Genomic DNA, 56,206 nt, shown 5'->3' with positions numbered 1-56,206 from the left:
GATGTGGGCTCGGCGGGGCAGGTGGCGGCTTTGGTGCCGAGACAGGTGCAGTACTTGGCGCCTACGGGGTGAGGGCGGCTTGGCGGGGCTGGTGGACGGTCACGGCGCGGGCCGTTCGTGCTCGCCGTGGGCGGCACGCAGATTCCGAGACTGGAGGGACCGACGGCTGGGGCCGGGCAGTCCGGGTGCCGGCCGTCGGCGGTCGCCAGGGTGTTGGCGAGGTGACGCCGCGCCGCAAGCCAAGTGCGAGGGCCATGAGTGCGAAGACCGGCCACGGGGACCACACTCCTCATGCCTTTCCCTTACCTGCGCTTGCAGGCGCCATGGCTCGCCGATCGAGGCGATACCGGTAGGGCGGGCGGTGATGTGGGCCCGCGTGTCTTCCTGCCCACAGCCGGGAGTAGGCACCACTTTCCGTCTGTTCGTCTCGTGGCGATGGCAGAGGACGACAGGAGTGCGTAGCCGGAGAAGGAAGAAGGGGCCTGCCGGTAGGAACGAGCGGCGAAGCCCCTTCTGCCGTGCCTTATCGCTTTGTCCTGTTGTTTGTCCCGTCCGGGGCTCTGCCGTCGCACCGGCCGTCAAGGCTCGGAAAGCAGGGTCGGCCGGAGGGCTCCGGATGCTCGTTCTGGGCGCCGATGCCGGGCTGGAACCCAACCTTTGGCGGGCGAAGGTCAGGACCTTATGGCTCCCATGAGGCCCTGACCCCCTTACAGCGGCCCCTCGTCTCCTCCCCAGGTCATGCTTCGCTTGAGCAGCTCGTCGAGTTTGCAGTCCAGCAGGTACACGCCGATGCGGAGATCGTCGAGCTGCTGTTGCAGCTGGGCCTGGCCGGAGGTGAAGTACTCCCGTGCCTGCCAGCGGAGCCCTGTGATCTCCACGTTGAGGGCCTCCAGGTCGTCGGCCAGCCCCTCGGGGTACTGAGCGACGACGGGAGCGCCGGCGGCGACCGGTGTCGCCGGCTCGTCCTCATCGGAGGACGAGCCGGACTCGAGCGCCTGGAGGCGCTGCTTGAGGTTGGTGATCTCTTCTTCGAGGTCCATCCGACCTACCTCAGTAGCAATAGTGCTGTGGCCAGGCCTTATGCCGAGCCAAATGAACTGCGGCCTATGGTGACAGGACTTGGACGTGAGCGTGCGCACGGTTCAAAGCCGTGGTGTGATTTCTTCTCCCGGCCGGGCAGTCCGGGCCGGGTGGAAAAGGCGGGATGAATCATGGCCTGATCTCACTTGCCGGTAGAAGAATTTCTCCCGGCGGCCGAGATTCGATCCGGTGTATGCACGTGGACGGTCCGTAACTCAGCTCACCCGTGCTCGTGATGGTCTGCCCTCCGATGTGTTCCGGATCCGTTCCTGAGGTCCGTCGGGTCCACCGCGGCATGCTCCTGGCTCTCCACTGTGGTGTGCTGTCGGTTCTCCACTGTGGTGTGCTGCCGGCTGTCCACCGCGGCGTGCTTGTGGCTCGGGTTGCGCAGTGAGCGTGTGCTTGTGTTCCTGGTCATCGCACGCGCGGGTTCGGTCTTCAGGGTCTGGCCCGGCTCCGATCCGGCGGGGGCCGGAGCGCGGCTCTGTGGCTGTCAGGCATTCTGCGGTGGCTCTTCGGGCCAGAAGGCTCAGCAACCATTCGGGTGGCGGGTGAGGCGGTCCTGAACGATTCTGGGGACGTTGCGCAAGCCGCCCTGTCCGTGCGGGGGTTCGGGCATCCCGCCTGCTGCCGGTGGCGGACCTGCCCGCGGTCAGTCGATGGCGAAGGTGCGGAGGACGAGGCCGGTGCGGGGTTTGGGGCCGAAGGAGGTGGACTTGCGGGGGACGCGTTCGCCGGCCGCGGCGACGGCCAGGACGTCTTCGACGGCGAGCGGCTTCAGCAGGACGGCGGTGCCGCCGATGCGGGCGGCCAGGCCGGCGGCGGCCTGCGCGTCGTGGTGGACGATGCGTACGGCCTGGTCGCTGTCCTGCATGCCCCACACCACGGGGAGGATGAACTCCGAGAGGATGGAGGTGTTGAGCGCGTTCCAGCGGTCGGAATGGTCGGCCTGGCATGGCACGGGCCAGCTGTACGGGGTCGGGGCCGGTGAGCAGGTGGGCGGTGTGCCCGTCGGCCAGCAGGAACGCGGGCTCGGGGGCGTCCTGGAGCGCGGCGAGGCCGGCGGCGAGGTCGGCGTAGTCCTGGACCCGCCAGGCGCCCTTGGCCTTGGCGACGGCTTCGGAGAGCGGCAGGCCGGGGATGACGCGGTGGATGGCCTTGAGGTCGGGCGGGTACGCGGCCGAGTCCACGAGCAGGGCCAGGCCGAAGTCCCAGGGGCCGGAGGCGGGCGCGGCGCGGGTGGCGCGTTCCTGCCGCTGCAGGACGCGGTAGGTCGCGTACCGGTGGTGGCCGTCCGCGATGAGGGCCTGGCGAGGGTGGAGGTCGGCGTTGACGGCGGCGATCTCGGACTCGTCGGTGATGGCCCAGAGGCGGTGGGTGAGGCCGTCCTCGGTGTGCGCCGTGACCAGGGGGTCACGGGTGGTGGCCACCTCGTCGACGAGCCGGGTGGCGGCGCCGCCGTCGCCGTCGTACAGGAGGAAGATCGGCTCCAGGTTTGCCTGGGTGGTGCTCATGAGGGCCAGGCGGTCGGCGATCGGGCCGGGCATGACGTCCTCGTGCGGCAGGATGACCCGCCGGCCGGGGTCGGCGAGCGCGACGTCGCCGATGAGGCCGCGCTGCAGGACGCCGGGGCCGCTCTGCTCGTAGACGTAAAGGGCGGGCACCTCGTCGGGGACCAGGACGCCGGAGTCGAGCCAGGCCCGCAACGTCTCCCTGGCCTCGGCGTACCGGCCGGGTGACGGCTGTTCCGCGGCGAGGCTCGTGGTGCCAGAGGAATCACCCGAAGGCGTACAGGGAAGGATGAGACGGACGACGTTGTTCGGGTGAGCGTCAAGGAGGACCTCGACGTCGGCGTCGGAGATGAGGTCGTACGGCGGGGAGGTCACCTTGGCGGGATCTTCGACAGCGAAACGCACGCCGCGGAAGGGCCGTAGCACCAGTCCATCTGGTATCGGCAGTTCAGGAGTCCCCATACCGGGCATGCTGCCATAAATGCCCGTTCCTTCCGAAAACCGGCCCATGGTTGCAGTCGTGCCCGCACCGCGGCAGGCGTGGCGGGGTCACCCGTACAGCGATGAAGGAGTTCTCACCCATGGCTCACGAGGGAAACGTCCATGACCAGAATTCGGGAGCTCCCAGAGGTGGTGTTTACGACTGGTACCAGCGCGGGGTCAAGCTGCTGAACGACGGCAGCCCGGCCGCCGCCGCGGCACTGCTGGAACGGGCCGCCGCCGCGCAGCCGGACTCGCGCAGCATTCTGGAGGCGCTGGCACGGGCCCAGTTCAACTCCCGCCACTATGCCGAGGCCGCCGAGAGTTTCCGGCAGATCGTGGACGCCAACCCGACCGAGGACTACGCGTATTTCGGACTGGGATTGTCATTGTGGCGTACCGGGGATGTGGAAGGAGCTCAGGAACCGCTGGCCATCGCGGTGGCCATGCGTCCCGACGATCGTAATTACGTGTCGGCGTTGCGGAGTGTGCGCGCGACGTTGAAGGCGCGCGAAGAGATGTGATCCGTTCGTCCGCCGTCGGCGTCTCGCCGCGAGCGTTCTGTCCCCCGCGAGTGGCTCCGAGGGCGGTCGGTCTTCCGAGGGTGGTCGGCCTCCCCGCGAGCGGGTACGAGGGCGGCGCTAGAGTCGCACGCGGCGTGACAGGCGAACGGGAAGAGGCACTGTGCTGATCGACGCTTTCGACACCCTGCTGCTCGACCTCGACGGCGTGGTCTACCTGGGCAGGCAGGCGATCCCCGGCGCCCCCGAGTCGCTGGAGGAGGCCAGGCGGCGCGGGGCCCGGCTCGCGTACGTCACCAACAACGCCTCCCGCACCCCCGCCGCGATCGCCGCCCACCTGCGCGGGCTGGGCGCGCCCGCCACCGCCGACGACGTCGTCACCTCCGCCCAGGCCGCCGCCCGCGTGGTCGCCGAGCGGGTGCCGCCGGGGTCGAAGGTGCTGGTGGTCGGCGGTTCCGGGTTGCGGCTCGCGGTACGTGATCGCGGGCTCAGGCCCGTCTCGACGGCCGCCGAGTCGCCTGTGGCGGTGGTGCAGGGGTTCGCGTACGAGCTGTCGTACGGACTGCTCGCAGAAGGGGCGCTGGCGGTGCGGCAGGGGGCGCTGTTCGTGGCCTCCAACGGCGACAGCACGATGCCGAGCCCGCGTGGCGAGCTGCCCGGCAACGGCTCCCTGGTGCGCGTGATCGCCACGGCCACCGGCGTCGAGCCGATCTACGCGGGCAAGCCCGAGCCGCCGCTGCACCGGGAGTCGATGATCAGGACGAACGCGCGCCGCCCGCTGGTCGTGGGCGACCGGCTCGACACCGACATCGAGGGGGCCACGAACGCGGGGGTCGAGAGCCTGCTCGTGCTCACCGGGGTCACGACGCCGGCCGACGTGCTGACGGCCGAGCCGCGCCACCGTCCCACGTACGTGGGCGAGGACCTGCGGACGCTGCTCCAGCCCTGCCCCGAGGTGCGCGACGGCGCCTGCGGGGGATGGCGGGCCCGGTGGCAGGACGGCGCGCTGCGGCTCGAGGGCGAGGGCAGCAGGATCGACGGGCTGAGGGCCGCCTGCGACGTCGCCTGGGCGGTCGCGGGGGAGGGGCGCCTGGAGGAGGACGCCGTGAAGCCCGCACTCGACCGCCTCAGCTGACCACGATGGGGGCCGTTTCCGCAGGTTCGCGCGGCGCGTGAAAAGGGTCTTCCGCGTGAAGGGTGCGCGCGGCGCTCGGCGGGGCTTTCGCCGGCTGGCGGGGGACGTTCACAGCAGGCGGCGCAGCCGCAGCAGGTCGCCGAAGCTCGCGTCCACCTTCACCCGGCCGCCGAGCAGCGCCCGCGCCAGGTCGAGCTCCCCGTTGACCAGCGCCACCAGGTCGTCGCTGACGATCGTCAGCTTGACGTCCGTGGGCCTGCCGTCGCCCGGCGGCGTCTCGACGAACGGATCGAGCCCCTCGTAGTGCAGCCGCCCGTAGAACGTGACGTCGAGGTCGGACACCCGGCAGCTGACTGTGCGCTCGACCACGTGCTTGGCACGGTCGGCCTCGTCGATCTCGTCGAACTGGGTGACGAGCTTGGCCAGTGCCGCCCGGCACTCCTCGACGCTTGCCATGATGCGTATCCTTTCATCCCTTTGCGGACGGTAGCGTTCCACATCAGTAGCACCCTCGTATGGGCTTCAACGTCTGACACGCCTGCCAAGGTCCCGGCCGCTCGCGGGAGGCGTTACGGTCGAGTCATGAGTGAGCTGCCGGAGCAGAGCGGCGACGCGCGCGTCGACGCCATCGTGGCGGGTCTGGCCAGGCTGGGCGAGCTGCCCGTGAGCGAGCACGTCGCCGTCTTCGAAGAGGCGTTCTCCGGGCTGGAGAGCGCGCTCGCCGCCGTTGACGAGCAGGACGCGGGCAGGCCCGCGGTCCCCGTGCCGCCCGCCGTGGGACGCCCGTGAGCCGCAGGATCCGCCTCGACAGCGAGCTGGTCCGCCGCGGCATGGCCAGGTCGCGTGAGCAGGCCGTCCAGCTGATCGAGGCAGGGCGGGTGAGCGTCGGAGGCCAGCGGGCGCGCAAGCCCGCCACCCAGGTCGACACCGCCGCCGCCATCGTCGTCGCGGAGTCGGACGACGGCCCCGACTACGTTTCGCGCGGAGCGCACAAGCTGCTCGGCGCGCTCGACACGTTCACCTCGCTGAAGGTGGAGGGGCGGCGCTGCCTGGACGCGGGCGCCTCCACCGGCGGGTTCACCGACGTGCTGCTGCGGCGCGGCGCCGCCCACGTGGTGGCGGTCGACGTCGGCTACGGCCAGCTCGCCTGGTCGCTGCGCAGCGACGAGCGGGTGACGGTCATGGAGCGGGTGAACGTCCGCGACCTCACCCCCGAGATGGTCGGCGAGCCGCCCACGCTGGTGGTGGGCGACCTGTCGTTCATCTCGCTGCGGCTGGTGCTGCCCGCGCTCGCCGCGGTCGCCGCCCCCGTGGCCGACTTCGTGCTGCTGGTGAAGCCGCAGTTCGAGGTGGGCAAGGAGCGCGTCGGTGCGGGCGGCGTCGTACGCGACCCCGAGCTGCGCGCCGAGTCGGTGCGCGGCGCCGCCGCCAAGGCGAAGGAGCTGGGGCTGAGCGTGCGCGGCGTGACCTACAGCCCGCTGCCCGGCCCGTCGGGCAACGTCGAATACCTGCTGTGGCTCGGCAAGGGGGAGGGCGAGCCGGAGGTCGCCGACCTCGACGCCGAGATCCGGCGTGCCGTCGCGGAAGGGCCGCAATGAACCGCACCGTGCTGGTCGCCGTCCACACCGGGCGCGAGGCCGCCGTCGACAGCGCCCGCCTGGTCATCGAGCGGCTGATCGATGCCGGCATCACCGTCAAGGTGCTCGACACCGAGGCCGACGAGCTGGGCTGCCACGGCATCGAGGCGGTGCACGGCGACCCGGGCGCCGCCAAGGACGCCGAGGTGATGATCGTGCTGGGCGGCGACGGGTCGCTGCTGCGCGCCGCCGAGCTGGCCAAGCCGGCCGGCACGCCGCTGCTCGGCGTCAACCTCGGCCACGTCGGGTTCCTCGCCGAGGCCGAGGTGGCCGACCTGGCCTCCGCCGTCGACGCCGTCGTGGCCGGCCGCTACGACGTCGAGGAGCGGATGACGATCGACGTGATCGCCCGGCAGAACGGCCGGCTGATCGCCGACACCTGGGCGCTCAACGAGGTCACCGTCGAAAAGCAGGAGCGCATGCTGGAGGTGGTCGCCGAGATCGACGGCCGTCCCCTGTCGCGGTGGGGCTGCGACGGCGTGATCTGCGCCACCCCGACGGGCTCGACCGCCTACGCGTTCTCCGCCGGAGGGCCGGTCGTCTGGCCCGAGGTCGAGGCGCTGCTCATGGTGCCCATCAGCGCCCACGCGCTGTTCGCCAAGCCGCTGGTCGTCTCGCCGCGCTCCACGCTGGCCGTGGAGATCCTGCCCGACACCCCGGGCGGCGTCATGTGGTGTGACGGACGCCGCAAGTTCGAGGTGCCGTCGGGCACCCGCGTCGAGGTGCGCAGGGGCGCCGAGCCCGTACGGCTGGCCCGCCTGCACGGGGTGGAGAGCACCGGCGCGCCCTTCACCGATCGGCTGGTCGCCAAGTTCGAGCTGCCGGTCCAGGGGTGGCGCGGAAGGGCTCGACCCTGAGTGAATGGAGTGCGGAGCGCGTAGGATCGCGTGGTCAGCACGATCGACCGCGACAGCGGCGTCAGACACGGCAGTGAACGGGAGTGGGCAGTGCGACCCAGGGTCGAGGAGGTCCGCATCCAGGGGCTCGGCGTCATCGACGAGGCCGTGCTCGAGCTTTCGCCTGGCTTCAACGTGGTCACCGGCGAGACCGGCGCGGGCAAGACGATGGTCGTGACCGGGCTCGGGCTGCTGTTCGGCGGCCGGGCGGACCCGGCGCGGGTGCGGCCTGGAGCCGACCGCGCGACTGTCGAAGGCACGTTGATCATCGAGCCGGGCGGGCGCGTCGCGCAGCAGGTGGAGGACATCGGCGGCCAGGTCGAGGACGGCGAGCTGATCATTTCGCGTACGGTCTCGGCCGAGGGCAGGTCCAGGGCCTGGCTGGGTGGCCGCACGGTGCCGGTGGGCACGCTGACGTACCTGGCCGACGACCTGGTGGCGGTGCACGGGCAGATGGACCAGCAGCGGCTGCTGCAGCCGGCCAGGCAGCGCGCCGCGCTCGACCGCTACGCCGGCGACGAGCTGGTCAAGCCGATGCGCGAGTACGCGCAGACGTACAAGCGGCACAAGCAGGTGGCCGCGCAGCTTGAGGAGCTGACGACCAAGGCGCGCGAGCGGGCGCAGGAGGCCGACCTGCTGCGCTTCGGGCTGGAAGAGATCGAGAAGGTCGATCCGAAGCCGGGCGAGGACGAGGAGCTGCGCGAGGAGGAGGAGCGGCTCTCCCACGCCGACGCGCTGCGCAGCGCCGCGACGACCGCGCACACCGCGCTGCTCGGCGACCCGATGGAGGCGGCGAGCGGCCCGCGCGACGTGATCGGGCTGCTGGGTGAGGCGCGGGCGGCCGTGGAGGCCGTACGCGACTTCGACCCCAGGCTCGCCGGGGTGGCCGACCGGCTGGCCGAGGCCGGATACCTCATCTCCGACGTGGCCACCGACCTCGCGGCCTACGCCGAGTCGGTCGAGGCGGACCCGGCCCGGCTGGCGGCGGTGCAGGAGCGGCGTTCCGTCCTGTCCGGCTTGATCAGGAAGTACGGCGAGGACAGCGCGGCGGTGCTGGCCTGGGCGCAGCAGGCCGCCGCCCGCCTGGCCGAGCTGGAGGGCGACGACGAGCGCATCGACGAGCTGACCCGCGAGTACGACGAGCTGACCGAGCGGCTCACCGAGCTGGCCGACCGGCTCACCGAGGTGCGCAAGGCGGCCGCCGAGCGGTTCGGCAAGGCGGTCACGGAAGAGCTGACCGCGCTCGCCATGCCGCACGCCAGGGTCGTGGTCGAGGTGACGCAGAGCGCGGAGTTCGGCCCCGAGGGCCGCGACGAGGTGGAGCTGCGCATGGCCGCGCACCCGGCCGCGCCGCCGCTGCCGCTCACCAAGGGAGCGTCGGGCGGCGAGCTGAGCCGCGTCATGCTGGCCATCGAAGTGGTGTTCGCGGGCGCCGACCCGGTGCCGACGTTCGTCTTCGACGAGGTCGACGCGGGGGTCGGCGGCAAGGCGGCGGTCGAGATCGGCCGCAGGCTCGCCCGGCTGGCCCGCACCGCGCAGGTCATCGTGGTGACGCACCTGCCGCAGGTCGCCGCGTTCGCCGACCAGCATCTGGTGGTGGAGAAGTCGAGCGACGGCAGCATCGTGCGCAGCGGCGTGGTGACCCTCGACCACGAGGGCCGCGTACGCGAGCTGTCCCGCATGCTCGCGGGCATGGAAGACTCGGAGCTGGGCAGAGCTCACGCGGAGGAGTTGCTCGGCCTGGCCGCGGCGGACAGGTGATGCTGGGTGACATAGCGGACACGCCGCGTCATGCGTGGCCTCCGTGGTGTTTCCCTCTGGCAGGATGGTCTTGATGAAGGTTCCGGGAAGCAAGAGGCCGGGCCTCCGCGGCAGGAAGGTCGGGGACCTTCCCGGTATAACGGCAGTGGCGAGGATCGACCGGCGCACCAAGAGGCTGACGAAACGCCTCCAGCCCGGCGAGATTGCGATCATCGACCATGTCGACGTCGACCGGGTCAGCGCGGAGGCGCTTGTCGCGTGCGGTGCTTCCGCCGTGGTCAACGTCGCGAGCGGCATCAGCGGCCGCTATCCCAACCTGGGTCCGCAGATCCTGCTCGAGGCCGGTGTGCCGTTCATCGACAACGCCAGCCCCGAGCTGTTCGAGCGGGTCAAGGACGGCGACGTCGTACGCGTCTGCGACGGCGTCGTCTATCTGGACGACGACGTGATCGGCAAGGGCGTCGAGCAGACGCTCGAGACCGTCGAGGCGGCCATGGCCGAGGCCCGCGCCGGGCTGGCCGTGCAGATCGAGGCGTTCGCCGTCAACACCATGGAGTACGTGCGCGGCGAGGGCAAGCTGCTCATCGACGGCGTCGGGGTGCCCGAGATCCGCACGTCCATGGAGGGCCGCCACGTCCTCATCGTGGTGCGCGGCTACCACTACAAGGAGGACATCGCCACCCTCCGCCCGTACATCCGCGAATACCGTCCCGTCCTCGTCGGCGTCGACGGCGGCGCGGATGCGCTGCTGGAGGCGGGCTACATGCCCGACGTGATCGTCGGCGACTTCGACTCGGTCTCGACCAAGGCGCTGACCTGCGGCGCGGAGCTGGTCGTGCACGCCTACCGCGACGGCCGGGCCCCCGGCCTTGAGCGCGTGCACCAGCTCGGCAGGGAAGCGGTGATCTTCCCCGCCACCGGCACCAGCGAGGACATCGCCATGCTGCTGGCCGACGACAAGGGCGCCGAGCTGATCGTCGCCGTCGGCACCCACGGCACGCTGGAGGAGTTCCTCGACAAGGGCCGCTCGGGCATGGCCAGCACGTTCCTCACCCGCCTTATCATCGGTAGCAAGCTCATCGACGCCAAGGGCGTCAGCCGGCTCTACCGCAGCCGCATCACCACATCACAACTGCTCCTGCTGGTGATCACCGCGTTGATCACCATGGGGGTCGCGCTCTTCATGTCGCCACTCGGCCAGACCTGGCTGAACGGCCTGCAAGACGTCTGGAACGCGTTCATCTTCTGGCTGGTCGGACTCTTCTCGTGATCGATTTCCGCTATCACCTCGTCTCCATCGTCGCGATCTTCCTGGCGCTCGCGGTGGGCATCGTGCTGGGCACGACGCTGCTGCAGGAGCCCGCGGTCAAGTCCGCCCAGGAGCTCACCGCGCAGCTCACCAAGACGAAGGAGGAGCTGCGCGCCCAGATCGACACGCTCCAGGGCCGCGAGGCCGGCAACGACGCCTTCATCACCGCCGTGACGCCCGAGCTGGTCGCCGGCGACCTGACCGGCCAGCGCGTGCTGCTGATCGAGACGCCGGGCTCCAGCACCGCCTGGCGCGAGGCCGCCCAGCAGGTGCTCGGCCAGGCCGGGGCGGAGATCTCCGGCCGCATCACGTTCACCGAGAAGTTCCTCGACCCCAAGGGCACCGGCGTGCTCGACGGCCTGGTCAACCAGCTCAAGCCGGTCAACATGGTCTTCCCCGCCACCGCCACCGCCTGGGACAGAGCCGCCGCGCTGCTGGCCGCCGCGCTGGTCACCAACGACCCCGCCCAGGCCGGCACGGCCAACACCGCCACCGCCGACGTCGTCGGCGCGTTCGAGGCGGGCGGGCTGCTCACCGTCGACGGCGACCCGGGCAAGCGGGCCACGCTCGCCGTCATGTTCGCGCCCGAGCGGCCGTACGAGGGGGAGAGCGCCGAGACGCAGGCGGGCGCGCTGGTCTCCGTCGCCAACGGCTTCGACGGCGCGGGCAAGGGCGCGGTGCTGGCCGGCACCGTCGCCGCCACGGTCACGCCGGGCGACGTCATCACGGCCCTGCGGGACGAGAGCGAGATCTCCAAGCGGGTGAGCGGCGTCGACACGGCCGACATGCCGCTCGGGCGGGTCGCGATCGTCTACTCTCTGCAGGAACAGCTGTCCGGGCGGGCCGGCCAGTACGGCAACGGCAAGGGGGCCTCTGGCCCCATCCCAGCCGAGGCGGCGGCCCCCACCCCATCCCCCACCACCGAATCAGGGAGCTGACATGCCCAGCCGGGCTCGTGGCCTGCTAGGTGCGCTGGCCGGCGCCGCCATCGGCGCCGTGGCCGCGCGCGTCGCCTACACCGCCTTCACCCGTAACCGGCCCGCCGACCTGACCGGCCGCTGGACCAGGAAGAACCACCGCGGCGAGCCCATCACGCTGCTCGAAGGCCCCGCGTTCGTGGCCGGTGCCGGCGCCGCCGCCGCGCTCACGCCCGGCCTCACCCCGCGCCAGCGCGCCGCCGCGCTGCTCGCGGGCACCGGCAGCGGCGTGCTCGGCGCGTACGACGACCTCTACGGCACCACCGCGTCCAAGGGCTTCAAGGGTCACCTGAGCGCGCTGGCCCGCGGTGAGGTCACCAGTGGCGCGGTCAAGATCCTCGGCATCGGCGCGACCGGGCTGGGCGCCGCCGCGCTCGTCTCCCGCGGCCCGGTCGACACGCTGGTCAACGGCGCGGCCATCGCCGGCTCCGCCAACCTCGCCAACCTCTTCGACCTGCGTCCCGGCCGCGCCATCAAGGTCGGCCTGCTGACCGGCGGCCCGCTGCTGGCCGCCGCGCTCTTCCGCGACCAGCCCGCCGCCGGTGCGCTGGCCGCCGTGCCGCTGGGCGCCGCCGCCGCGCTGCTGCCCGACGACCTCGGCGAGCGCGCCATGCTCGGCGACGCCGGCGCCAACGCCCTCGGCGCGCTGCTCGGCCTCGCCGCCGTCACCAAGCTCGGCAAGCCCGGCCGGTACGTCCTGCTCGGCACCGTCGTCGCCCTGACGGCCGCCGCGGAGAAGGTCAGCTTCACCAAGGTCATCGCCGGCAACCCGGTGCTCAACCGCATCGACATGCTCGGCCGCCGCCCCGTCGACCCCGCCTGAGGTCCCTTCCCTGAAGACGCGATTGTCGGTCCGGCCTGCCAGGATGTCTGCGTACGTTGGTTCGGTTGCGCGTTCGGGGGAGGCCGGGTGGGTCTGGTGACGGCGAGGGGCGTCGCGGGCGGCGCGATGCTCATCGGGGCGATCACCGTGCTGGCGCGCGTCACCGGATTCGCCAAGCAGTACGCCTTCGCCCAGACCGTCGGCACCAACTGCCTGGCCACCGCCTACATGACGGCCAACCAGATCCCCAACATCGTCTTCGAGGTGGTCGTCGGCGGCGCGCTCGCGGGCATGGTGGTGCCCGTGCTCGCCGGGGTGCCGCGCGAGCGGGCCGGCCGCATCGGGTCGGCGCTGCTGACCTGGGTGCTGGTCGTGCTCGTCCCGATCGCGGTGCTCATCGCGCTGCTCGCGGGCCCGGTCGTCGGGCTGTTCCTCGGCGGTGATGTCGACGGCTGCACCGGCCAGCTCGCCGCGCTCGGCGAGGTCGCCACCCGCATGCTGGTCGTCTTCGCACCCCAGATCCCGCTGTACGGCGTGGCCGTGGTGCTCTACGGCGTGCTCCAGGCGAGCGACCGCTTCGCCGGGCCCGCCGTCGCGCCGCTGGTGTCGAGCATCGTCGTCATCGTCGCGTACCTGCTGTTCGTGCCGCTCGGCGGCGGGCACCGCGACCTCGAAGGGCTGCCGATGGCGGGCGAGCTGGTGCTGTCGGTCGGCACCAGCCTCGGCGTGCTGTCGCTGGTGCTGACCGTCATCGGGCCCGTCGGGCGGCTGGGGCTGCGGTGGCGGCCGACGTTACGGTTCCCCGCCGGGGTGGCCGGGCAGGTGCGCAGGCTCGCGCTGGCCGGCATCGCGGGGCTGCTGGCCCAGCAGGCGGCCATGGCCGTGGCGCTGCTGCTGGCCAACAAGGTCGTCGGCGGCGGGGCCATCGCGGCCTACAACTACGCGTGGGCGATCTACCTGGTGCCGTACGCGGTGCTCGCCGTGCCCATCGCCACCAGCGCGTTCCCCCGGCTGTCCGCGCAGGTCGGCGAGCCGGAGGCGTTCGCGGCGCTGGCCGCCCGCACCACCAGGGCCGTCGTGCTGGTCTCCGGGCTGGCGGCCGGCGTGCTTGCGGCGGCGTCGGGGCCCGGCGCGGTCGTGTTCCTCGCCGACAAGAGCGACGTGCCCGCGGGCGAGCTGGCCGCCGCCATCGCGCTGTTCGCGCCCGGCCTCATCGGCTACGGGCTCATCGCCCACCTCAGCCGCGTCCTGTACGCCGCCGGTCAGGGCCGCGCGGTCGCCACCGGCACCGTCGCCGGGTGGCTCGTGGTCATGGTGGCCCAGACCGTGCTCGTGCTCGTGCTGCCCGCCGGGTGGGGCATCGCGGCGATGGCGCTCGGCATGAGCATCGGCATGAGCGTGGGCGGCGGGCTGCTGCTGGCGTTCGTGGTACGCACCAGGGGCGGTGCGGCGGCGGCCGGACTGCCCCGCGCGCTGGGGGCGGCGGTGGCCGGGGGAGTGGCCGGGTTCTTGGCCGGGGCCGCGGTCGTCGGCCTGCTGGGGGCCGTCTCCCTCTGGGCGAACGCTGGGGCCGCCGTGCTCGGGGCGGTGGTGGCGCTGGTGTCCGGGGTGGCGGTCGTGGCCGTCGTCGACCGGCCTGACGCCGCCTCGGTGGCCGGGATGCTGCGGCGCGGCGGGCCCGGCGCGGGCGTGTGAGTTTCGAGGCTCGGGCCTGGCGCGTGAGTGAGGAGTCCGGGCCGGGCGTGTGAGCGACGGCTTCGGGCCTGGGGTGTGAGCGAGGGGTCTGGGCCGGGCGTGTGAGTGAGAGGGAGGAGCTTGTCGTGCGGGTGGCTTTCGTGCTGGGCACCACGTCCGGTGGCACCGGGCGGCACGTCCTGATGCTGGTGGAGGGGCTCGTACGGCGCGGGCACCAGGTGCTGGTGATCGGGCCGCGCAGCGTCGAGGAGCAGTTCTCGTTCGGGGCCGCGGGCGCTCGCTTCGCCGAGGTGGCGGTCTCCGACCGGCCGCATCCGCTGAACGACTCGCGTGCCGTGCTCGCCGTCCGGCGGCTGACCAGGGGCGCCGATGTCGTCCACGCCCATGGCCTGCGCGCCGGGGCCCTGGCCGGGCTGCCCGGTGGGCCCGGACGGCTCATCGTGACGTTGCACAACGCGCTGACCGCCGGAGGGTTCGTGGGGCTGGTCTACGGCGTGCTGGAGCGGATCGTCGCGCGGCGCGCCGGGGTGGTGCTGGTGGTCTCGCCCGATCTCGGCGAGCGCATGACCCGGCTGGGCGCCCGTGACGTACGGCCGGCTCTGGTGGCCGCGTCCCCACCCGCTCCGGCCAAGCGGACCGTTCAGGAGATCAAAGACGAATTGGGCGCGGGCGATCGCCCCATCCTGCTCACCGTCGCCCGGCTGGCCCAGCAGAAAGGGCTGGAGACACTGCTCGACGTGGCGGCGGGGCCGTGGGAGGGCGAGCCGCTGTTCGTGGTGGCGGGCGAGGGGCCGCTGCGGGGGGAACTGCAGCGCCGGATCGACGCCGAGAGCCTGCCCGTACGGCTGCTGGGCAACCGCGACGACGTGCCCGACCTGATGCGCGCCGCCACGGCACTGGTGATGCCGAGCCGTTGGGAAGGGCAGCCGCTCACGCTCAGGGAGGCGCTCATGACCGGCACGCCGGCCATCGCCTCCAAGGTCGGCGGCATCCCCGAGATCCTGGGGGACGCGGGGATCCTGGTGCCGTACGGAGACGTGGCCGGTTTCCGCGCCGCCGTGCGGCGGCTGCTCGCCTCGCCGGAGGAGGCGCGGACGCTGGCGGAGGCGGCGCGGCGGCGCGGGGATGAGATGCCGGGTGCGGACGACGTGGTGGAGAGCGTGCTCGCGGTCTACGAGCCCTGAGGGGCGGACCGCTCGCCGAATTCGCTCGCGCTGCGAGCCTGGGCCCGCGCTGCGAGCCTGGGCCCGCGCCCCTGCGGCTCGACACCGCGTCGAAGGAGACGGCCAGTCCGGCTGCGAGGAGTACCTCGTGCTCTCCGCTCCTCCTTCGTGCCGTCGCTCCACTCCGTGTCGTAGGGAGCGGTCTGTGGGGCTCACCCGCGTTAGAGAGGCGGCGGCTGGCGCCGTGGAGCCCGCTTGCGTCGCGGCGCTGGTCTCTGCGGTGAGGCTGAGTGCCCCTGTCGGGCTGTCGGCGTCGGAACCGCGCGCTGTGAGCGTGCCGCGTTGCGCGGCTGGGCCCGCTTGGGCTGCGGCTGTGTGTGCTGTGGGTCCGGCCCGTCTCGTGCGGGTCGGCCCGCGCTGTGGGATCGCTTGTGTTGCATGGGTCGGTCCCCGCGCCGTGGAATCGGCTTGTGCCTCGGGCTGGGCTCGTGCCTTGCGCCTGCAGGCTGTGTCCGCGTCCGCAACCTGCGTCCGCGTCCGCAACCTGCGTCCGCGTCCGCAACCTGCGTCCGCGTCCGCAACCTGCATCTGCGTCCGCGGGCTGCGCTCGCGCCCCTGGACGTGACCACCGGCTTCACCCGTGCGTCAACGGTGCCCGTCGCGCGTGGTGAGAGTCACATGGTCGGAAAATGTGGCCCTCCGTGAAGGGGGCGTCACTCTGGGGGCAGTGGCGGTGCCGTTCGGTGGGAGGTTTGGTGGAGGTGGGGTTCGAGAGGTGCGCTGGTGAGCGGGCGGGGTGGGAGTGGGGGCGGAGGAGGATTAGGTGCGGTCGAGGCGTTCTCGTATACTGCGTGGGTTAGGGAGGGGAGTATCCCTTCGCGACAGCCTCGTCATCACGGTGCAGCCCCACTCCACGGGGCCCCCGGGGCTGCCGGTCCGCAGGCGAACGCGGGCGGGAGAGACCTCCGGCAATGAAGCGTGCATGCCGGAGGGTCTTTGTGACTGAACCTTTGTGGGCCTGGATCGCCGTGATCGGTGGTCTGCTGCTGGTCCTCGCCGTTGACCTGTGGATCGTCGACCGTGGTGAAGCCCGCGAGTTCTCCATGCGCCAAGCCGGCTACTGGGTCACCTTCTATGTGATCCTCGCCGTGTTGTTCGGCGTGTTGCTGTGGTTCACCTCCGGCCCCGATCGCGCGGGTGAGTTCTTCGCCGGTTACATCACCGAGTACAGCCTGAGCGTCGACAACCTGTTCATCTTCTTCATCATCATGAGCCGGTTCGCGGTGCCGAAGGTGTACCAGCACAAGGTGCTGCTCGTCGGCATCCTGCTCGCGCTCGTGATGCGCGGCGTGTTCATCGCGCTCGGTGCCGCCGCGCTCGAGCGGTTCAGCTGGCTGTTCTACGTGTTCGGCGCGTTCCTCATCTACACGGCGGTAAACATCGTCCGCCAGCATCTCAAGGGCGAGGAAGAGGAGTTCAACGAGAACATCCTGCTGCGCTGGGTGCGCCGGGCCTTCCCCACCACCGAGGGCTACGTCGGCTCCAAGATCACCGCCAAGATCGACGGCAAGCGCATGGTCACCCCCATGCTCATCGTCATGGTCGCCATCGGCACCACCGACCTGCTCTTCGCGCTCGACTCGATTCCGGCGATCTTCGGTCTCACGAAGGACGCCTTCATCGTCTTCACCGCCAACGCGTTCGCCCTGATGGGGCTGCGTCAGCTCTACTTCCTCCTGGGCGGTCTGCTGCAGCGGCTCGTCTACATCAGCTACGGTTTGGCGTTCATCCTGGGGTTCATCGGGGTTAAGCTCGTATTGGAGGCGTTGCACTCCAGCGATGTCTCCTGGGCGCCCGAAATTCCCATCTGGGTGTCGCTCTCGGTCATCGGCACCACCATGGTCATTACCACCGTGGCCAGCCTGATCAAAGCCCGTATCGACGCACGAAAGGGCAAGGAGTCGCACCCGGAGCAGGTCTAGCGCGTGGGGCTTCGAGGCGCTTTGCTTGTGTAGTTATGCCGTGTAATAGTTGCTAGTTCTGTAGCATCACGGCAAAGCGCCCAATCCAGTCACCACCAAAGGTTGTACGTGTCAGACGATTCTGCTAAGCCGGGCCGTATGAGGCTCGCGCGCGGGGTCTCCCCGTGGCTCCTCCCGACGGCCGCCACGGCGGCCGCCACCGCTCTGCTGACGCTCCGAGACCGGCGATGGGCGCTCGCGGCGGTGCCGCTGAGCGCGCTCACCGGAGGCATGCTCTGGTTCTTCCGCGACCCGGACCGTACGATCGGCGAGGGTCGCATTCTGTCGCCCGCCGACGGCGTGGTGCAGAGCATCGATCCGTGGCCCGACGGCCGCACCAGGGTCGCCATTTTCATGAACCCGCTGAACGTGCACGTCAATCGTGCCCCTCTTGCGGGAAAAGTCACCTCCGTGCAGCATGTGGCAGGTGGGTTCCTGCCGGCGTTCAACAAGGACAGCGACCAGAACGAGCGCGTGGTGTGGCATTTCGAGACCGCGCTGGGCGACATCGAGATGGTGCAGATCGCGGGCGCCGTTGCGCGCAGGATCGTGCCGTACCTGAGTGCCGGTGCGACGGTCGAGCAGGGCGAGCGGATCGGGCTGATCAGGTTGGGGTCCCGGGTCGACATCTACCTTCCCGAAGGGATTTCTCCCGCGGTGTCCGTGGGCGACAAGACGGTTGCGGGGGTGACCAGAATTGACCACGGCTGACGCCGGTAGCTGGCGAGCTGAAGAGGAAGAACCTCGCGGACCCGTCGGCAAGGCGTTCCGTCTGTCCGCCGCCGACTCCTTGTCGCTGGGCAACGCCGTCTGCGGATTCCTCGCGGTCTGCGTGCTGGCCTACTCCGCCATCCAGCAGCTCCAGGTAGACGGCGGCCGGTTCACGCCCGCGCCGAGCTACTTCGCCACCGCCATCGTGCTGCTGCTCATCGGCGCCACCTGCGACCTGTTCGACGGGCTCGTGGCGCGCCGCTTCCGCGCCTCCGCCATGGGGGCCGAGCTCGACAACCTGGCCGACGTCATCAGCTTCGGCTTCGCGCCCGCCTTCATGGTCGTCATCTGGGGCATCGGCGTACCGGAGTCGGTGCCGTTCACGGCCGTGCTGGCCGCGGCGGCGGCCGTGCTGGTCGCCGGCGTCGTACGCCTGGCCAGGTTCGCCTGCGTCAAGACCAAGAGCGGCGACTTCATGGGGCTGCCCATCCCGATGGGCGCCATGACCGTGATCTCCATCGTGCTGCTGTTCCAGCCGAGCATCTGGTCGCTGCTGGCCGTGCTCGGGGTGGCCTGGCTGATGGTCAGCCGCATCGAGTACCCCAAGCCGAAGGGGCAGCTCGCCGCGGTGGTCCTCGGCTGGATCATGGTGAACGTCGCGTTCCTGACGTTCTGGGTGGCCTGGCCTGAGGGCGGCGACATGCCGATCAAGATCGGGGCCACCATGCAGATCGCGCTCGTCGCGGCGATCCCGCTGCGGGTGCTGTTCTACAAGCGCGAGCAGCGCAAGGAAGCCGCTCGTCTCGGCCGTTCCGGCCTGCAATGAGCGGCTGACGGGATTTTTCGTCTTATTTCGGCTTTGATGGAGCCATGTCGGCTGCGCCGCGCGAGCACACGCGTACGTACTATCTCGGCAAGCTGGCCACGGAGCTGGAACAACGCGGGCTGACGGCCGTGCTGCGGCCGGACCCGCCCGCGTTGCGCGTCAGCCACCCCGACGCGGCGCTGATGGCCGAGACCGTGGACTGCGCGGCCCTGCCGGACGGCTGGTTCTTCCGATGGTCGTGGGGCGAGCTCGTCGGGCTCGCCGACGATCCCGCCCTGGCGGCCGAGCGCATCGCGCACGTGCTGGCCGCCCGCCGCTGATCCCCTGGGAGCCGGGCGCTACCAGCCCCTCGCCTTCCACTCCGGCAGCGCGGGACGCTCGGCGCCGAGCGTGGTGTCCTTGCCGTGGCCCGGGTAGACCCAGGTCTCGTCGGGCAGGCGGTCGAAGATGCGCTCGACCACGTCGGTGAAGAGCTGGTTGAAGCGCTCGGGGTCCTTCTGGGTGTTGCCCACGCCGCCCGGGAACAGCGAGTCGCCGGTGAACAGGTGGTAGCCGTCGGGGCCGCCGTCGTACAGCAGGGCGATCGAGCCGGGCGTGTGGCCGCGCAGATGGATGACCTCCAGCGCGACCTCGCCGAACGTGATGCTGTCGCCGTGCTCGACCGTGCGGTCCGCGGGGACGGGAAGCGCGGGCGCGTCGAGCGGGTGGGCGATCACCTGCGCGCCGGTCACCTTCGTCACCTGCTCGAGCGCCTGCCAGTGGTCGCCGTGCTGGTGGGTGGTGACGATCGCGGCGACGGGCTTGTCGGCCATGAGGGCGAGCAGCCGGTCGGGCTCGGCGGCCGCGTCGATGAGCACCGCCTCGCCGGTCGCGTTGCAGCGCAGCAGGTAGGCGTTGTTGTCGAACGGGCCTACGGCGAGCTTGGAGATCGTGAGCGCGGACAGCTCGCGGACGTCGGCGGGGCCGCCGACCTGGACGTCACCGGTGTAGGTCATGGGTAGTCCTTAGGGGGCGTCGTGGGCAGATCAGCGGGGGCCGGCATCGTGAGCCACGGCGGCGGATCAGGAAGACCCGCGCCTGCGTGGCCGGAAGTGAACAACCGCCCCATGGGCACCAGACTAACCCCCTCGCCACGGGACCTCCCGGTGAGCCAGGCCAGCATGTCGCGCGGCGTGCCGCGGACCGTGGGGCCGTCGCCGAGCACGTGCACGACCTCTGTCTCGCCCGGTTCCACGAGCTCGATGCGGCCCACGGTGCGGTGGTTCCCGGGCCAGGAGGCCAGGCAGTCGTGCAGCTCACGGCGTACGAAGGAGGCCGGCCAGTCGGCGGGGGTGTAACCGGCGTTCAGGTCCACGTGGTGGAAGCCGACCTCGCGCAGCCGGCGTACCAGCAGGTACCAGGCGGGGTGCGGCGGCGGGCGCATGCCCTCCACCAGCGCCGACCAGGCGTGCTGCGGCATGTCGCGGACGGCGGCGGCCAGGCGCGCGGCGCCGTCCTCGATCTCGGCCAGGTGGCGGGCCACCGAATGGGCCGCGGCGGCCTCGATGGCGGCGGACCTGGCGGCGAGCGAGGCGTATTGAGGGGTGCGTACGCCGGTGCGCGCCCACGTCAGCAGGTTGAGGTGGGAATCGGCGTTCTGGGCGATGTGGGCGAGCACATGGCCTCTGGTCCAGCCGGGCAGCAGGGAGGGAGCGGCGAGGCAGGCGTCGGAGAGCGACGCGACCGTGGCCAGCAGCCGGTTCGTGGCCGTGGTCAGCTCGGCCTGCACCGCGGGCAGGATGGTCATGTACGGATATTTCACCATGGGGTGACCTAGCGTGCGGGGGCATAAAACCCCAGGTCAGCCGGTTGCATGTTCGAGGGGTCCTCCCCTGCCGGGAGATGGTCGTAACCTGTGAGGGACGGATTTTCGGGGGCCGCCGGTCGGACCGCCGAAATTGTCGGAGCCGCCCTCTACCATCCCCGTGGACCTATCCGCTTTTCGACATCCGGGATCGCCGTGGCTGACCGCCTGATCGTGCGTGGTGCACGAGAACACAACCTCAAAGACGTCTCGCTCGACCTGCCGCGAGACTCACTGATCGTCTTCACCGGCCTGTCCGGCTCGGGCAAGTCGAGCCTGGCCTTCGACACGATCTTCGCTGAGGGCCAGCGGCGCTACGTCGAGTCGCTGTCGGCTTACGCCCGCCAGTTCCTCGGCCAGATGGACAAGCCCGACGTCGACTTCATCGAGGGCCTGTCGCCCGCGGTCTCCATCGACCAGAAGGCCACCAGTAAGAACCCCCGTTCCACCGTCGGCACCATCACCGAGGTCTACGACTACCTGCGACTGCTGTGGGCCCGCATCGGCAAGCCGCACTGCCCGGTGTGCAGGCGCCCGATCGCCAGGCAGTCGCCGCAGCAGATCGTCGACCGCGTGATGGAGTTCGAGGAGGGCACCAGGTTCCAGGTGCTCGCCCCGGTCATCAGGGGCCGTAAGGGCGAATACGCTGAGCTGTTCCGCGAGCTGCAGACCAAGGGCTTCGCCAGGGCGCGGGTCGACGGCACCGTCGTGCGGCTGGAGGAGCCGCCGACGCTGAAGAAGTACGAAAAGCACGACATCGAGGTCATCGTCGACCGCCTGTCGGTGAAGGAGTCGTCGCGACGGCGGCTCACCGACTCCGTGGAGACGGCGCTGCAGCTGTCCGGCGGCACGATCACGCTCGAGTTCGTCGACCTGCCGGAAGACGACCCCAACCGCGAGCGCTTCTTCTCCGAGCACCTCTACTGCCCCTACGACGACCTGTCGTTCGAGGAGATGGAGCCGCGCTCGTTCTCCTTCAACTCACCGTTCGGCGCCTGCCCCGAGTGCACGGGTCTCGGCACCAAGATGGAGGTCGACCCCGAGCTGGTGGTGCCCGACCCCGAGCGCACCCTGCGCGAAGGCGCCATCCACCCGTGGTCGGGCGGCCACACCAGCGAATACTTCACCAGGCTGATGGAGGCGCTCGGCCACGCGATGGGCTTCGGCCTCGACACGCCGTGGGAGCGCCTGCCCAAGAAGGCGCAGAAGTCGCTGCTGTACGGCCACGACGAGCAGATCCACGTGCGCTACAGCAACCGCTTCGGCCGGCAGCGCGCCTACTACACCACCTACGACGGCGTCATCCCGTGGGTGCAGCGCAGGCACGCCGAGGCCGAGAGCGACACCGCGCGCGAGCGGTTCGAGGGCTACATGCGCGAGATCCCGTGTCCCGCCTGCAAGGGGGCCAGGCTCAAGCCGGTCAGTCTCGCGGTGACGGTGGCCGGGAAGTCGATCGCCGAGGTGTCGTCGATGTCGATCGGCGAGTGCGCGAAGTTCCTCGCCGGGCTCAAGCTCTCCGACCGTGACATGCAGATCGCCGAGCGGGTGGTCAAGGAGATCAACGCCCGCATGGGCTTCCTGCTCGACGTCGGCCTCGACTACCTCACGATGGACCGCGCCGCCGCCACCCTCGCCGGTGGCGAGGCGCAGCGCATCAGGCTCGCCACGCAGATCGGCTCCGGCCTGGTCGGCGTGCTGTACGTGCTCGATGAGCCGTCCATCGGCCTGCACCAGCGCGACAACATGCGGCTGCTCGACACCCTGATCAGGCTGCGCGACATGGGCAACACGCTGATCGTGGTCGAGCACGACGAGGACACCATCGCCGCCGCCGACTGGGTGGTCGACATCGGTCCCGGCGCGGGCGAGCACGGTGGCCAGGTCGTCGTCTCCGGCACCGTACAGGACCTGCTGGCCAGCGAGGAGTCGCTGACCGGTGCGTACCTGTCGGGGCGCAAGAGCATCCCCATCCCCGCCAAGCGCCGCAAGCGCGACAAGAAGCGGCAGATCGTCGTCAAGGGGGCGCGCGAGCACAACCTCAAGGGCGTCGACATCGAGTTCCCGCTCGGCCTGTTCACGGCGGTCACCGGTGTGTCGGGGTCGGGCAAGTCGACGCTGGTCAACGACATCCTCTACAACGCGCTGGCCAAGGAGCTCAACGGCGCCCGCACGGTGCCCGGCCGCCACTCCCGCATCAACGGCATGGACCAGGTCGACAAGGTCGTCCACGTCGACCAGTCGCCGATCGGGCGCACGCCGCGCTCCAACCCGGCCACGTACACCGGGGTCTTCGACCACATCCGCAAGCTGTTCGCGGCCACGACCGAGGCGAAGGTGCGCGGCTACCAGCCGGGGCGCTTCAGCTTCAACGTCAAGGGCGGGCGCTGCGAGGCGTGCTCGGGCGACGGCACCATCAAGATCGAGATGAACTTCCTGCCCGACGTCTACGTCCCCTGCGAGGTCTGCCACGGCGCCCGCTACAACCGGGAGACGCTGGAGGTCCACTACAAGGGCAAGACGATCGCCGAAGTGCTCGACATGCCGATCGAGGAGGCGCTGGATTTCTTCGACGCCATCCCGGCCATCAAGCGGCACCTGCAGACGCTCAACGACGTGGGGCTCGGCTACGTACGCCTCGGGCAGCCGGCCACCACGCTGTCCGGCGGCGAGGCGCAGCGCGTCAAGCTCGCCTCCGAGTTGCAGCGGCGGCAGACCGGGCGGACGATCTACGTCCTCGACGAGCCCACCACCGGCCTGCACTTCGAGGACATCCGGCGGCTGCTGGGCGTCCTCGGCCGGCTGGTCGACGGCGGCAACACGGTGATCGTCATCGAGCACAACCTCGACGTCATCAAGACCGCCGACTGGATCATCGACATGGGGCCCGAGGGCGGCTCGCGCGGCGGCACGCTGGTCGCCGCCGGCACGCCGGAGGAGGTCGCGCTGGTGGACGAGAGCCACACGGGGCGCTTCCTGCGCAAGATCCTCTCGCTCTGACCCTGGTGGTGAGGCCGATCCGCCCCCCGGACTCGGGGGTGGGTCGGCCTCGCTGCGTCTGGGCCGGGCCGGGTGGGCGTTGTGCCAGGTGCCGGGCTGCTCGGGCGTGGCGCTTGGCAGGCCGGTGGGTGTGGTGCCCGGGCCGGTGGGGGCGGTAGCGGAGGGTGCCTCGCCGTCAGGCGGTGCGGCGGGCCAGGGCGCGGGCGCGGCGCTTGGCGGCGTCGCCGCGTTCCAGCCACCACTCGGCCAGCAGCAGCGGCAGCGTCCAGCCCAGCCAGGTGCTCAAGGCCGCGATCGACTGCGCCATCACCTGCTCGTCGCCCTGGAAGAAGGTGTCGATGTACGGGCTCAGCACGATCACGGACACCGCGCCCCAGAGGCGGTTGGTGACGATGGACATCGTCAGGGCGAAGCTGCGCACCATCCACCGGCGGTGATCGACGAAGCGGCGCTGCCTGGCCATCCGCCACCCGGCGAACGTGCAGCCCAGCCAGAGCAGCGCGAGCATCACGTTGCTGACGGACGTGACCGGTCCCCACGGCGTCGCGATGCCCACGGTCAGGCCGAGCAGGCCGCTCGGCAGGCAGCCGGCGAAGACGTACACGCGGCCGATCCTGCGGTGCGCAACGGGGTGGCGTGCGCGAAACCACGGCCAGATCTGCAGGCAGCACGTGATCATCGCGATCGAGCCGAACACCACGTGCAGGGAGAGCACCGCATAGTGCGGCGGGAGGAAGTCCGGCGCGGGCACGCGCGACTGCGCCGGGTCGAACGAGACGTACGGCGGCAGCGAGAACGCCAGGAACGCCGCCGCCACCACGGCCGGCGGCGCCACCCACGGCCGCCGCCACCAGCGTCGCGGCCGTACCGTCACGCCGGACCGCGGCTGTACCGTCACGCCGGACCCGGCCGCGCCGGAGGAAACCGCTCCCGAATCGCCGGGGTCGGGCTGCTCGGCGGTGGTCACGCCGGGGTCGGGCTGCTCGGCGGTGGTCACGCCGGGGGCGGGCTGTCCGGCGGTGGTCACGCCGGAGGGCACTGCACCCGAGGCGGCCGGGGCGGGGGGCGGTGAGGGCGGAGGTGCCGAGGTCGCCGGGGGTGTTCCCGGGGGTGGTCCGGCCCGAGGTGCCAGGGCCGGGGGCGGCGGAGTTCTGAGCGCCAGGGGGTGGCCCGTTGGAGTCGGCGGAGGTCGTGGGGTGTGGGTCGGTTCGGGAAGGGCCGGGTGGAGTGGTCGTGGGGTGTGGGTCGGTTCGGGAAGAGTTGGGCGGAAGGGGCATGAGGGCAGCGTGGGCGGGGTCGCTGACCGTCCGCCTACCACCCGCTGACCGGACCGAGGGGTACCGTCAATAAGCTGTTTTCACGACGATGGCCGCAATCGGGGGCGTCACCGGCGGCCGGCGACGTACGGATAACGCGCGGCCGACGCGCGAGATGGAACATCAGGCCTGCGGGGCGAGAACACCGAGGACAGATCGGGGCGGAGCCATGTCCGGAAACGGATTGGGACGGCGGGAGATGCTGGGCGCGGCGGGGGTCGCGGCGTGCGGCCTGGCGCTGGCCGCGTGCGGTTCGGGGGGCGCGCAGGCCCAGCCGAGCCTCAAGGGCAAGGTGCTGGCCAAGACGGCCGAGGTGCCGGTGGGCGGCGGCAAGCTCATCGAGGACCTGAAGGTCGTGGTGACGCAGCCGGAGCCGGGCGTCTTCAAGGCGTTCAGCTCGCTGTGCACGCACAAGGGCTGCCAGGTCGGCACTCCCAAGGACAACGTCATCAGGTGCGCCTGCCACGGCAGCGAGTTCACCGCCGACACCGGCAAGGCGACGAAGGGGCCGGCCACCGCGCCGCTGGCCTCGTTCCAGGTGAAGGTGGAAGGCGACGGCATCGTCGTCGTCTGAGCCCTCCCGTCTGAATTCTCCCTAGGCGGCCGTCTGAGTCCTCCCATGGTGGTCGCCTCAGTCCCACCAGGGCGGGCGTTGCAGCGCGCCTCAGGGGCGGGCCGGGTACGTAAACCGTCATCTCGTCGACCGGCGGGTGGGAGCGGCCGTTTCGTCACGAGCGGTCGTCCCGCCAAGAGCGGTCGTCCCGTCGAGAGCGGCCGTTTCGCGAGAGTCACAAGCGGCGGTTCTCTGAGAACGGCCTTCCACGAACCGGTAATTGTGCGTGGTCGCCCGGATTGGGCTCCGGCAGGCTGAACCCCTGCCAGGGCCCGGGCCGTACCTGCAAGTGAAAGCCGATCTGGGAGGACGCACGATGACGGAAACGACGCGGCGGACGGTTGTCTTCGGTGCCGGAACGGCCGGGCTCGCGGCCGTGCTGACGGCCTGCGCGAGCTACGGCGTACCGGAGACCGAGGCGGACGTGGAGGCTCCCGCTGAGGAGGCGACGTCGTCCCAGCCCGAGGAGGGCGGCGAGGCCAAGCCGAAGGCGGAGGCCAAGGCCGATGCGGCCCTGGCGGACGTCAGCGACATCCCCGAGGGCGGCGGCAAGGTCTTCAAGAACCAGAAGATCGTCGTCACGCAGCCGGCGGCGGGCGAGTTCAAGGCGTTCAGCGCGGTCTGCACCCACGCGGGCTGCACGGTCGCCTCCGTCTCGAACCAGACGATCAACTGCCCCTGTCACGGCAGCAAGTTCAGCATCGCCGACGGTTCGGTGACCGACGGCCCCGCGGGCGGTCCGCTGGAGGAGAAGCAGATCCAAGTGGACGGTCAGAAGATCAGACTCGCCTGAGAAAGCTTTCATGATTTTCTCACCTGAGTGCGCTTGGGTGAGGCGCATGGCAGATGAGCTTCACACCCGCAGAGCGGTGTTCGCCGGCGTCGGCGCAGGCGGCCTGGCGCTGGCGATCAGCGCGTGCAGCGGCGACTCCGGTACCGACACGGCGCAGACGGCGCCTTCCACCGCCGGGTCCGGCGCCCCCGAGGCGAGCGCGACGCAGTCCAGCGCGTCCGGTGGCGGCGCGCTGGCCAAGAAGGCCGACATCCCGGTGGGCGGCGGCACCGTCTTCAAGGACCAGAAGGTCGTCGTGACGCAGCCCACGGAGGGCGAGTTCAAGGCGTTCAGCGCGATCTGCACGCACAAGGGCTGCCCGGTCTCCAGCGTCGAGGACGGCGCGATCGTGTGCCCGTGCCACAACAGCAGGTTCGCGATCGCGGACGGCTCCGTGACCGGCGGGCCCGCGCAGCAGCCGCTGGCCGCCCAGGAGATCAAGGTCGAGGGCGACGACATCCTGCTGGCGTAGCCGCCCATAGCCGCCGTAGCCGGGTGGGGTGCCCGCCGTACGTGCGCGAAGAGTACGGCGGGCGACTCTGTCGGTGCGGGCCACTAGGCTGACAGGCGTGGCGAGATCAGCGGCTAACACCTTGAGTTTCCGGCCGAGGCCGGGGTCGATCCCGGAGTCCCCGGGTGTCTACAGGTTCAGGGACGCGCACGGCCGGGTGATCTACGTCGGCAAGGCCAAGAGCCTGCGCCAGCGGCTCAACTCGTACTTCGCCGACTTCTCCGCGCTGCATCCCCGCACGCAGTCGATGCTGACCACGGCCGCCGACGTCGACTGGACGGTCGTCGGCACCGAGGTGGAGGCGCTGCAGCTCGAATACTCCTGGATCAAGGAGTTCGACCCCCGCTTCAACGTCAAATACCGCGACGACAAGTCCTACCCCTACCTCGCGGTGACGATGAGCGAGGACTTCCCGCGCGTCCAGGTCATGCGCGGGGCCAAGCGCAAGGGCACCCGCTACTTCGGCCCCTACTCCCACGCCTGGGCCATCCGCGAGACCGTCGACCTGCTGCTGCGGGTCTTCCCGGTGCGCACGTGCAGCGCCGGGGTGTTCAAGCGGGCCGGGCAGATCGGGCGGCCGTGCCTGCTCGGCTACATCGACAAGTGCTCGGCGCCGTGCGTCGGCCGGGTCACCCCGGAGGAGCACCGCGAGCTGGCCGAGGACTTCTGCGACTTCATGGCGGGCAACACCAGCCGCTTCATCAAGCGTCTCGAAAAGGAGATGCGCGAGGCCGCCGCCGAGCAGGAGTACGAACGCGCCGCCCGGCTGCGCGACGACATCCAGGCGCTGCAGCGGGCGCTGGAGAAGCAGGCGGTCGTGCTCGGCGAGAGCACCGACGCCGACGTCATCGCCCTGGCCGAAGACCCGCTCGAAGCCGCCGTCCAGGTGTTCTACGTACGCGGGGGGCGCATCCGCGGCCAGCGCGGCTGGGTGGTCGACAAGGTCGAGGAGACCTCGCCCGGCGAGCTGGTCGAGCAGTTCCTGCTGCAGATGTACGCCGAGGCGAACGCCGAGTCCATGCCCCGCGAGGTGCTGGTGCCCGCGCTGCCGCCCGACGTCGAGGCGGTGGCCGAGCTGCTGACCGAGCAGCGCGGCGCCCGCGTCGAGGTGCGGGTGCCGCAGCGCGGCGACAAGAAGTCGCTGCTGGAGACCGTCGAGCGCAACGCCAAGGAGTCGCTGGCCCAGCACAAGATCCGCCGCGCCAGCGACCTGAGCGCGCGCAGCAAGGCGCTGCAGGAGATCGCCGACGCGCTCGACCTCGACCAGGCGCCGCTGCGCATCGAGTGCTACGACGTCTCCCACCTGCAGGGAGAGAACGTCGTGGCGTCCATGGTGGTCTTCGAGGACGGCCTGGCCCGCAAGAGCGAATACCGGCGCTTCTCGGTCAAGACCAAGGAGGGCGACGTCGCCTCGATCTACGAGGTGATCATGCGCAGGTTCCGCCGCTACCTGGAGGAGCGCTCGGCCACCGGCGAGCTGGCGGCCGACGACGACGCGGCCGCGGGCGGCGGGCCCATCGACCCCGACACCGGCAAGCCGCGCAAGTTCGCCTACCCTCCCAACCTCGTCGTGGTCGACGGCGCGGGCCCGCAGGCGGCCGCCGCGCAGCGGGCGCTCGACGAGCTCGGCATCGACGACGTGGCCGTGTGCGGGCTGGCCAAGCGCCTCGAGGAAGTGTGGCTGCCAGGCGACGACCAGCCGGTGATCATGCCTCGTTCAAGTGAAGGTCTCTACCTTCTGCAGCGGGTGCGAGACGAAGCGCACAGGTTCGCCATCACCTACCATCGTTCCAAGAGGTCCAAGACGGTGAAGGAGAGCGCGCTCGACGGCGTGCCCGGCCTGGGGCCGGCGCGAAGGCAGGCGCTGCTCAAACACTTCGGCTCCGTGAAAAAGCTACGCGAGGCCACTGCCGCTGAAATCTGCGAGGTTCCCGGCATCGGCCCGTCCATCGCCGAGGTCATCGTGTCGACGCTGAAGGGAGAGTCACCTTGATCTCGCCAGGATGCCAGGGTGCCCATGCCGCACACTCCTACCGGCCCGCGCTGAGAGGCGGGCCCGCTGCAGAGGTGGGGCGATGAGCACCGAGCCGGCGTTCGTCATCGTCACCGGCATGTCCGGTGCGGGGCGCAGCACCGCCGCCAAGGCGCTGGAGGACCTGGGCTGGTTCGTCATCGACAACCTGCCGCCGGGTCTGCTGTTCGCCATGGCGGAGGAGGCGGGCAAGGTCAAGCTGGCCGCCGACAAGGTGGCCGCCGTCGTCGACGTGCGCAGCCTGGCCTTCACCACCGATCTCAACGCCGCGATCGAGGAGCTCGAAGGGCGCGGCGTACGCGTGCGGGTGGTCTTCCTCGAGGCCAGCGACGAGGAGCTGGTGCGCAGGTTCGAAAACGTCCGCAGGCCGCACCCGCTGCAGGGCGAGGGGCGGCTGGTCGACGGCATCACCCGCGAGCGCGGCATCCTGCGTGAGGTGCGCGCCAACGCCGACCTGGTGATCGACACCTCCACCCACAACGTCCACGACCTGCGCGCCAAGATCGTCGACTTCTTCGGCGGCGAGGACCGCCCCGGCCTGCGGCTCAACGTCGTGTCGTTCGGCTTCAAGTACGGCCTGCCGGTCGACGCCGACCTCGTGGTCGACTGCCGGTTCCTGCCCAACCCGCACTGGGTGCCCGAGCTGCGGCCGCTCAACGGCCTCGACACGGCGGTCAGCGACTACGTGCTCGGCCAGCCGGGCGCCAAGGAGTTCCTCGACGCCTACGAGGAGGTCCTGCAGGTCGTCGCGGCCGGATACGCGCGCGAGGGCAAGAGCTACGCGACGCTCGCGGTGGGCTGCACCGGCGGCAAGCACCGCAGCGTGGCGATGGCCGAGCAGATCGCCGCCCGGCTGCGCGACCGCGGCATGGAAGTCCAGGTGAGCCACCGGGATGTGGGGCGGGAGTGACCGATGACAGTGCCGAAGGGGTCGTGCCGCCACCGATGAACGGCCTGCCCTGCGACAGGCCGGACGTGCTCGGCGTCGGGCGGCCCGGGATCGGGCCCGCCGTCGTGGCGCTGGGCGGTGGCCACGGGCTCTATGCGTCCCTGTCGGCATTACGGATGGTGACCGACCGGTTGACCGCCGTGGTGACGGTGGCCGACGACGGCGGCTCCAGCGGGCGGCTGCGCCGCGAGCTGGGCGTGCTGCCGCCCGGCGACCTGCGCATGGCGCTGGCCGCGCTGTGCGGCGACGACGAGTGGGGCAGCACCTGGAGCGAGGTCGTCCAGCACCGCTTCCGCAGCGAGGGTGAGCTGCACGGCCACGCGGTCGGCAACCTGCTGATCGTGGCGCTGTGGGAGCTGCTCGGCGACTCGGTGGCCGGGCTCGACTGGGTCGGGCGGCTGCTCGGCGCGCACGGGCGCGTGCTGCCGATGGCGTCGGTGCCGCTCGACATCGTGGCCGAGGTGGAGCTCGACGGCGTCATCTCGACCGTACGCGGGCAGGTGGCCTGCGCCTCGACCCCCGGCCGCGTACAGGCGATCTCGCTCGTGCCAGAGGACCCGCCGGCCCGTCCTGAGGCGGTCGCGGCCGTGCGCGACGCCGACTGGGTGGTGTTCGGGCCCGGGTCGTGGTTCACCAGCGTGCTGCCGCACCTCAAGGTGCCCGCGCTGGCCAGGGCCCTGCACGCCACCCGGGCCAAGCGGCTGGTCACGCTCAATCTCGCCCCGCAGCCGGGCGAGACCGACGACTTCTCCCCCCAGCAACATCTGGAGGTGCTTCGCCAACACGCTCCCGACCTGCGGATCGACGTGGTGCTCGCCGACACCGGGGTGGTCGACGATCCCGACGCCCTGGAGAAGGCGGCGGGCGCGCTCGGCGCCCGGCTCGTCATGGACGACGTGGCCGCCGCCGACGGCTCGCCACGGCATGACCCACGACGTCTTGCCTCCGTCCTGGACGAGATTTTCCTCCAGAAGCGTTGATCCTGGTCGGCGTGGCGCGAAGGTGCGAGAGACTCGAAGGAGCCGGTCTGAATGGGGGAGAGGACTAACGCATGGCGATGACAGGTGTGGTGAAGGACGAGCTGAGCCGCCTGCCGGTGCTGAAGCCGTGCTGCCGCAAGGCGGAGGTATCGACGCTGCTGCGGTTCGCCAGCGGCCTGCACCTGGTGGGCGGGCGGATCGTGATCGAGGCCGAGCTCGACACCAACGCCACCGCGCGGCGGCTCATCAAGGACATCGGCGAGGTGTTCGGGCACAAGGCCGAGGTGCTCGTGCTCGCTCCCGCCGGGCTGCGCAAGGGCTCGCGCTACGTCGTACGCGTCTACCGCGACGGTGAGGCGCTGGCCCGTCAGACGGGTCTCATCGACAACCACGGCCGCCCCGTGCGCGGGCTGCCCCGCCAGGTCGTGGCGGGCGCCGCCTGCGACGCCGAGGCCGCATGGCGCGGCGCGTTCCTCGCGCACGGCTCGCTCACCGAGCCGGGCCGGTCGATGTCGCTCGAGGTCACCTGCCCGGGGCCGGAGGCGGCGCTGGCGCTGGTGGGCTCGGCGCGGCGGCTGAAGATCCACGCCAAGGCGCGCGAGGTGCGCGGCGTCGACCGTGTGGTCGTCCGCGACGGCGACGCCATCAGCGCGCTGCTCACCCGGCTCGGCGCGCACGACAGCGTGCTGGCCTGGGAGGAACGCCGGATGCGCCGCGAGGTGCGGGCCACCGCCAACCGCCTGGCCAACTTCGACGACGCCAACCTGCGGCGCTCGGCGCGGGCCGCCGTCGCGGCCGGCGCCCGGGTGCAGCGGGCGCTGGAGATCCTCGGCGACGACGCCCCCGAGCACCTGGTGATCGCCGGGCGGCTGCGGGTCGAGCACAAGCAGGCGTCGCTGGAGGAGCTCGGCCAGATCGCCGACCCGCCGCTGACCAAGGACGCCATCGCCGGGCGCATCAGGCGGCTGCTGGCGATGGCCGACAAGCGGGCGTCCGACCTGGGCATCCCCAACACTGAGGCCAATCTCACCGTGGACATGCTGGCTCCGTGAGGCGGTGCCGGCGCGGCCGGTCGTTGCGGGGACGGGGTCCCGCCCGTCCCCCTGCCGCGGCGGTTCAGGGCGGGTTCCGCCCGCGCGGCGGAGATGCACGGACGGGCGGCTGCTCGGGCGGGCGTCCGTAGGGTGCCGGGAGCGTGTGCGGGCGGGGGTGCTGGAGGGGCGTTCGGGCGGCGGTGCTGGAGGCCCGTGCGGGCGGGTGGATGCCTGCGTGGCCGGCGGAGCTGGAGGTGCGTGCGGCGGGTGGCGTTGGGAGGGTGCGGCTGCTTGCGCGGCCGGGTGCGTCGAGGTGGTCCGCCGCTCAGTCGCGGGCCGGCTTGCGGGGGGTGAACAGGTCGGTCGTGGGCTTGGGCGTGGGCGGCTGGGCGGGCTCGAAGGGCGCGCGGTACTCCGGCTTGTCCGAGTCCCCGGGCTGCCCCGGCTCGCCGGGCGACTCGGCGGCCTCGGCGCGCTGCGCCCGGCGTACGCGCAGGACCCGCAGCGTGAGCAGGGCGAACGCGGCCAGCGCGGCGACCGCGATGTACAGCCAGGCCGTCGTCTCGGTCAGCGGCTCGCGGTAGACGCGCAGCGCGTGCGGCAGGCCCTCGTTGAAGGTGGGCAGGTCGACATCGGAGAACCCGGCGGGCGCGCGGTCCCCGGGCGCGCGCAGGCCCGCGCCGATCAGCACGGAGGAGCCGGTGATCTGGCCGGCCGCGACGGCGGCGCCGCCGTACAGGAAGGCGAAGGGCAGGAGCAGGAGGCTGCGCGGCCGCCTGGCGCCCATGGCCAGCGCGACGATGACGGCGATGAGCAGCGCCAGCGCCAGCGAGACGGGCACTCCGCCCCCGAAGCCCGTCACCTCCTCCGGCAGGCTCTCCTGGTACAGCACGGCCACCCCCAGGCCCGCCGCGCAGATCAGTGCGGCGAGCAGGCCGAAGAAGAGCCCGGGTAGCAGGCCGGACCGCTTATGTGACATCTCAGCCCCCAGAGAATGCACGAATTTACTCCGACGAGTCGGGCACTTTACTCGAACCTCGCAAAACGTGTCGCAGGAACGCCGATTCACACGCCGGTACCTGCAGTGGTCTAAACCAATTTGGGTCCGATAAGGTTCGTGATTGAGGTTTCCAGCCCGCATCTGTTCGAGGAGATCGGTTCCCGTGAGCATCCGCGTAGGCGTCAACGGCTTCGGCCGCATCGGCCGCAACTTCTGGCGCGCTGTCGCCGCCAGCGGCAAGGACATCGAGATCGTCGCGGTCAACGACCTGACCGACACTGCGACGCTCGCGCACCTGCTGAAGTACGACAGCATCCTCGGCCGCCTGCCCTACGAGGTGAAGGCCACCGCCGACGAGATCACGGTCGACGGCAAGTCGATCAAGGTTTTCGCGGAGCGCGACCCGGCCAAGCTGCCGTGGGGCGACCTCGGTGTGGACGTCGTGGTGGAGTCGACCGGCCTGTTCACCGACGCCACCAAGGCCAAGGTGCACGCCGACAACGGCGCGAAGAAGGTCATCATCTCCGCCCCGGCGAAGAACGAGGACGTCACCGTCGTGCTGGGCGTCAACGACAGCGCGTACGACCCGGCCAAGCACACGATCATCTCCAACGCCTCCTGCACCACCAACTGCCTGGCCCCGATGGCCAAGGTCATCCACGACGCCTTCACCATCGAGAAGGGTCTGATGACCACCATCCACGCCTACACGCAGGACCAGAACCTGCAGGACGGCCCGCACAAGGACCTGCGCCGCGCCCGCGCCGCCGCGCTCAACGTGGTGCCCACCTCCACCGGCGCCGCCAAGGCCATCGGCCTGGTCCTGCCCGAGCTGAAGGGCAAGCTCGACGGCTTCGCCATGCGCGTGCCGATCCCGACCGGCTCGGCCACCGACCTCACCGTCGACGTCAGCCGCGAGGTCACCGTCGAGGAGGTCAACGCCGCGGTCAAGGCCGCCGCCGAGGGCCCGCTCAAGGGCATCCTCAGCTACACCGAGGACCCCATCGTCTCCAGCGACATCGTCACCGACCCGGCCTCCTGCATCTTCGACGCCCAGCTCACCAAGGTGATCGGCAACCAGGTCAAGGTCGTCGGCTGGTACGACAACGAGTGGGGCTACTCCAACCGCCTGGCCGACCTGGTCGAGCTGGTGGGCCGCGGGCTCTGATGCCCGGGCGGACGCGTACACACCGGGGCGCGCCGTCCGCGTGCCCCGCAGGAACGGGAGCATGACATGCGCACGCTCGACGATCTCGACGTGAAGGGGCGGCGCGTGCTTGTGCGCGCCGACCTCAACGTCCCCCTCGACGGGGAGACGATCACCGACGACGGCCGCATCCGCGCGTCGGTCCCGACGATCAAGACCCTGCTGGAGCGGGGCGCCAAGGTCGTCGTCTGCGCCCACCTGGGCAGGCCCAAGGGCAAGGTGGAGCCGAAGTACTCGCTGCGCCCCGTGGCGGCCCGCCTGGGCGAGCTGCTGGGCCAGGACGTCGCCTTCGCCACCGACGTGGTCGGCGACAGCGCCGTGAGCACGGTGGAGTCCCTCCAGGACGGCCAGGTGGCCCTGCTGGAGAACCTCCGCTACGAGCCGGGCGAGGAGTCCAAGGACGACGCCGAGCGCGGCGCGTTCGCGGCCAGGCTCGCGGCACTCGCCGAGCTGTACGTCGGCGACGGCTTCGGCGCCGTCCACCGTAAGCACGCCAGCGTCTACGACGTGCCCAAGCTGCTGCCGCACGCGGCGGGCGGGCTGGTCGAGGCCGAGGTCGGCGTGCTGCGCCGGCTCACCGAGGACACCGAGCGGCCCTACGTGGTCGTGCTCGGCGGCGCCAAGGTCTCCGACAAGCTCGGCGTCATCGCCAACCTGCTGACCAAGGTCGACAGGCTGCTCATCGGCGGCGGCATGGCGTACACGTTCCTCAAGGCCCAGGGCCACGAGGTCGGCAACTCGCTGCTGCAGGAGGACCAGCTCGACCAGGTGCGCGGCTTCCTGGAGGAGGCCGGGCGGCGTGGCGTCGAGCTGGTGCTGCCCGTCGACGTGCTCGCGGCGGTCACCTACGCGCCCGACGCCGAGCACCAGGTGGTCGAGGCCACCGCGATCCCGGCCGACCGCGAGGGGCTCGACATCGGTCCCAAGACCCGCGAGCTGTTCGCGAGCAAGATCGCCGACGCCAAGACCGTGTTCTGGAACGGCCCGATGGGCGTGTTCGAGTTCGACGCGTTCTCCGGCGGCACCAAGGCGGTGGCCGAGGCGCTCATCGCCTCCGAGGCGTTCACCGTGGTGGGCGGCGGCGACTCGGCGGCGGCCGTACGCAGGCTGGGCCTGCCCGAGGACGGCTTCTCGCACATCTCCACGGGTGGCGGCGCCAGCCTCGAATACCTCGAAGGCAAGACCCTTCCCGGACTCGCGGCCCTGGAGGACTGAGAGTTGCAGCGCAAGCCGCTCATCGCCGGCAACTGGAAGATGAACCTCAACCATCTCGAGGCCATCGCGCTGGTCCAGAAGCTGGCCTTCGCGCTCAACGACAAGGACTTCGACAAGGTCGAGGTCGCCGTCCTGCCTCCGTACACCGACCTGCGCAGCGTCCAGACCCTGGTCGACGGCGACAAGCTCAGGATCGTGTACGGCGCCCAGGACCTGTCCAGGCACGACGGCGGCGCCTACACCGGTGAGGTGTCGGGCGCCATGCTCGCCAAGCTCGGCTGCACGTACGTGGTGGTCGGGCATTCCGAGCGCCGCCAGTACCACGGCGAGGACGACGACATCGTCAACGCCAAGGTGCAGGCGGCCTACCGCCACTCGCTGACGCCCATCCTCTGCGTGGGCGAGGGCCTTGAAGTGCGTCAAGAGGGCCGCCACATCGCGCACAGTCTCGGCCAACTCGACGGCGCGCTGCGCAAAATCGATGCCGAACAGGCAAAATCGATAGTGGTGGCCTACGAGCCGGTGTGGGCGATCGGCACCGGCGAGGTGGCCACCCCCGAGGACGCGCAGGAGGTCTGCGGGGCGTTGCGGGCTAGACTCGCTGAGCTCTACGACGCCGAAGTGGCCTCGGGGATCCGTATCCTTTACGGTGGCTCGGTCAAGTCAGGGAACATCGCAGGGATCATGGCTCAGCCGGACGTCGACGGCGCGCTCGTCGGCGGTGCCAGCATCGACGCCGGAGAGTTCGTGAAGATCTGCCGTTTCTCTGATATACCCGGCTAACTCGGCCGTTCTGGGGGTGCGACTTGACATCAGGTCGTACCCTCAAGAGGCAAGTTTGAATCGTCACGCGTAACAGAGCATCGAAGGAACAGGCATACCGTGGAAATCGGAATCTCCATCGCCCTCATCCTGGCGAGCCTTCTCATGATCCTGCTCGTCCTGCTCCACAAGGGCAAGGGTGGTGGTCTGTCTGACATGTTCGGCGGCGGCTTCTCGTCGAACTTCGGTGGTTCCTCGGTGGTGGAGCGCAACCTCGACCGGCTGACCGTCATCACGGGCGTGGTCTGGTTCGTCTGCATCATCGCTCTGGGCCTGCTCCTGCGGTCCTGAGTTGTCGTTGACGCGTGACAGTGATTCTCCCCCGTGTCCGCACACGGGGCGATCGAGCGAGGAGTTCATCCGTGGGTAGTGGCAACGCGATCCGTGGCAGCCGAGTCGGCGCCGGCCCGATGGGGGAGGCCGAGCGCGGCGAGGCAGCTCCGAGAGTGCGGGTCTCGTTCTGGTGCGCCAACATGCACGAGACGCGCCCCAGTTTCGCCAGCGACGCGGCGGTCCCCGAGCTGTGGGATTGCCCACGTTGTGGTCTCCCAGCCGGCCAGGACGAAAAGGCGCCGCCCGCCCCGCCGAAGAACGAGCCGTACAAGACGCACCTTGCGTACGTGAAGGAGCGCAGGAGCGACAAGGACGGCAAGGCCATCCTCGAAGAGGCACTGGAGCGCCTGCGCAGCAGCAAGTCCTCCTCCTCCTTCTCCTCCTGACGATGGGCGAAGGGGCCCCGGCGAACGCCGGGGCCCCTTCCGCTTGTCCCGGCTTGCGCTTGCCCCGGGGCACGGGCCGGGGTGCGGGCTCAGGCGCGTTCGTAGACCGCCTCGCCGTCCACGAACGTCATCCGCACCCTGGTCGTCCAGATGTCGCCGGGCGGCAGCTCGAACGGGTCGCGGTCGAGCACCACCAGGTCGGCGGGCCGTCCCGGCTCGATGCGCCCGGCCGGTGAGCGGTTGATCCAGGCCGAACCCTCCGTGTACGCCGTCATCACCGTCGCCAGGTCGATGCGCTGCTCGGGCAGGAACGGCGTCTGCGCCGTCGGGTAGCCGGCGTGCACCGAGCCGCCCGGCTCCGTACGGTTAACCGCCACATGCATCCCCTGCAGCGGGTCTGCGTCGGAGACCGGCCAGTCGCTGCCCGCGCACAGCCGGGTGCCGCAGGCCACCAGGTCCGCGAACGGGTACTGCCACGACGAACGCGGCTCCCCGAGGTAGGGCAGGGTCAGCTCGTCCATCTGCGCGTGATGGGTCGCCCACAGCGGCTGCAGGTTGGCCGTGACGCCGAGCGCGGCGAAGCGCGGCACGTCCGACGGCTCGATGATCTGCAGGTGCGCGATGTGGTGCCGGTTGGCCGGATCGGTGCCCTCCAGGCTGTCCAGCGCCTCGCGCACCGCGCGCTCGCCGATGGCGTGGAAGTGCACCTGGAAGCCGAGGCGGTCCAGCTCGGCGACGTACTCCTTGAGCTTGGCCGGGTCCACGTACGACAGGCCCGTGCCCCCGCACAGGCAGTACGGCTCCAGCGTGGCGGCGGTGAAGTTCTCCGTGATGCCGTCCTGCATGATCTTGACCGAGGTGGCCCTGAACCGCTCCAGCCCCTCCGCCGACGCGCGCCGCGCCACCAGGTCCTCGATCTGCTCCAGGCCGCGCGTGCGGTCCCACCACAGGGCGCCCACCACACGCGCCCGCAGGCGTCCTGAGCGGGCCGCCGCCAGGTAGGTGGGCAGCGGGTCGTCGGAGCCCGCGTACGAGCCCACGATGGCGTCCTGCCAGCCGGTGACGCCCAGCGAGAACAGGTGCCGCTCGGCGTCCGCCAGCGCGTCCTGCAGGTCCTGGGCGGTCGGGCGCGGGGTGAGCAGGCCGACGAGGTCCATCGCGCCCTCGTGCAGGACGCCCGTCGGCTCGCCGTTCGCGTCCCGCTCGATGCGGCCGTCGGCGGGATCGGGGGTGTCGCGGGTGATGCCGGCGCGTTCCAGGGCCCGCGTGTTGACCCAGGCGGCGTGGTGGTCGCGCTGGATCAGGTACGCGGGGCGGTCGAGGAAGCCGAGATGATCGCGGTGGGGGAGGCCGCCGGGGAAAGCCGACATGTCCCATCCGCCGCCATCGATCCACTCTTTCTCCGGATTTTTCGCGGCATAGTCGGCGATCTTTTCTTTGTACGCGTCTAGGCCGAAATCTTCGGACAAGTCGCACTTTGCGCGTTCAAGGCCCGCCTGAATCGGGTGCATGTGCGCGTCCGTGAAACCCGGCACCAGCAGACCGCCGTCGAGATCCACCGTCTCGTGCGGCCCGCGCGCCAGCTCCCCCTCCGGCCCCACGGCGGCGATCACGCCGCCCCGCATCAGCACGGCCTCGGCGACGACACCGTCGGGGGTGAAGACCCGGCCGCCTCGGAAGAGGATGTTCATCGAGCGTCGTCCTTTCTCGCAGTCGCTCCATCTTGCCCCCGCCGGCATCGGGAGGAGCGTTTCGTCGGCGTTGCCGGGCCGTTCGGCGCGATCTTGCCCCCGCTCGCAGGGGAGGAGGGCCGCTCTGGGCGACGATCTGAGCGAGGGGGAGCCGGTTGAGGTCTCGCTTCCGGCGTCTGGGAAGGGCAGAGGAAGGGCGGTCCGAGTGGGCCCGCGATGCGGGGAGGCGCAGGCTGGAGCGCTGTCAGAGGGGGCTGTACAGCGCAGCATGAGGGAGCGGTGGGGCACGGAATGAGCTCCCGAAGCGCGGTGCGGGGACGGGACTGGAGCGGGGAGACAGGGCTGGAGCGCTGCTAGAGGGAGTGGTGCAGCGCAGCATGGGGGAGTGGTGGGGCACGGAATGAGCTCTGAAGCGTTGGTGCAGGTAGATCCCAGAGGGCCGGCCCGCGACGGTCACGAGGCAAGAGGCGTGGGCGCGGGTGCTGGTCGGGAGTCGGGCGCGGAAGGACAGGCAGGCGGTTGGCGGTGGCTGGGTGCATGGCGACCAGGGGGATCGAGGAGGTGCCTGGTTGCGACGCGGGGCCCCATGCCAGGGATGCTGCACCGGCTGCGGGTGCCGACCGGCTCGCGTGCGGAGGGGGTGGAGTTGCTTCTGGTGCGCGCTTGGCGGCGGTGGCCCAGGGTGGTGGCGCGCCGGCGTAGATGGTCGGCGAGGAGCGGCGGCTGGGGCCGTGCTGCCGACATGTCGGTGACGCCGGTGGTGCCACAGGGGTCGCGAGGTCTGTCGGGGCCCGCCGGTCTGTGGGTGCCGACGGTGGTGTGCGGCCGGCGGGTGGCGCTGGTCCGGAAGCTGGCGCGGGTGGGATAAGGATGACATTGTGCGATATAAGCGGACATCTCGCGATGAATCACGCGATGTAAACACATCGGTAGCGGCCGCGTAACAGCTTCCCGTCATGCTCTGACGCATGGGATTCTTGCGCATTCGCACCACGGTGGACGAGCGGCCCGGACGCCTGGCCTCGCTGGCGGCGGCCCTGGCCGACAGGGGCGGCAACATCCTCGGCCTGAGCGTCCAGTCCGATGCCGAAGGCACCGTCGACGAGTTCGTCACGGACATCCCCGCCGCACCCGAGACCGTGCGCGAGGCGCTGGAGGCGGCCGGTGGCCGCCGCGTCCAGGTGGTGGCCGCCACCGCCCACGAGCTGACCGACGAGCCCACCCGGGCGCTGCTGCTGGCCTCCAGGCTGCGCTCGATGCCGTGGCGGCTGCCGGAGCTGCTGGCCGAGCTGCTGCGCGCGGACGACGCGCGGTGGATCTATGGTGAGGCCGTGAGTGATCTACCCGACCCGACCCAGCTCGTCGTGCCGGTCGCGCCGAAGCGGGCGGTGCGGCTGCGGCGCGCCGAGCTGCCGTTCACGCTGACCGAGGCGGCCAGGGCGGCCGCCTTCGCGAGGCTCGCCCAGCCCGCGCCCGAGCAGACCGCCCCCGAGCGCGCGATCAAGCTGTCCGACGGCGTGGAGGTGACCGTGCGGCCGCTCACCTCCATCTACCGCGAGGCCGTACGCGACCTGCACGACCGCTGCTCGCCCGAATCGCGCAGGTTCCGCTACTTCACCGCCATGCCGACGCTGCCGCCGCGCATGTTCGACCGGCTGTGCGACAGGAGCAAGGGCTACTCGCTGGTCGCCGGGCACGACGGGCAGGTCGTGGGGATGGCCAACCTGCTGTTCACGCCCGACCCGGGCATCGCGGAGATGGCCTTCCTGGTCGAGGACCGCTGGCAGGGGCGCGGCCTGGGGACGGCGATGGCGAGGATGCTCGTACGCGCGGCGGCCGACCTGGGCTACGCCGAGGTCAAGGCCTCGATGCTGTCGGACAACGCGAGGATGCGGCGGCTGATGATCTCGCTGGGCGCGACGCTCGGCTACACCGACGACCCCGGCGTGGTGGAGGCCCGGCTTCCTGTGGGCGCGGTGGTGCCCGTCTGACACCCGGGCCGCCGGACTCCGTCCCGCTGGGCGCGGGCGAGGACAGGTTCTAAGCTGGCGAGGGTGACGGCGACGACGACGGCGGGCGCGCGGACACAGGAGCAGCTGCGGCAGCGCAACCTGAGCGAGGTGCTGCGGCGCGTGCACAAAGAGGGAGCGGTGTCGCGGGCCGCGCTGAGCCGCTGGATGGGCCTCAACCGCAGCACCATCATGGACCTGACCGCCGAACTCGCCGCTGCCGGGCTCGTCCGCGAGGGCGTCCCCGACCGCAGGGGCCGCGCGGGGCGGCCGTCCATCGTCGTCATGCCCGAGCAGGAGAGCCTGTACGGTCTCGCGTTCGACGTCGCCGTGGACCGGCTGATCGCGGCCCGCGTGGGGCTCGGCGGACGGGTGCTCGCCCGGCGCGAGGCCGTACGCGCCCGCGCGGGCGTGGACCTGGAGGATGTCGTCGGCGTCCTCGCCGCGTTCGGCCGCGAGCTGGTGGCGGAGGCAGGTCCCGACGCGTTGTGCGTGGGCATCGGGGCGTCGTACTGCGGGCTGATCAGGCGAGCCGACGGCACGGTCCGCTACGGGCCGCACCTCGGCTGGGTGGACCAGGCGTTCGGGCCGGAGCTCGCCGCCGGGCTCGGGCTCGGGCTGCCGGTCGAGGTGGGCAACGAGGCGCACCTGGGCGCGGTCGCCGAGCACGTACGCGGTGCGGGCAGGGACGTCGACAACCTCATCTACCTGCACGGCGACGTCGGCGTCGGCGGCGGGATCATCGTCGGCGGCAGGCTGCTCGACGGCGACGGCGGCTACGGCTGCGAGCTCGGGCACATGCTGGTCAACCCCTTCGACGGGCGCCCCTGCCTGTGCGGGTCGCGCGGCTGCCTGGAGGCGGAGGTGGGCGAGGAGGCGCTGCTCGGGTACGCCGGACGCGCCGGCGAGCTGTTCGGCCGCGAGGGTATCAGAGCCGTCGTCGCCCTGGCCGCCACCGGTGACGCACGGGCGCAGGACGCGCTCGACCGGGTCGGCGACTGGCTCGGCGTCGGCATCGTCAACCTCATCAACCTGTTCAACCCGGCGCTGGTGGTCTTCGGCGGCATGCTGCGCGACGTCTATCCGGGCGCCGCGCCCCGGGTCAGGGAGCGCGTGGACGCCCACGTGCTGCCGGTGTCGCGCGAACGCGTCCGCCTGGCGGTGACCGCGCTCGGCGACGACACCACGCTCGCCGGGGCCGCCGAGCTGGCCTTCGCCAACCTCCTGGAGAACCCACTCGACACCTTGGCCGCCCTCCGCTGACCTTCGGGGCGTCGATGTTCGGTTCCCGTGGTGGCGTGATGGGGGTCGCCGGTCGTGGCTGGATGGCGCCTTACGGTCGCGGGAGGTGCCGGCTGTCCGGTGGCGGGCCGGCAGCCGGTGCTCGGCCGGATGGGCGTCAGCCGGTGCTCGGCCGGATGGGCGTCAGCCGGTGCCGGTGGCGTCCTCGCCGTTCGCGTCGTCCCGGTTCTCGTCGTCCCTCGCCGTGCCCTCCCGGCTCGCTGGTGCGGGCGGCTCGTCGCGTTTGATGCCGAGGTGGCGTTCGATCCGATCGAGGCTCTCCTGGATCTGGGTGAGCTGCTCCTGCAGCGTCGAGCCGCCTGCGGCGAAGATCTCGGACGGACGTTCCCTGGAGCCGCGGCTGAGCCGGTCGAGGACGCGCCGGCGTACGTCCGCGGGCTCCACGCCCGCGTCGGCGAGCGCCTGGGCGGCCGGGCCCTCGCCCTCCCTGATCAGGCCCAGCAGGATGTGCTCGGTACCGATGTAGTTGTGGCGTAGCTGCAGGGCCTCGCGCAGCGACAGCTCCAGGACCTTCTTCGCGCGCTGCGTGAAGGGGATGTGCCCGTGGGGCTCCTTGGCACCGTGGCCCATCTCCTGCTCCACGAACGCGCGTACGCGCTCCAGCTGCACGCCGCACTCGGTGAGCACGAGGGACGCGAGCCCTTCGCCCTCGTGGATGAGACCGAGCAATATGTGTTCAGTGCCGATGTAGTCGTGGTTCATCATCCGCGCCTCCTCCTGGGCGAGGACGACGACCCTGCGCGCACGGTCGGTGAATCGCTCGAACACCGGGGGCCTCCGTTCGGCTGGGGCTGTCTCCACTATGCGCTAGAAAATCGGCGGCGGAGGGTATTTGTCCTGTGTGGATCTCGATGAGGTGGCCGATCGCCTGTACGGGGTGCCGCCGCCGGAGTTCACCGCCGCCCGCGCGGAGGAGGCCCGCGCGGCGAAGGAGGCGGGCGACGTACGGCTCTCCCGCGAGATCGCGAAGCTGCGCAAGCCCACGGTGTCGGCGTGGGCGGTGAACCGGCTCTCCCGCGAGCATCCCGACGAGCTCCGCGAGCTGCTGGAGGTGGGGGAGCGGCTGCGCGCGGCCTGGCGGGAGCAGGACGCGGACGCGCTGGCCGAGCTGGCCCGGCTCAGGGGTGAGGTGACCGCCAAGGTGGGCCGGCTGGCCAGGCGGGCGGGTGACCTGTCGGCCGCCGCCGCCACCGAGGTGGACCAGACCCTGGACGCCGCCCTGGTGGACGGGGAGGCGGCCGAGGAGGTACGGCGGGGGCGGCTGGCCAAGCCCCTGCGGTACAGCGGCTTCGCCCCCGCGCCCGTCACCCGCGAGCGTCCGCCGCGAAGGAAGAAGAGCGGCGGAGACGAGGCGGACACGGCCGAGGAGGCGCGCAGGCGGGAGGAGGAGACCGCCAGGAAGGCCAAGGAGCGCGAGGAGGCCGAGGCGGCGCACCGGGAGTGGGCGGCGCAGCTGGAGACCGCCCAGAAGGAGCACGACGAGCGCGCGGGGAAGGTGGCTCGGCTGGAGAGGAAGCTGGCCAAGGCGCGTAAGAAACTCGAGGACGCCAGGCAGCGGCTCGAAGTCGCGCGCCGCGAGGAACGCCACGCCCGGCAACGGCTGGAGCGGTGAGCGGGCGGCGCGGCGGCCCGCGATCATGCACGTCGGTGCTGGTCACCGCCTCAGCGCGACTCGGCCCGATAATCTGACAAACTTGTGTGAGATTCGGCGCTGAAACCTGTCTTTTCGGGATACGCCGGTCTTATGGTCGTCCGCATGACCCTCGACGACTTCATCGACGCCCTGCCCAAGGTCGAGCTGCACGTTCACCACGTCGGCTCCGCCTCGGTCCCCACCGTGCTGGAGCTGGCGCGCCGCCACCCGGGCAGCGGCGTCCCCACCACGGAGGAGGAGCTGCGCCGCTTCTACACCTTCCGGGACTTTCCGCACTTCGCCCGCGTGTACGCGGCCGTCAACGCGCTCATACGCGAGCCCGAGGACGTCGCCACGCTCGTGCTCGGCCTGGCCCGCGACCTCGCCTCCCAAGGCGGGCGGTACGCGGAGCTGCAGGTCACGCCGTACGCCCAGCACGTGGTCGGCCTGCCGATGCGCGCGGTCACCGAGGCGCTCGACCTGGCCGCCCGCGACGCGCTCGCCGAGCACGGCGTCGAGATCGCCTACATCTTCGACATCCCCGGCGAGTACGGCGAAGAGGCCGCCAAGGTGACGCTCAAGCACGCGCTCGAAGAACCTCCCACCGCGTTGGTAGGTTTCGGCATCGGCGGGATCGAACAGGAACGCCCGAAGTACCGCGACGCCTACCGCGCCGCGTTCGCCGCCGCGCGGGCGGCCGGGCTGCACAGCGTCCCGCACGGCGGGGAGATGACCGGGCCGGAGACGATCTGGGAGGTCGTGGAGCACTACGGCGCCGAGCGCATCGGCCACGGCATCAACTGCCTGGCCGACCCCCGGCTGGTGGCGCATCTGCGGGAGACGCAGATCCCGCTCGATGTCTGCCCGACGTCCAACCTGTGCACGGGACAGATCGCCCGTATCGAGGACCACCCGCTGCCCCGGCTGCTGGAAGAGGGGCTGTACGTGACGCTGAACAGCGACGATCCGCCCATGTTCGGCACCACGCTGGCCGACGAGTACCGGGTCGCGGCCCGGGTGTTCGGCTTCGGCCGGGAGCAGCTCGCCGAGCTGGCACGGAACGGGGTGCGGGCGTCGTACCTGGCGGAGGAGCGCAAGCAGGCACTGCTCACCGAGATCGACACCCTCGCGGCCGCACCCGGCTGAGCGTGCACCACGTCGGCCGCCCGGCGTCCGGCGCCACGGGGAGTGAGCCACACGTCGCCCGGGCGGAGCAGGGAGCTCCCCGCGAGGGGAGCGAGCCGCGGAAGCCCTCCACAAGGCTCTCAGGGACGCTCGAAGGCTCTGGCGGCAAAGCCGAGGCCCCCAAGGCCGCACCTCGCGCAAGGTGGGCTCTGGGGGCCTCTGAAAGGGTCTGACCGGGTCTCAGGAAGCCGCCGGGCACGAGGCTTCCCGGACGCGGCGGATCACGGGGATGCGAGGCGGCCGAGACCCGGCGGGATCTTGGCCGCCGCCGCGCGGTCGAGCAGGAACAGCGTCCGCCCGCGCCCCCGCGCCCCCGCCGCCGGCACCTGCACGGGCCCGGAATCGGACAGCGCCATGCGCACCGCGCCCGCCTTCTCCTCGCCCGCCGCGACCACCCACACCTCGCGCGAGGCCTGGATGGCGGGCAGGGTCAGAGAGATGCGGGTGGGCGGCGGCTTGGGCGAGCCGTGCACGGCCACCACCGGGCGGGTGTCGTACAGGGCCGGCATGCCGGGGAACAGCGACGCCACGTGGGTGTCCGGCCCCATGCCGAGCAGCATCACGTCGAAGGCGGGCACCGGCCCGTGATCCTCGGGCCTGGCGGCCTTGCGCAGCTCGGCTGCGTAGGCGTCGGCGGACTCCTCGGCCGTCATCCCCGAGTCGGGGCCGCGCATGACGTGCACCCGCTCGGGATCGACGTCGACGTGGTCGAGCAGCGCCTGGCGGGCGCCGGTCTCGTTGCGCTCCTTGTCGCCGTCGGGCAGGAACCGCTCGTCGCCCCACCAGATGTCCAGGCGCCGCCAGTCGACGGCGTCCCTGGCCGGCGTGGCCGCGATGGCGGCCAGCGTGGCGGTGCCGATCGTGCCGCCGGTCAGCACGATCGACGCAGAGCCCTTGGCCGCCTGCGCGTCGACCAGCCGCGTGATGATGCGCGCCGCCACGGCGTTGGCCAGGACTTCGGCGTCACGGTGCACGACGATGGTGGGCACGCTCACTTTGCTCATCCCTTGAACGTCCTCGCGAAACGCTTGACCGCGGCCTCGTAGATCTCGTCGCTGTCGAGCCTGCGCAGCTCCTCGGCCATCAGCTCCGAGGTCTGCCGGCGGGCCAGCGCCACGGTCCTGTCCGGCTGGCCGGGACGCGAGAGCGTGGCCACGCGGGCGTCGTTGCGCACGACCGACAGCTCACCGCCCGCGGCGAGCTGCAGGCGCACGGCGGTCAGGCCGGGACCCGCCGAGTCGACGACCTTGACGGAGCAGCCCAGCCGCTCCGACAGCCAGGCCGCGAGCAGCGGCGCGCTCGGGTGGCCGGCCGCGGCCTCGACCGTGCCCTTGCGCACCTTGCCCACCGGCTGGTCGAACGCGGCCGCCAGCAGGCTGCGCCACGGCGTGATCCGAGCCCAGGCCAGGTCGGTGTCGCCGCGGGCGTACCCCTTGGCGCGGGTCACCAGCGACTTGACGCCGCCGTCGTCGAAGCCCTTGGCGTCGGTGATGCGCCGCTGCGCCAGCGCCCCGATGGCGTCCTTGGACGGCACGTCGGGCGCCGCGCCCGGCCACCAGGCCACCACGGGCGTGTCGGGCAGCAGCAGCGGGCTGACGACGGAGTCGGCGTGCTCGGTCAGCTCGCCATACAGGCGCAGCACCACGACCTCGCCGGGCGTGTTCTCGCCGATGCGCAGCTCGGCGTCCAGCCTGATCGGCTCGTCCTCCTCGCGCTTGATCACCACGATGATGCGCGACGGGTGCTCGCGGGCCGCCTCGGTGGCCGCCCGCAGCGCGTCGTACTGGTGGCGCTCCTCGCAGACCACGACGAGCGTGAGCACCATGCCGATGGCCGGCGCGCCCATCTGGTGACGCAGGTGCGTGAACTGGGCGGCGATCTTGCCTGCCGTGGTGTCGGTCAGCATGAAGGTCGTCATGTCAGAGCCTCCTCCACACGCGGCCGTCGCGGGCCATCATCGCATCGGCCGACGTGGGACCCCACGAGCCCGACTCGTACGGCTCCGGCTGGCCCTGCGTGGCCCAGAACTCCTCGATCGGGTCGAGGATCTTCCACGACAGCTCCACCTCCCGCTGGTGCGGGAAGAGCGGCGGATCGCCGATCATCACGTCGAGCAGCAGCCGCTCGTACGCCTCGGGCGACGACTCCAGGAACGACTCGCCGTAGGCGAAGTCCATGGACACATCGCGCACCTCCATCGCCGTGCCCGGCACCTTCGAGCCGAAGCGCACGGTGATGCCCTCGTCCGGCTGCACCCGGATGACCAGGGCGTTCTGGCCGAGGATCTCGGTGTCGTCGGCGCTGAACGGCAGGTGCGGCGCCCGCTGGAACACCACGGCCACCTCGGTCACCCGGCGGCCGAGCCGCTTGCCGGTGCGCAGGTAGAACGGCACCCCGGCCCAGCGCCTGTTGGCGATCTCCAGCTTGATCGCCGCGTACGTCTCGGTCGTGGAGTCGGGCGAGATGCCCTCCTCCTGGAGGTAGCCGACGACCTTCTCGCCGCCCTGCCAGCCGGCGGCGTACTGGCCGCGCGCGGTGTTGAGCGCCAGGTTGGCCGGCAGCCGCACGGCCTTGAGCACCTTCTCCTTCTCCCGGCGCAGCGAGGCCGCCTCGAACGAGGTCGGGTCCTCCATCGCGACGAGCGCGAGAAGCTGGAGCAGGTGGTTCTGGATCACGTCGCGGGCGGCGCCGATGCCGTCGTAGTAGCCGGCCCGGCCGCCGATGCCGATGTCCTCGGCCATCGTGATCTGCACGTGGTCGACGAAGCTGCGGTTCCAGATCGGCTCGTAGAGGTTGTTGGCGAACCTCAGCGCCATGATGTTCTGGACCGTCTCCTTGCCGAGGTAGTGGTCGATCCGGAAGATCGAGCTCTCGGGGAAGGCCGAGGTGGTGATCTCGTTCAGCTCGTGTGCCGACTTCAGGTCGTGGCCGAACGGCTTCTCGATCACCACGCGCCGCCAGGAACCCTCGGGCGCGTCGGACAGGCCGGTGCGCTTGAGCTGCTCCACCACCACGGGGAAGAACTTCGGCGGCACCGACAGGTAGAAAGCGTAGTTTCCGCCGGTGCCCCGGGTCTCGTCGATCTCGGCCAACGCCATGGCGAGCGCATCGAAGGCGCCGTCGTCGGAGAACTCGCCGGGCACGAAGTGGATGCCCTCGCGAAGCTGCTTCCAGACCTCCTCACGGAACGGCGTCCTGGCGTGCGCCTTGACGGCCTCGTACGTCAACTGGGCGAAATCCTGGTCCTTCCAATCGCGCCGGGCGAAGCCGACCAGCGAGAAGCCGGGTGGCAGCAGCCCCCGGTTGCCCAGGTCGTAAATCGCCGGCAGCAGTTTGCGCTTGGCCAGGTCACCCGTCACACCGAACAACACCATCACGCACGGCCCCGCCACTCTGGGCAGCCGCTTGTCGCGCGGGTCGCGCAGCGGATTGGCCGCGGCCACCGCCTCGGTGGTGGACGTGCCGGCGACGGCGGACGCCACGGTGAGGGCCTCCTCCGCGGGCGCGCCCGGCGCCGCGGGTTCTTCAGGTGCCGCGGGGTCAGCGCGGTCAGTCATCTCAAGCCTCCTGTGCGGCTGCGAGCAAACGCGCGACTCCCGCCGCGCGGTCGGTCAGATGCAGGCGTACGGCAGGGCGGCCGCGGGTCTCCAGCGCCCCCAGGTCGCCCAGCGCCTGCGCGAGCTGAAGCCGGCCCAGCGTGTAGGGCCGGCCGGGAACGGCGACGTCTTCCTCCACTGCCCCCGTGATCTGCAGAAACACCCCGTTCTGCGGCCCGCCCTTGTGGTACTGCCCGGTCGAGTGCAGGAAGCGCGGCCCCCATCCGAACGTGACCGGCCGGTCGGTGCGCTGCGCGAGCAGCGCGCGCAGCGTCAGCGGGTCGGCCATCATCCAGGCGTCGGTCATCTGGTCGAAGTCGGCGCCCTCGGGCACCGGCGCGTCGAAGGCGGCCAGCCGGTCGAGATACGCCATGATCGCGAGGTAGCCGTCGCGGGGGATGGTGTGCAGCAGCTCGGCGAACAGCCCGGGCAGGTCCCTGGCCGTCGCCGCGCCGTACGCCTCGACCGGGCCGTCCACGAACGACGGCGCGCCGGTCGGCAGGTCGGGCAGGGACAGCAGGGTGTCGGTGTTGGCGGCGGACTCGGCGACGTTGGGCTCGTCGAACGGGTTGACCCGCAGCACCGCGCAGGCGAGCGCGGTCGCGTACTCCCAGACGAGGAACTGCGCGCCCAGCGGGCCGTCGACCCGCACGTCGCCGTCGTCGGAGTCGATGGCGACGACCAGCTCGTCGGAGGCGCCGTTGGGGTCGGCGCCCACCACGGGAAGGATGCCCTTGCCCTGCTTGCCGGTGGACTCGGCGACCAGCTCCTCGATCCAGTCGGGCAGCCCGTTGATGGCCGTCAGCCGGTCTTCGAGCACCAGCTTGTCGCGGCCGGCCAGCGCCGAGGCGGCGAGCGCGGCGCCCAGGTCGAGCCCGGGGTTGCCGTCCTCGCGCGACAGCAGCGGCAGCACCTCGCCGGCGTCGTCGAGCAGCCGCTCCACGTCGGCACCCGCCAGGGCGGCGGGCACCAGCCCGAACGCCGACAGCGCCGAGTAGCGGCCGCCCACGCTGGGCGAGGCGGGCACGAGCTGATAGCCGGCCCGCACGGCGTGCCGCTCCAGCGGGGACCCTGGAGCGGTGACGACCACGATGTGGCCGGCCGGGTCGAGGCCGGCGTCGGCGAAGCGCTGCTCGTAGACGCGCAGCAGGCAGTCGGTCTCGACCGTCGAGCCGCTGCGCCCCGCCACCACCACGACCGTGGAGGAAAGCCCTTCGGCCAGGGCCCTGCGCACCTGGCCTGGGTCGGTGGTGTCGAGCACGGTGAGCGGCACGTCCGCGGTGTCGCAGATGACCTGCGCCGCGAGCGACGAGCCGCCCATGCCGGCCAGCACCACGTTGGTCAGGCCCGCGGCGCGGGCCCGGTCCGCGAGCCTGCCCAGCACGGGCAGCAGCTCGCGGGAGTGGCGGGGCAGCGACAGCCAGCCGAGCCGGGCCGCCGCCTCCGCCTCGGCGTCCTCACCCCACAGCGTGGGGTCGCCGTCGGCGAGCCGCGCGGGCACGCCGTCGGCGACGAGGCGCCCCGCGACGGAGGAGGCGGCAGCGGCCACCCCCTCCTCGCGGTAAGAGACGTACATCACGGAACCAGGTTCTTGCTGACGCTTTCCAGCAGCTCGTTCCAGGACGCCTCGAACTTCTCCACGCCCTCGTCCTCCAGCACCTTCACGACGTCGTCGTAGTCGATGCCGGCGTCCTTGAGCGCGGCCATGGTGTTCCACGCCTGCTCGTAGAACGGGCGCACGGTGTCGCCCGTGATGGTGGCGTGGTCGGCCACGGCGTCGAGCGTCTTCTCCGGCATCGTGTTGACGGTGCCGGGGGCGACGAGCTGGTCGACGTAGAGCGTGTCGGGGTACTCGGGGTTCTTGACGCCCGTGGAGGCCCACAGCGGCCGCTGCGGACGCGCGCCGGCCTCGCGCAGGCGCTGCCAGCGCTCGGAGTTCATGACCTCCTCGAACGCCGCGTACGCCAGGCGCGCGTTGGCCACGCCCGCCTTGCCCTTCAGCTCCGGCTTGCCCAGCTTGTCGAGCCGCTTGTCGATCTCGGTGTCGACGCGGCTGACGAAGAACGAGGCCACCGACTCGATCGTGGCGAGGTTGATGCCCTTGGCCTGCGCGGCCTCCAGCCCGGCGAGCCAGGCGTCCATGACCGCGCGGTAGCGCTCGAGGGAGAAGATCAGCGTGACGTTGACGCTGATGCCCTCCGACAGCGCCTGCGTGATCGCGGGCAGGCCCTCCAGCGTGGCCGGGATCTTGATGAACAGGTTGGGCCGGTCGACCAGCCACCACAGCGCCCTGGCCTCGGCGATCGTCCGCTCGCCGTCGCGGGCGAGGCGCGGGTCCACCTCGATCGACACGCGGCCGTCGACGCCTCCGCTGGAGTCGTAGATCGGGCGCAGCACGTCGGCCGCCCACCGGATGTCGTAGGTGGTGATGGCGCGCACGGCCTCGCCGACGTCGACGCCGCGGACCGCCAGGTCGTGCATCTGGGAGTCGTAGGCGTCGCCCTTGCTGAGCGCGTTCGCGAAGATCGTCGGGTTGGACGTCACGCCGACGACGTTCTTCTCGCGGATCAGCTGCTCGAGGTTGCCGCTGCGCAGCCGCTCACGGCTGATGTCGTCGAGCCAGATGGCCACGCCCTGGCCGGACAGTTTGTTGAGGATCTCGCTCATTCTTCTTCAGTTTCCCGTCGTCTCGCCCTTGTCCTGACCGAGCTTGGCCAGGCTCGCCCTGGCCGCCGCCGCGACGCGCTCCGCCGTCAGCCCGAACTGCTCGTACAGCGTCTTGTACGGGGCCGACGCGCCGAAGTGTTCGAGGCTGACCACTTCGCCGTGCTCGCCGACGTACTCGTGCCAGCCGAGCGCGACGCCCGCCTCGACCGCGACCCGAGCCTTGATCGACGAGGGCAGAACCGTCTGCTTATATGCCGGATCCTGCCCGTTGAACCATTCGACACACGGCATGGAGACCACCCGCGTCGGGATGCCCTGCGACTCCAGGAGTTCGCGGCCCTCGATGGCGATCTGCACCTCACTGCCGGTGGCGATGAGGATGACCCGCGGCTGGCCGTCGGATGCCTCGCGCAGCACGTAACCGCCGCGGGCCACGCCGTCGGCGCTGGTGCCCTCGTAGACCGGGAGGTTCTGGCGGGTCAGCGCCAGCGCGGCCGGCCGGTCGGTGTGCTCAAGCACGGCCTTCCACGCGTAGGCCGTCTCGTTGGCGTCGGCCGGGCGCACCACGTCGAGGCCCGGGATCGCGCGCAGCGACCACAGGTGCTCGATCGGCTGGTGGGTGGGGCCGTCCTCGCCGAGACCGATGGAGTCGTGCGTCCAGACGTAGACGACCGGCAGCTTCATCAGCGCGGCCAGCCGCACCGCCGGGCGCATGTAGTCGGAGAACACCAGGAACGTGCCGCCGTACGGGCGGGTGCCGCCGTGCAGCGCGATGCCGTTGAGAATGGCGCCCATGGCGTGCTCGCGGATGCCGAAGTGCAGCGTGCGGCCGTAGCGGTTACCGGGGAACTCCTTGGTCTGGTACTCCTCCGGGATGAAGGACGGCTCGCCCTTCATCGTGGTGTTGTTGGACTCCGCCAGGTCGGCCGAGCCGCCCCACAGCTCGGGCAGCACCGGCGCGAGCGCGCTCAGCACCTCGCCGGAGGCCTTGCGGGTGGCCATGGAGGCGCCCGTCTCGAACGACGGCAGCGCCGTCGCCCAGCCGGCCGGCAGCTCGCGGTGCGAGATGCGGTCGAGCTCGGCGGCCCGCTCGGGGTTGGCCAGGCGCCACTCGCTGTAGCTCTTCTCCCATTCGGCGTGGTCGGCGCGGCCCCGCTGGACGATGCCGCGGGCGTGCTCCAGCACCTCGTCCGGCACGTCGAAGGTCTTGCTCGGGTCCATGCCCAGCACCTGCTTGGTGGCGGCGACCTCCGCCTCGCCCAGGGCCGAGCCGTGGATCTTGCCGGTGTTCTGCTTGTTGGGCGCCGGCCAGCCGATGATGGTGCGCAGCCGGATGAACGACGGGCGGTCGGTCTCGGCCTTGGCCTTCTGCAGCGCCTCGTACAGGGCCTGGACGTCCTCGACGTACTCGCCGCCGGCGGTCCAGTCGACGCTCTCGGTGTGCCAGCCGTAGGCCTGGTAGCGGGCGACGACGTCCTCCGACTTGGCGATCTGGGTGTCGTCCTCGATGGAGATGTGGTTGTCGTCGTAGATGACGATGAGGTTGCCCAGCTTCTGGTGGCCGGCGATGGCGCTGGCCTCGTGGCTGATGCCCTCCTCGATGTCGCCGTCGCTGACCAGGCACCAGATGTGGTGGTCGAACGGCGAGGCGCCGGGCGCGGCGTCGGGGTCGAACAGGCCGCGCTCACGGCGGGCGGCCATCGCCATGCCCACCGCGTTGCCCAGGCCCTGGCCCAGCGGGCCCGTCGTGGTCTCGACGCCCGCCGTGTGGCCGTGCTCGGGGTGGCCGGGAGTGAGGCTGTCCCACTGCCGCAGCCGCTTGAGGTCGTCAAGCGTCAGTCCGTAGCCCGACAGGAAGAGCTGGATGTAGAGCGTCAGGCTGGTGTGGCCGCACGACAGCACGAAGCGGTCACGACCGATCCAGCCGGGGTCGGTGGGGTCGTGACGCATCACGCGCTGGAACAACAGATAGGCGGCGGGGGCCAGGCTCATGGCGGTGCCGGGGTGACCCGAGCCCGCCTTCTCCACTGCGTCCATCGCCAGTGCCCGGACGACATCGACCGCCTTCTTGTCGAGGTCGGTCCACTCAAGGGCTGGCACGAGTTCGGTGCTCAAGTGCTCGATCTCCGGAATCTAGTTGTCATTGGTTGTGGCTTGTCCCGCCCGCGGCCGGTCACCTGGCGCCGTCCGGCGCCCGGCCTGCCGGCCGGTCGCAGGTCGCGCGCGCGGTGGTGCGTAGGGCCGGCCGCGAGATCGCGTGGCCCGCGCCTACACGGGACACTAACCGAGTAGGGACGGCGATCGATTCCCATTCCACCCTCGCGTGTCCATGTACGGCTCAAGCCCCCCATTGGCCGGACCGGCTCACCCTGCGACTACAGTTTGTTTGTTCGCAGGGGCGTTCCGGCGCCCGCCCAAGGATCCGCTCTAATCAGAGGTTACGCGTTGACTTCCGACAGGCTGGAAGCGCCTTGACGGTGCTGACCAACAGGCAGGCGACGGCCCCGTCACCGAAGGTGGAGGCGCCGCGCACGTTCGGCGTGGTCGTCAAGGCCTACATCGCACTCACCAAGCCGCGGATCATCGAGCTGCTGCTGATCACGACGCTGCCGGTGATGTTCCTCGCAGCGGGCGGCCTTCCGCCGCTGTGGACGTCGATCTCGGTCATGGTGTTCGGCACCCTATCGGCGGGCAGCGCCAACGCGCTCAACTGCTATGTGGATCGCGACATCGACCAGAAGATGCGCCGCACCCGCAAGCGCCCGCTGGCCAGGCACCAGGTTTCGCCGCGCAACGCGCTGATCTTCGGCATCGTGCTCGGCGTGGTGTCCACGGCCGGGCTCTGGCTGACCACCAACTGGCTGGCCGCGCTGCTGTCGCTCGGCGCGATCCTGTTCTACGTGCTGGTCTACTCGATGATCCTCAAGCGGCGCACGGCCCAGAACATCGTGTGGGGCGGCATCGCCGGCTGCATGCCGGTGATGATCGGCTGGGCGGGCATCACCGAGCGGCTCGACTGGGCGCCGCTGGTGCTGTTCGGGGTGGTGTTCTTCTGGACGCCGCCGCACACCTGGACGCTGGCCATGCGCTACAAGGAGGACTACGCGGCGGCCAACGTGCCGATGCTGCCGGTGGTGGCCACCGAGCGGCGCGTGGTGCTGGAGTCCATCGCCTACACCTGGGCGACCGTGCTGTGCTCGCTGGCGCTGTGGCCGGTGGCGGGCACCACGCTGTTCTACCCGATCGTGGCGGCCGTGCTGGGCGTGATGTGCCTGTGGGAGGTGCACCGCCTGCTGTCCAGGCTCAACGCCGGCAAGACGGGCGTGCATCTGCGGCCCATGCGCTTCTTCCACTGGTCGAACGCCTATCTGGCGCTGCTCTTCCTCGCCGTGGCGATCGACCCGCTGTTGTCCTGACTTTTCTGGCCCGGCCGTTGCGCCGGGCTTTTTCACGTTCGTACCATGCACATATGAACACCTCTTCAGATGTTGTCACGGGCCTGGACGGATGCGCGGTGCCGGAGACCGACGCCGCGAGGGTCGCGGCCACCCGCGACCGGCTCGTGACACCTGAGGAGGCGACCCGGCTGGCCGAGCTGTTCCGCCTGCTCGGCGACCCGACCAGGGCCCGCCTGCTGTACGCGCTGCTGGAGGCGGGCGAGCTGTGCGTGTGCGACCTGGCGGACGCCGTCGAGGTGTCCGACACCGCCGTCTCCCACGCGCTGCGCCTGCTGCGCACGGCCGGGATCGTGGCCAGCCGCAGGGCGGGCAGGACGGTCTACTACCGGCTGGCCGACGCCCACGTCCGCATGCTGCTCGACCTGAGCCGGGAGCATCTGAAGGAGACGGGATGAGCGGTGTGCAGCACGGCCGCACCCATGCTGACGGACATGCCCGCGCTCATGGGCACGGGCACGGGCACGGGCACGCGCTGAGCCCCGACGCCGACAGGCGGTACCTGTGGGGCGCGCTCGCGCTCATCTGCGGCTTCATGGTGGCCGAGGTGGTCGCGGGCGTGGTCGCGAACTCGATCGCGCTGATCTCCGACGCCGCCCACATGCTGACCGACGCGAGCGCGATCGCGCTGGCGCTGCTCGCCATGCGCATCGCCGCCCGCCCGGCCAAGGGCGCCTACACCTTCGGCTACAAGCGGGCCGAGATACTCTCCGCGCAGATCAACGGGGTGACGCTGCTGCTGCTCGTGGCGTACTTCGCCTACGAAGGCGTGCAGCGCATCCTGCAGCCGCCCGACGTGCACGGCCCGGTCGTGCTGGTCACCGCCGTGGCCGGCATCGCGGTCAACGCGGGCGCCGCCTGGCTGCTGTCGAAGGCGAACCGGCGCAGCCTCAACGTCGAGGGCGCCTTCCAGCACGTGCTCAACGACATGTACGCCTTCGTCGCCACCGCGGTCTCCGGCCTCGTGGTCTGGCTGACCGGCTTCCGCCAGGCCGACGCCATCGCCGCGCTCGTGGTCGCCGCGCTCATGCTCAAGGCCGGCTGGGGGCTGCTGCGCGACTCCTGCCGGGTGCTGCTGCAGGCCGCGCCCAGCGACCTCGACCCCGACGAGATCGGCCGGCTGCTGGCCTCGGACGCCGACGTCGAGGAGGTGCACGACCTGCATGTCTGGACGGTGACGAGTGGCTATCCCACGCTCTCGGCCCACGTGCTCGTCAGCCGCGGCTCGGATTGTCACAAAGTGCGCACGCGCCTTGCCGACCTGCTGCACGAGCGGTTCGCGATCGGCCACACGACGCTGCAGGTCGATCATGGGGTGCCGGGGCTCGACCGGCACTGCGCCGACCCACACGGACCCCGGCACTGCGATCCGTTAAAGTCACCGTATGGCGACCCGTGATCCACGCTGGGTGTTGAAGGACCGCCCGTCGTTCGCGTTGATCATCGGGCTGGTCATCACCGGCATCTGCGCCTTCGTCTCGTTCTCCTTCGACCTGATCAATGGCGCTCCGGTGCAGTTCTTCATCGCGCTCATGCTGGCCCTGGCGCCGGTGCCGCTGCTGCTCGCCGCGGTGCTGGCGCTCGACCGCATGGAGCCGGAGCCGCGCAGCAACCTCATCTTCGCCTTCGCGTGGGGCGCGGGCATCGCCGTCCTCGTCGCCGGCGTGATCAACTCGCTCAACCTGCACTACATCATCGACACCGCCAAGCTGTCGGAGGCCAGCGCCCGCAACATCGCGGCCACGTTCGGCGCGCCGGTGGTGGAGGAGACGATGAAGGGGCTGGTGCTGCTGGGGCTGCTGCGCTTCCGCAGGGCCGAGCTCGACGGGCCCACCGACGGCGTCATCTACGCCAGCATGGTCGGTCTCGGCTTCGCCATGAGCGAGAACGTCAGCTACTACCTCGGCGCGCTGTCCACCTCGGGCGTCAAGGGGCTGGCCGTGACCGTGGTGCTGCGCGGGGTGCTCTCGCCGCTGGCCCACCCGCTGTTCAGCTCCATGATCGGCGTCGCGGTCGCGTACGCGGCGCAGCGCAGCGGGCCCGAGCGCACCA

At 71.1% G+C, this 56,206-nt stretch carries 51 protein-coding genes and 2 pseudogenes (2 of these 53 cut by a window edge); 37 read left to right on the top strand and 16 right to left on the bottom strand.

All coding sequences use genetic code 11. The annotated features are described in order from the left end of the window. A protein-coding gene (locus ACFMQL_RS41805; protein ID WP_364065905.1) for a single-stranded DNA-binding protein crosses the window boundary here: on the top strand, window positions 1-72 show its 3' end. It extends 345 nt beyond the left edge of the window; 72 of the gene's 417 nt are visible here — the last part of the coding sequence; the start codon falls outside the window, past its left edge; it ends in the stop codon at window positions 70-72. Between the two features lie 635 nt (window positions 73-707). Here the strand turns inward: ACFMQL_RS41805 and ACFMQL_RS41800 are convergent. The 3 genes and pseudogenes from ACFMQL_RS41800 to ACFMQL_RS41790 form a co-directional block, all read right to left on the bottom strand. Next, window positions 708-1,040 carry a hypothetical protein gene (locus ACFMQL_RS41800; protein WP_364065903.1) on the bottom strand — a complete coding sequence of 111 codons (333 nt, stop codon included), beginning with the start codon at window positions 1,038-1,040 and terminating at the stop codon, window positions 708-710. A gap of 692 nt (window positions 1,041-1,732) precedes the next feature. Next, window positions 1,733-1,954 (bottom strand): hypothetical protein, encoded by a 222-nt coding sequence (locus ACFMQL_RS41795; RefSeq protein WP_378790293.1) that lies wholly within the window; start codon window positions 1,952-1,954, stop codon window positions 1,733-1,735. A 163-nt stretch (window positions 1,955-2,117) separates the two neighbouring features. Next, a pseudogene (locus tag ACFMQL_RS41790) lies at window positions 2,118-3,053 on the bottom strand (DUF1015 domain-containing protein); the annotation flags it as partial. Between the two features lie 119 nt (window positions 3,054-3,172). Between ACFMQL_RS41790 and ACFMQL_RS41785 the strand changes: the two are divergent. Both ACFMQL_RS41785 and ACFMQL_RS41780 read left to right on the top strand, forming a co-directional pair. Continuing rightward, window positions 3,173-3,595 carry a tetratricopeptide repeat protein gene (locus ACFMQL_RS41785; RefSeq protein WP_364065897.1) on the top strand — a complete coding sequence of 141 codons (423 nt, stop codon included), beginning with the start codon at window positions 3,173-3,175 and terminating at the stop codon, window positions 3,593-3,595. Window positions 3,596-3,755: 160 nt separating this feature from the next. Beyond that, window positions 3,756-4,727 (top strand): HAD-IIA family hydrolase, encoded by a 972-nt coding sequence (locus ACFMQL_RS41780; protein ID WP_364065894.1) that lies wholly within the window; start codon window positions 3,756-3,758, stop codon window positions 4,725-4,727. Between the two features lie 108 nt (window positions 4,728-4,835). Here ACFMQL_RS41780 and ACFMQL_RS41775 read toward each other — a convergent pair whose 3' ends face one another. Next, window positions 4,836-5,183 (bottom strand): SCP2 sterol-binding domain-containing protein, encoded by a 348-nt coding sequence (locus ACFMQL_RS41775; protein ID WP_364065891.1) that lies wholly within the window; start codon window positions 5,181-5,183, stop codon window positions 4,836-4,838. A gap of 126 nt (window positions 5,184-5,309) precedes the next feature. Between ACFMQL_RS41775 and ACFMQL_RS41770 the strand changes: the two genes are divergently transcribed. The 13 genes from ACFMQL_RS41770 (at window position 5,310) to ACFMQL_RS41710 (ending at window position 18,866) form a co-directional block, all read left to right on the top strand. After that, window positions 5,310-5,516, top strand: a complete 207-nt coding sequence (locus tag ACFMQL_RS41770; protein WP_364065888.1) for a hypothetical protein — start codon at window positions 5,310-5,312, stop codon at window positions 5,514-5,516. Then, window positions 5,513-6,325: a TlyA family RNA methyltransferase gene (locus ACFMQL_RS41765; protein WP_378790118.1), complete on the top strand. Its 813-nt coding sequence runs from the start codon at window positions 5,513-5,515 to the stop codon at window positions 6,323-6,325. The genes ACFMQL_RS41770 and ACFMQL_RS41765 overlap by 4 nt, the downstream gene beginning before the upstream one ends. After that, the gene (locus ACFMQL_RS41760) at window positions 6,322-7,221 is read left to right on the top strand and encodes an NAD kinase (protein WP_364065882.1); all 900 of its coding nucleotides are present in this window, start codon (window positions 6,322-6,324) and stop codon (window positions 7,219-7,221) included. The genes ACFMQL_RS41765 and ACFMQL_RS41760 overlap by 4 nt, the downstream gene beginning before the upstream one ends. 90 nt (window positions 7,222-7,311) lie before the next feature. Beyond that, window positions 7,312-9,021, top strand: a complete 1,710-nt coding sequence (gene recN / locus ACFMQL_RS41755; RefSeq protein WP_364065879.1) for a DNA repair protein RecN — start codon at window positions 7,312-7,314, stop codon at window positions 9,019-9,021. Between the two features lie 73 nt (window positions 9,022-9,094). Next, window positions 9,095-10,291 (top strand): putative cytokinetic ring protein SteA, encoded by a 1,197-nt coding sequence (gene steA / locus ACFMQL_RS41750; RefSeq protein ID WP_364065876.1) that lies wholly within the window; start codon window positions 9,095-9,097, stop codon window positions 10,289-10,291. Continuing rightward, on the top strand, window positions 10,288-11,268 hold the full coding sequence (locus ACFMQL_RS41745) for a copper transporter (protein WP_364065873.1): 981 nt from the start codon (window positions 10,288-10,290) through the stop codon (window positions 11,266-11,268). Before steA ends, ACFMQL_RS41745 begins: the two co-directional genes overlap by 4 nt. 1 nt (window position 11,269) lies before the next feature. Next, window positions 11,270-12,130 carry a hypothetical protein gene (locus ACFMQL_RS41740; protein WP_364065870.1) on the top strand — a complete coding sequence of 287 codons (861 nt, stop codon included), beginning with the start codon at window positions 11,270-11,272 and terminating at the stop codon, window positions 12,128-12,130. Between the two features lie 87 nt (window positions 12,131-12,217). Continuing rightward, window positions 12,218-13,825 carry a murein biosynthesis integral membrane protein MurJ gene (gene murJ / locus ACFMQL_RS41735; RefSeq protein ID WP_378790117.1) on the top strand — a complete coding sequence of 536 codons (1,608 nt, stop codon included), beginning with the start codon at window positions 12,218-12,220 and terminating at the stop codon, window positions 13,823-13,825. A 125-nt stretch (window positions 13,826-13,950) separates the two neighbouring features. Continuing rightward, window positions 13,951-15,009, top strand: coding sequence for a glycosyltransferase family 4 protein (locus tag ACFMQL_RS41730; protein ID WP_364065864.1), 1,059 nt, complete (start codon window positions 13,951-13,953; stop codon window positions 15,007-15,009). A gap of 977 nt (window positions 15,010-15,986) precedes the next feature. After that, window positions 15,987-16,970 carry a TerC family protein gene (locus tag ACFMQL_RS41725; protein WP_364065958.1) on the top strand — a complete coding sequence of 328 codons (984 nt, stop codon included), beginning with the start codon at window positions 15,987-15,989 and terminating at the stop codon, window positions 16,968-16,970. Window positions 16,971-17,108: 138 nt separating this feature from the next. Then, a complete protein-coding gene (locus ACFMQL_RS41720) occupies window positions 17,109-17,720 on the top strand; it encodes a phosphatidylserine decarboxylase (RefSeq protein WP_364065861.1) in 612 nt (203 codons plus the stop codon). Beyond that, window positions 17,707-18,546, top strand: coding sequence for a CDP-diacylglycerol--serine O-phosphatidyltransferase (gene pssA / locus ACFMQL_RS41715; RefSeq protein ID WP_364065858.1), 840 nt, complete (start codon window positions 17,707-17,709; stop codon window positions 18,544-18,546). The genes ACFMQL_RS41720 and pssA overlap by 14 nt, the downstream gene beginning before the upstream one ends. 44 nt (window positions 18,547-18,590) lie before the next feature. Next, window positions 18,591-18,866 carry a hypothetical protein gene (locus ACFMQL_RS41710; RefSeq protein ID WP_364065855.1) on the top strand — a complete coding sequence of 92 codons (276 nt, stop codon included), beginning with the start codon at window positions 18,591-18,593 and terminating at the stop codon, window positions 18,864-18,866. A gap of 18 nt (window positions 18,867-18,884) precedes the next feature. On the opposite strand, the gene ACFMQL_RS41705 is transcribed toward ACFMQL_RS41710, so the two are convergent. Continuing rightward, window positions 18,885-19,541 carry an MBL fold metallo-hydrolase gene (locus ACFMQL_RS41705; protein ID WP_364065852.1) on the bottom strand — a complete coding sequence of 219 codons (657 nt, stop codon included), beginning with the start codon at window positions 19,539-19,541 and terminating at the stop codon, window positions 18,885-18,887. Beyond that, the gene (locus ACFMQL_RS41700; protein ID WP_378790116.1) at window positions 19,538-20,350 is read right to left on the bottom strand and encodes a maleylpyruvate isomerase family mycothiol-dependent enzyme; all 813 of its coding nucleotides are present in this window, start codon (window positions 20,348-20,350) and stop codon (window positions 19,538-19,540) included. Before ACFMQL_RS41700 ends, ACFMQL_RS41705 begins: the two co-directional genes overlap by 4 nt. A 195-nt stretch (window positions 20,351-20,545) precedes the next feature. Here ACFMQL_RS41700 and uvrA point away from each other — a divergent pair, with 195 nt between their 5' ends. Continuing rightward, window positions 20,546-23,386 carry an excinuclease ABC subunit UvrA gene (gene uvrA, locus ACFMQL_RS41695; protein WP_364065846.1) on the top strand — a complete coding sequence of 947 codons (2,841 nt, stop codon included), beginning with the start codon at window positions 20,546-20,548 and terminating at the stop codon, window positions 23,384-23,386. A 175-nt stretch (window positions 23,387-23,561) separates the two neighbouring features. Here the strand turns inward: uvrA and ACFMQL_RS41690 are convergent, their stop codons facing one another. After that, entirely contained in the window at window positions 23,562-24,413 is an 852-nt protein-coding gene (locus ACFMQL_RS41690) for a DUF2306 domain-containing protein (RefSeq protein WP_378790115.1), read from the bottom strand. A gap of 458 nt (window positions 24,414-24,871) precedes the next feature. Between ACFMQL_RS41690 and ACFMQL_RS41685 the strand changes: the two genes are divergently transcribed. The 7 genes from ACFMQL_RS41685 to whiA all read left to right on the top strand — a co-directional run bounded on the left by ACFMQL_RS41685 (window position 24,872) and on the right by whiA (window position 31,671). After that, window positions 24,872-25,276 carry a Rieske (2Fe-2S) protein gene (locus ACFMQL_RS41685; protein ID WP_364065840.1) on the top strand — a complete coding sequence of 135 codons (405 nt, stop codon included), beginning with the start codon at window positions 24,872-24,874 and terminating at the stop codon, window positions 25,274-25,276. Between the two features lie 355 nt (window positions 25,277-25,631). After that, entirely contained in the window at window positions 25,632-26,108 is a 477-nt protein-coding gene (locus tag ACFMQL_RS41680) for a Rieske (2Fe-2S) protein (protein WP_364065837.1), read from the top strand. Window positions 26,109-26,154: 46 nt separating this feature from the next. After that, the gene (locus ACFMQL_RS41675; protein WP_364065834.1) at window positions 26,155-26,619 is read left to right on the top strand and encodes a Rieske (2Fe-2S) protein; all 465 of its coding nucleotides are present in this window, start codon (window positions 26,155-26,157) and stop codon (window positions 26,617-26,619) included. Window positions 26,620-26,716: 97 nt separating this feature from the next. After that, window positions 26,717-28,651 (top strand): excinuclease ABC subunit UvrC, encoded by a 1,935-nt coding sequence (gene uvrC / locus ACFMQL_RS41670; protein ID WP_378790114.1) that lies wholly within the window; start codon window positions 26,717-26,719, stop codon window positions 28,649-28,651. 82 nt (window positions 28,652-28,733) lie between these two features. After that, the gene (gene rapZ, locus ACFMQL_RS41665) at window positions 28,734-29,600 is read left to right on the top strand and encodes an RNase adapter RapZ (RefSeq protein WP_364065828.1); all 867 of its coding nucleotides are present in this window, start codon (window positions 28,734-28,736) and stop codon (window positions 29,598-29,600) included. Between the two features lie 35 nt (window positions 29,601-29,635). After that, window positions 29,636-30,619: a uridine diphosphate-N-acetylglucosamine-binding protein YvcK gene (yvcK, locus tag ACFMQL_RS41660; RefSeq protein ID WP_378790274.1), complete on the top strand. Its 984-nt coding sequence runs from the start codon at window positions 29,636-29,638 to the stop codon at window positions 30,617-30,619. A 71-nt stretch (window positions 30,620-30,690) separates the two neighbouring features. Next, window positions 30,691-31,671, top strand: a complete 981-nt coding sequence (whiA, locus tag ACFMQL_RS41655; RefSeq protein WP_364065822.1) for a DNA-binding protein WhiA — start codon at window positions 30,691-30,693, stop codon at window positions 31,669-31,671. Between the two features lie 307 nt (window positions 31,672-31,978). On the opposite strand, the gene ACFMQL_RS41650 is transcribed toward whiA, so the two are convergent. Further along, on the bottom strand, window positions 31,979-32,632 hold the full coding sequence (locus ACFMQL_RS41650) for a hypothetical protein (protein ID WP_378790113.1): 654 nt from the start codon (window positions 32,630-32,632) through the stop codon (window positions 31,979-31,981). Between the two features lie 184 nt (window positions 32,633-32,816). On the opposite strand from ACFMQL_RS41650, the gene gap reads away from it, so the two are divergent. From gap to ACFMQL_RS41625, 5 genes are all read left to right on the top strand, one after another. Next, window positions 32,817-33,821 carry a type I glyceraldehyde-3-phosphate dehydrogenase gene (gene gap, locus ACFMQL_RS41645; protein WP_364065817.1) on the top strand — a complete coding sequence of 335 codons (1,005 nt, stop codon included), beginning with the start codon at window positions 32,817-32,819 and terminating at the stop codon, window positions 33,819-33,821. A 66-nt stretch (window positions 33,822-33,887) separates the two neighbouring features. Beyond that, entirely contained in the window at window positions 33,888-35,075 is a 1,188-nt protein-coding gene (locus ACFMQL_RS41640) for a phosphoglycerate kinase (protein WP_364065814.1), read from the top strand. Window positions 35,076-35,078: 3 nt separating this feature from the next. After that, window positions 35,079-35,858 carry a triose-phosphate isomerase gene (gene tpiA / locus ACFMQL_RS41635; protein ID WP_364065811.1) on the top strand — a complete coding sequence of 260 codons (780 nt, stop codon included), beginning with the start codon at window positions 35,079-35,081 and terminating at the stop codon, window positions 35,856-35,858. Window positions 35,859-35,957: 99 nt separating this feature from the next. After that, complete coding sequence (gene secG / locus ACFMQL_RS41630) at window positions 35,958-36,188, top strand: preprotein translocase subunit SecG (protein ID WP_364065808.1); 231 nt, start codon at window positions 35,958-35,960, stop codon at window positions 36,186-36,188. A 71-nt stretch (window positions 36,189-36,259) separates the two neighbouring features. Beyond that, window positions 36,260-36,616: an RNA polymerase-binding protein RbpA gene (locus ACFMQL_RS41625; RefSeq protein WP_364065805.1), complete on the top strand. Its 357-nt coding sequence runs from the start codon at window positions 36,260-36,262 to the stop codon at window positions 36,614-36,616. 89 nt (window positions 36,617-36,705) lie between these two features. Here ACFMQL_RS41625 and ACFMQL_RS41620 read toward each other — a convergent pair whose 3' ends face one another. Continuing rightward, window positions 36,706-38,307 carry an amidohydrolase gene (locus ACFMQL_RS41620; RefSeq protein WP_378790112.1) on the bottom strand — a complete coding sequence of 534 codons (1,602 nt, stop codon included), beginning with the start codon at window positions 38,305-38,307 and terminating at the stop codon, window positions 36,706-36,708. 968 nt (window positions 38,308-39,275) lie between these two features. On the opposite strand from ACFMQL_RS41620, the gene ACFMQL_RS41615 reads away from it, so the two are divergent. Together ACFMQL_RS41615 and ACFMQL_RS41610 are read left to right on the top strand one after the other, a co-directional pair. Then, window positions 39,276-40,298, top strand: coding sequence for a GNAT family N-acetyltransferase (locus ACFMQL_RS41615; RefSeq protein WP_364065800.1), 1,023 nt, complete (start codon window positions 39,276-39,278; stop codon window positions 40,296-40,298). Between the two features lie 63 nt (window positions 40,299-40,361). Then, window positions 40,362-41,579 (top strand): ROK family protein, encoded by a 1,218-nt coding sequence (locus ACFMQL_RS41610; RefSeq protein ID WP_364065797.1) that lies wholly within the window; start codon window positions 40,362-40,364, stop codon window positions 41,577-41,579. 270 nt (window positions 41,580-41,849) lie between these two features. Here ACFMQL_RS41610 and ACFMQL_RS41605 read toward each other — a convergent pair. Beyond that, a pseudogene (locus ACFMQL_RS41605) lies at window positions 41,850-42,386 on the bottom strand (Clp protease N-terminal domain-containing protein); the annotation flags it as partial. A 73-nt stretch (window positions 42,387-42,459) separates the two neighbouring features. On the opposite strand from ACFMQL_RS41605, the gene ACFMQL_RS41600 reads away from it, so the two are divergent. After that, window positions 42,460-43,230, top strand: a complete 771-nt coding sequence (locus tag ACFMQL_RS41600) for a hypothetical protein (protein ID WP_364065794.1) — start codon at window positions 42,460-42,462, stop codon at window positions 43,228-43,230. A gap of 144 nt (window positions 43,231-43,374) precedes the next feature. Beyond that, entirely contained in the window at window positions 43,375-44,397 is a 1,023-nt protein-coding gene (add, locus tag ACFMQL_RS41595) for an adenosine deaminase (protein ID WP_364065791.1), read from the top strand. A 260-nt stretch (window positions 44,398-44,657) separates the two neighbouring features. Here add and pgl read toward each other — a convergent pair whose 3' ends face one another. Genes pgl through tkt form a run of 6 tightly spaced genes read right to left on the bottom strand, consistent with a single transcriptional unit; the run spans window position 44,658 to window position 52,736 of the window. Further along, entirely contained in the window at window positions 44,658-45,431 is a 774-nt protein-coding gene (gene pgl / locus ACFMQL_RS41590; RefSeq protein WP_364065955.1) for a 6-phosphogluconolactonase, read from the bottom strand. A 5-nt stretch (window positions 45,432-45,436) separates the two neighbouring features. Continuing rightward, entirely contained in the window at window positions 45,437-46,354 is a 918-nt protein-coding gene (locus ACFMQL_RS41585) for a glucose-6-phosphate dehydrogenase assembly protein OpcA (protein ID WP_364065788.1), read from the bottom strand. Between the two features lies 1 nt (window position 46,355). Continuing rightward, window positions 46,356-47,993, bottom strand: coding sequence for a glucose-6-phosphate dehydrogenase (gene zwf / locus ACFMQL_RS41580; protein ID WP_364065785.1), 1,638 nt, complete (start codon window positions 47,991-47,993; stop codon window positions 46,356-46,358). A gap of 1 nt (window position 47,994) precedes the next feature. Beyond that, window positions 47,995-49,608 (bottom strand): glucose-6-phosphate isomerase, encoded by a 1,614-nt coding sequence (locus ACFMQL_RS41575; RefSeq protein WP_364065952.1) that lies wholly within the window; start codon window positions 49,606-49,608, stop codon window positions 47,995-47,997. Continuing rightward, window positions 49,608-50,699 carry a transaldolase gene (tal, locus tag ACFMQL_RS41570; RefSeq protein ID WP_364065783.1) on the bottom strand — a complete coding sequence of 364 codons (1,092 nt, stop codon included), beginning with the start codon at window positions 50,697-50,699 and terminating at the stop codon, window positions 49,608-49,610. The genes ACFMQL_RS41575 and tal overlap by 1 nt, the downstream gene beginning before the upstream one ends. A gap of 6 nt (window positions 50,700-50,705) precedes the next feature. Further along, window positions 50,706-52,736 carry a transketolase gene (tkt, locus tag ACFMQL_RS41565; protein WP_378790273.1) on the bottom strand — a complete coding sequence of 677 codons (2,031 nt, stop codon included), beginning with the start codon at window positions 52,734-52,736 and terminating at the stop codon, window positions 50,706-50,708. A 434-nt stretch (window positions 52,737-53,170) separates the two neighbouring features. Between tkt and ACFMQL_RS41560 the strand changes: the two genes are divergently transcribed. The 4 genes in view from ACFMQL_RS41560 to ACFMQL_RS41545 are tightly spaced (at most 53 nt apart) and all read left to right on the top strand, a layout consistent with a single transcriptional unit that may run on beyond the window. Continuing rightward, window positions 53,171-54,115: a heme o synthase gene (locus ACFMQL_RS41560; RefSeq protein WP_364065779.1), complete on the top strand. Its 945-nt coding sequence runs from the start codon at window positions 53,171-53,173 to the stop codon at window positions 54,113-54,115. 53 nt (window positions 54,116-54,168) lie between these two features. Beyond that, window positions 54,169-54,552, top strand: a complete 384-nt coding sequence (locus tag ACFMQL_RS41555) for a metalloregulator ArsR/SmtB family transcription factor (RefSeq protein ID WP_364065776.1) — start codon at window positions 54,169-54,171, stop codon at window positions 54,550-54,552. Further along, window positions 54,549-55,553, top strand: a complete 1,005-nt coding sequence (locus tag ACFMQL_RS41550) for a cation diffusion facilitator family transporter (RefSeq protein WP_364065773.1) — start codon at window positions 54,549-54,551, stop codon at window positions 55,551-55,553. The genes ACFMQL_RS41555 and ACFMQL_RS41550 overlap by 4 nt, the downstream gene beginning before the upstream one ends. Further along, window positions 55,540-56,206 carry the 5' portion of a PrsW family intramembrane metalloprotease gene (locus ACFMQL_RS41545; RefSeq protein ID WP_378790111.1) on the top strand. It continues 524 nt past the right edge of the window, so the window shows 667 of its 1,191 coding nt (coding positions 1-667); the start codon lies at window positions 55,540-55,542; its stop codon lies off the right edge, out of view. Before ACFMQL_RS41550 ends, ACFMQL_RS41545 begins: the two co-directional genes overlap by 14 nt.

The organism is Nonomuraea fastidiosa, assembly GCF_042751225.1.
Lineage (GTDB): Bacteria > Actinomycetota > Actinomycetes > Streptosporangiales > Streptosporangiaceae > Nonomuraea > Nonomuraea fastidiosa.
Note: the sequence above shows the minus strand (reverse complement) of the source record. Positions and strands in the feature narration are given on the sequence as shown.

Excerpts from the sequence above, each read along its gene's own strand:
- ACFMQL_RS41555 (WP_364065776.1), top strand. The coding sequence starts at position 54,169 with ATGAACACCTCTTCAGATGTTGTCACGGGCCTGGACGGATGCGCGGTG.
- steA (WP_364065876.1), top strand. The coding sequence starts at position 9,095 with ATGAAGGTTCCGGGAAGCAAGAGGCCGGGCCTCCGCGGCAGGAAGGTC.
- ACFMQL_RS41620 (WP_378790112.1), bottom strand. The coding sequence starts at position 38,307 with ATGAACATCCTCTTCCGAGGCGGCCGGGTCTTCACCCCCGACGGTGTC.
- ACFMQL_RS41770 (WP_364065888.1), top strand. The coding sequence starts at position 5,310 with ATGAGTGAGCTGCCGGAGCAGAGCGGCGACGCGCGCGTCGACGCCATC.
- ACFMQL_RS41615 (WP_364065800.1), top strand. The coding sequence starts at position 39,276 with ATGGGATTCTTGCGCATTCGCACCACGGTGGACGAGCGGCCCGGACGC.
- ACFMQL_RS41800 (WP_364065903.1), bottom strand. The coding sequence starts at position 1,040 with ATGGACCTCGAAGAAGAGATCACCAACCTCAAGCAGCGCCTCCAGGCG.
- whiA (WP_364065822.1), top strand. The coding sequence starts at position 30,691 with ATGGCGATGACAGGTGTGGTGAAGGACGAGCTGAGCCGCCTGCCGGTG.
- add (WP_364065791.1), top strand. The coding sequence starts at position 43,375 with ATGACCCTCGACGACTTCATCGACGCCCTGCCCAAGGTCGAGCTGCAC.
- ACFMQL_RS41705 (WP_364065852.1), bottom strand. The coding sequence starts at position 19,541 with ATGACCTACACCGGTGACGTCCAGGTCGGCGGCCCCGCCGACGTCCGC.
- zwf (WP_364065785.1), bottom strand. The coding sequence starts at position 47,993 with ATGACTGACCGCGCTGACCCCGCGGCACCTGAAGAACCCGCGGCGCCG.
- ACFMQL_RS41740 (WP_364065870.1), top strand. The coding sequence starts at position 11,270 with ATGCCCAGCCGGGCTCGTGGCCTGCTAGGTGCGCTGGCCGGCGCCGCC.
- ACFMQL_RS41550 (WP_364065773.1), top strand. The coding sequence starts at position 54,549 with ATGAGCGGTGTGCAGCACGGCCGCACCCATGCTGACGGACATGCCCGC.
- ACFMQL_RS41775 (WP_364065891.1), bottom strand. The coding sequence starts at position 5,183 with ATGGCAAGCGTCGAGGAGTGCCGGGCGGCACTGGCCAAGCTCGTCACC.
- rapZ (WP_364065828.1), top strand. The coding sequence starts at position 28,734 with ATGAGCACCGAGCCGGCGTTCGTCATCGTCACCGGCATGTCCGGTGCG.
- ACFMQL_RS41675 (WP_364065834.1), top strand. The coding sequence starts at position 26,155 with ATGGCAGATGAGCTTCACACCCGCAGAGCGGTGTTCGCCGGCGTCGGC.
- ACFMQL_RS41685 (WP_364065840.1), top strand. The coding sequence starts at position 24,872 with ATGTCCGGAAACGGATTGGGACGGCGGGAGATGCTGGGCGCGGCGGGG.
- ACFMQL_RS41710 (WP_364065855.1), top strand. The coding sequence starts at position 18,591 with ATGTCGGCTGCGCCGCGCGAGCACACGCGTACGTACTATCTCGGCAAG.
- tkt (WP_378790273.1), bottom strand. The coding sequence starts at position 52,736 with ATGGACGCAGTGGAGAAGGCGGGCTCGGGTCACCCCGGCACCGCCATG.
- ACFMQL_RS41785 (WP_364065897.1), top strand. The coding sequence starts at position 3,173 with ATGGCTCACGAGGGAAACGTCCATGACCAGAATTCGGGAGCTCCCAGA.
- ACFMQL_RS41720 (WP_364065861.1), top strand. The coding sequence starts at position 17,109 with ATGAGGCTCGCGCGCGGGGTCTCCCCGTGGCTCCTCCCGACGGCCGCC.
- ACFMQL_RS41760 (WP_364065882.1), top strand. The coding sequence starts at position 6,322 with ATGAACCGCACCGTGCTGGTCGCCGTCCACACCGGGCGCGAGGCCGCC.
- ACFMQL_RS41575 (WP_364065952.1), bottom strand. The coding sequence starts at position 49,608 with ATGTACGTCTCTTACCGCGAGGAGGGGGTGGCCGCTGCCGCCTCCTCC.
- ACFMQL_RS41640 (WP_364065814.1), top strand. The coding sequence starts at position 33,888 with ATGCGCACGCTCGACGATCTCGACGTGAAGGGGCGGCGCGTGCTTGTG.
- tal (WP_364065783.1), bottom strand. The coding sequence starts at position 50,699 with ATGAGCGAGATCCTCAACAAACTGTCCGGCCAGGGCGTGGCCATCTGG.
- ACFMQL_RS41795 (WP_378790293.1), bottom strand. The coding sequence starts at position 1,954 with ATGCAGGACAGCGACCAGGCCGTACGCATCGTCCACCACGACGCGCAG.
- yvcK (WP_378790274.1), top strand. The coding sequence starts at position 29,636 with ATGAACGGCCTGCCCTGCGACAGGCCGGACGTGCTCGGCGTCGGGCGG.
- ACFMQL_RS41650 (WP_378790113.1), bottom strand. The coding sequence starts at position 32,632 with ATGTCACATAAGCGGTCCGGCCTGCTACCCGGGCTCTTCTTCGGCCTG.
- ACFMQL_RS41680 (WP_364065837.1), top strand. The coding sequence starts at position 25,632 with ATGACGGAAACGACGCGGCGGACGGTTGTCTTCGGTGCCGGAACGGCC.
- ACFMQL_RS41700 (WP_378790116.1), bottom strand. The coding sequence starts at position 20,350 with ATGGTGAAATATCCGTACATGACCATCCTGCCCGCGGTGCAGGCCGAG.
- ACFMQL_RS41585 (WP_364065788.1), bottom strand. The coding sequence starts at position 46,354 with ATGACGACCTTCATGCTGACCGACACCACGGCAGGCAAGATCGCCGCC.